The sequence below is a fragment of the Pseudomonas sp. FW215-R2 genome (genome assembly GCF_058789255.1).
Window position 1 is genome coordinate 125,808 of record NZ_JBYTBO010000013.1, and the last position, 54,838, is coordinate 180,645.

The window sequence follows — 54,838 nt, forward strand, 5'->3', positions numbered from 1 at the left end:
TTGCGCCTCGGGCGACCTGGCCTCCGGCGAGCACTTCCGGCAAGGCAGTCGCGCCGTTGTAGCTGCCCGTAACGTTGGTGGTATCCAGCGTCAGCCCTTCCGTGGCGGCGACGTCCTGTTGCTCGGATTGCTTGGGGTCTGCTGCCCAGACAGTGGCGCTTCCTGCGGCCAGAATAGAACTCAGCATGGCGGTGCGAATAGCCAGCGTTAACGCGCGTTCACTGCAAGGTCGACGTGCAACAGACATGACGATGGGGTCCTTCTCGAATGGCTGAAAATGGTAATGACTCCTATTTGCCAGTCGACAATCGAAAAAGTATCAGCGTCGTTGATTATTTTTTTGCGAGCGGATGGCTCGGAAGAGAACGTCCGGAGGATGGGCTGCGAAACCCACCCTCCGACGCCGGTCAGTCGTACAGGCATTGCAGCGGAATGGAGATCACCGGCAGCGCGGGGTCGAACGCGTGCCGGGTGGTCTTGTACGGGAACAGTTCGCCGCGCTCGATGGTGGTGAATATCCGCGCCACTTCGAACGCCTGCCCGGTTTGCCAGTGCCGTACACAGACTCGCGGATCGGCGTAGTCGAGCTGGATGCACGGCACCCGTTTCAACCCCAGCGCCCGCGCCGCGTTGAACCGGTGATTGCCGTCCATCACGATGCCCCGGGAGCGCTCGACGATGATCGGTTCCAGCCAGTGTCCGGCCTGGATGATCGCCTCGCGCAGCCGCTGCACGTTGAGCGGATCGACCTGCTCGGATTGCCGCACGTCGCACAGTGGTCGCAGGGCAATCTGGTAACCATGTCCCATGATTCGTCCCCCGTTTCAGCAGGCATCCGCGTTGGCAACCAGCGCGTACTGGCTGGCCATGTCCCGCAGGCGTTGCGCCTGCTCGATCAGCGGCAGATCGACCATTTCACCGTCGACTTGCACCGCGTGGCTGCCCCCGGCCACGGCGTTGAGGACCCGATCCGCCCACGCCAGTTGGCGGGCGTTGGGCAGGTAGGCTTTCTGCACCGTGGCGATTTGCGAAGGATGGATACACAACTTGGCGCCGAACCCCAGCGACCGGGCGTAACGCGAGTCGCGCTCGACCACTGCCATGTCGCTGATGGCCGGGGTCACGCCATCGATCGGTGCCGGCAGACCGGCTACGCGCGACGCCAGCACGATGCGATTTCGAGCGAACAGAAACGCCTCGGGAATCTGGCTGCAATCGATATCCAGGGAAAAATCCAGCGAACCGAATGCCAGCCGTGCCAAACCGGGAATCGCCGCAATTGCCTCGACCTGATGCAAGCCTTTGGCGGTCTCGATGATGGCGACGATTTGCAGGTCGGGGTTCCACGCCAGCAGGCGCTCGACCACACGGGACAGGCTCTCTGGACATTCGGCCTTGGGCAGGAAAATCCCGGCGCAGCGCTCGGGATAGCGCATGTCACCCAGCCAGGTCATGTCCTGGCGAAACAGCGAACTGCCGACGCTGTTCAGCCGGATGTAACGCTGGCAGGCGGTTTCGGGCGTGCTCTGCTGCCAGGCCCAGATCGATGCCCGGGCCACGGCTTTGCTGTTCGGATGAACGGCATCTTCGAGGTCGAGAATGATCGCATCCGGCCCGGCTTCGACCGCTTTGGAAAAGCGTTCCGGCCGGTTACCGGGAACGAACAGGTAGCTGATGGGAAGCGTGGCGTTGGTGCTGTGACGAACAGTCATCGGGACTCTCCTGAGCGTGCTTCAGTCGTGGGTTTTCAAAAAAATTCGAACACCTGTTACAGGGGGAAAACCAGGTTGCATCCGGGTGTCTTGAATCAACCGCCAACACCTTGAATAACAAGGCGTTGACGGTTTTTAAAATCAACACGCGAGCGCTTACTTGAGCATGCGAATAAGCGGCTTCGCACTCCTCTGTTGTGTGTGTTCATTCAAAAATATTTGAAAACCTTACTTGATAATCATTCCTGTTCGCAATATTGTTCGAGCCGCTGACAGGGTCAAGACTCAAATCAAGACCTGAAATTTTGTTCACGAAAAGTTCGGCGCAATGATGTCATTTACATGTCAGGTAATGGCACTTCAAAAGAGACAAGGCCATCAGTTATTGGCCTTCTCCTTGCCTGCCTGAGCCTTAAGGAGTGGGGTTCTCATGAAACAGCTTTGTGAAAATTTTATGAAAGAAAATACCCCGAGTTTATTTGCTGAGCGGATCTGTCACCCGCCGCCACCTCTTTAAACACTCGTATCTGACGAGCAGCAAGAACACACGACTCGACAAGCATTAGTTGTCGACCTGCACATGGCGATTATCGACGCCAGAGGTTTTCTATGCCTGAATTAATTGCGCCGACAGTTAAAGAAACAATCGAAACCCAATACCAAAAAGTGCTGAAACCGTTACTTGATCCTGTTATCGATAACTTTCTTAAACATTCTCCGAAAGCACTTGCCGAACTTGTTAAACAACACGGATCCCCACTGAACCTGGTGTGGCCGCATGCGTTTGAAGCCAATGCTCAAGCGCTGCAATCGGTGTTGAAACGACACGACGTCGACTACGCGATTTTCTACGGTGCCAAAGCCAACAAGTCACAATGCCTGCTGGCTGCGGCATCGGCGTCGGGCATCGGCACCGATGTATCGAGTCTCTTCGAGCTGCAAGCGGCACTGCGCGCCGGAACCCCGGCGGAACATCTGTGTGCGACCGGGCCGGCCAAAACGGCAGCGTTTCATAGCGCACTGGTGCAAGGCGGATCGCTAATTTGTGTGGACTCACTGGAAGAGTTCGGCCATCTCAAAGCGTTGCTCGACACTTCGCAACCACCGGCCAAAGCCCGGATCCTGCTGCGTTACAGGCCGACAAGTTGCCCGGCGAGCCGATTCGGAATGGGTGCGGATGATTTGTTTCAGTGCCTGCAATACCTGATCGAACAACGTGAGTCGTTCCACTTCGAAGGCTTCCATTTCCACCTCGGCGGTTACGGTTACGAAACCCGGGTACAGGCTTTCCGTGAAGTTTCCGGGTTCTTCGATGCAGCCAGGGAAATGGGCCTCGACCCGGTCATGATCGACATCGGTGGAGGCCTGCCGATGCGATATGTAGACCCACAGGACTACAACAGCTTTTTGCAGAACGACAACAATCCTGGTCATTATCAGAATGGTCGAGTGCCCAACGCTTATTACCCTTATGGCAGCAGTCTGACGGCTTGCCAGTGGCTGGAGTTATTCCTGGAGTCCGATCACTCCCCGGGAAAAACCATCACGAGTTACTTGAAGAGTCAGAATATAAAACTGGCACTGGAGCCTGGCCGAAGTCTGGTTGACCAGGCCGCCATCACCATCTTTCGCGTCACCCGCACAAAACAACTGACCGACAACAAAGTTGTGATTTTCGCCGAAGGCAGCAGTTTCAGCGCATGCGAAACCTGGTTCTCGTCTGAATACCTTGTCGATCCAATCCTGATCACTTCGAAAGAGTCGAAACTTGCTCCAATGCAAGCCTACATTGCCGGGCATAGTTGCCTTGATGACGACGTGATCACTCATCGCCTGATCAACTTCGATACACCACCACAAACCGGCGACTTATTGATCTACGCCAACACTGCCGGTTATCAGATGGACTTGTTGGAAAACGAATTTCATCGCCACCCGTTGCCACAACGACTGAGGGCGACGTGTTGTACGGAAGGTAACTACGCATTCACACCTGACTATTAAGGGAAGACGTCCAGATGATACTGAATAAAGTTTCGGATCTTATTGGCAATACACCAATGTTGGGCATCGATGTTCCGGATACCAACGCCCGGCTTTTATTGAAGATAGAGAAGAACAACCCCGGCGGCAGTATTAAAGACCGTATGGCGCGAAACATGGTATTGGCGGCGCTCAAGTCCGGAAAGTTGAAACCCGGTGGCGTGGTCGTGGAATCGTCTTCCGGCAATACCGGCATCGGCCTGGCCATGGCAGCCGTTGAGTTCGACCTGCATTTCATTGCCGTGGTCGATCACCATGCGGCGCAGGACAAGATCGCGGTGATGAAGGCACTGGGGGCGGAAATCCGTTTTGTTGCTGGCACTTACCGGGAAGACGAAGTGGCCGTGGTCGAGCGTCAACGGCTGGCCGCCGAACTCGCCTCGCAGATCCCCGGCGCGGTGTTCATGAACCAGTCCGACAACGCTGCCAACGCCGGCGGCTACAGCGATTTCGTCCGTGAAACCATTGCCCAGGCCGGTGGCCACATCGGCGCGTACGTTGGTTGCGTCGGCACCGGCGGCTCGATGACCGGCATCGCACGGGGCCTGAAACTGCACAACCCGGACATCGTCACCGTGGCCGTCGAGCCGGCCGGTTCCATCGTCTTCGGCCATCCCGGCTATCCGTATTACCAGTCGGGAACCGGCACCCCTGCCGGCGACACCGTCGGCCTGGTGCTCGACTACAGCTGCATCGACCTGGGCTTGCAAGTCACCGATTCACAGGCCTTCGAAACCGCCCGCTACATCGCGCGCAATCTGGCCCTGCTGGTCGGCGGCTCTACTGGTGGCGCGATTTTCAAGGCGCTGGAGCTGATTCACAAAGGCACGTTGACCGGCAACGTCGTGGTGCCGATTGCCGACGGCGGCGAGAAATACCTGCACACCGTATTCGACGACAACTGGCTGGAAGAACGGGACCTGCTGGACCCGGGCGTCGCACCGCAACTGGATCGCTGGCTGGGCAAGACCCGCTGGCTGGAATCCGACGCCACTCCCCTGCAATTGAGCGTCGCCTGACGCGTCTCCCACACAGGAAAGTCTCTGTATGAAACCGCTGAAAGTCGCCATCTGCGGCGCAGGCCGGACCGGGCATCTGAATGCCATTCTGTTTAAACAGCTGCCCAATGTTCAGGTCTCGATGCTCACCAACAATAAGGAGGTGGTCGACCAGCACCTCGCCAACCTGCCGATGCTGGCGCTGATGCCAGACGGCTCGACACTGAGCGCGCGACCGGACCAGGTCAGCACCGACGCCAGCGTCGTGGTGGCCGACGCCGACATCGTGATCATCACGGTGCCGGCCCATGCCCGACCACAAACCCTGCAAGCCATCGCGCCGCATTTGAGTTCGAGCAAACCGGTGTACGTCGGCGCCATTCCGGGTTTCTGCGGCTTCGACTGGCTGGCGGAAGCCACGTTGGGCGAACGTTCGAACGTGGTGATCTGGGGCATGAAGGATGTGCCGCACACCGCGTTCGATCTGAAGCCGGGCGTGTCGGTGAAGATGGGCGGCGGCAAGAGCCAGTTGTATGTCGCGCTGCACGACCGGGAATCAGCGCAATCACGGCAGCACCTGGAAGAAATCCTCACGACGCTCTATGGCCCCTGCGTGACGATGCTCGACCACTACCTGGAAATCACACTGACACCGGGCAATCCGATCATGCACAGCTCGGTGATTTACGGGTTGATCGGTCCCTACGGCCAGTGGCATCGCAAGATCTTCCCGCAGCGCATGTGCTGGTGGACCGAGTGCCCCGAGCTGGGCGCCTATTTCCTCGAACGCATGGATCAGGAAAGTCAGGAGCTGTGCTCGGTGATCAGCCAGCGCATGGGCATCGACCTGTCTTCGGTCAAATCCCTCAAGCAGGAAATCGTCGAGGCTTACGGGGAGCAGATCCGCGATCAGAGCAGCATGCTGTCGATCCTGCGCACCAACCAGGCCTACAACGACATCCTCGCCCCGATGATTCCAGCCGATGACAACCGCGCCGGCTACGTGATCGAACGTGAAAGCCGCGCCTTCAATGAAGACGTCGCCTACGGCCTGGTGCTGCTGGTGGAAATGGCCCGGCGCTTCGAACTGAAAGTCCCCTACATCGAAGAAGTCCTGCAATGGAGCGTTTCCTACATGCAGGGCCTGCGCGACTCGGCGCTCGACTACTTCCCCAGCCAATGGCCGCGCACGGCGTGAGCGGGTTCAACACTTCATTAATTTCTCGACGAGCAGATAGCTGATATGGATGACTTCAAGACACTCATCGCCTACTCCCGCAAGAACGCCCTGCGACGGATGATCCGTTGCCTGTTTGCCGAAAACATTCTGGATCGCTCGGGCCTGCGCTTCTCCGCAGCCGGCAACGAGGCCACGTACGCGCTGAAAGACGGCCGTTCCCAAGTGTTCTTTTCCAACATCGCCAAGGGCCCGGCGGACACCGTGGTCAACGACGGCGACGTGATCCTGATGACCGATGAAGGCGTACGCCAGGTGATCTACACCCATCAGGACTTGCTGGATGTGCTGCGCGACAGCTTCGATTTCGAGCCGACCGATGAAGGCATCGCCGGGCTCAAGTCGGACATGGAAAACAGCCTGATGAACGACGCCCATGCTCGTCAGCATCGCCAGCAATGGAACGCACGACTGGCTGCCGCCGCCCGGGAACAGGGCCTCGACAGCCTGACCGATTACCTGCGCCAGCACGCCAGCACCAAGGACGCCGCGATCCTCCTCGACCAGTGGGGCTCGCTGGAAGGTCACCCGTATTATCCGACGTGGAAAGCCCGGCCGGGCCTGAGCGACGAAGAAGTCGAGCAACTGTCGCCGGAGTTCAACGCCCAGGTGCCACTGCGCATTGCCGCGTTGCGCGCCGACATGGCGAAAAGCGAAAGCATGCCCCACGTGACGGACTACCACACCTGGTTCGCCAGCAACTTCCCGACTCAATGGGAGCAATGGAAAGCGTCGCTGAACGACAAGGGCCTGGACGAATCCCAGTGGCTGCCACTGCCGATTCACTCATGGCATCTGCAGGCTTACGTGCTGAAAAATTTCGCGGCGGAAATCGCAGAAGGCATCCTCATCATCGACGGCCCGGACATCCAGACCCTGCCGACCATGTCGTACCGCACGATGATGCCGGTACTCAAGGAGAGTGCGCCGCTGATCAAGTTGCCGATTGCCGTGTGGATGACCAGCGAGCTGCGCAGCCTGCAGGCCAAGTCGATCCACATGGGCCCGCGCATCAGCACCGTCATCACGAAGATCCTCGAGGTCGAAAACGGCTTCGACCAGCGACTGGAAATCTTCCCGGAAGAAATCGGCGTGCGCTACAAGAACGCGATCACTCAGGACGACCACCCCGGCCGGCATCTGTCAGTGGTGTTCCGCGCCAGCCAGCAAGCGTTCGAGCGCACCGATGAGTGTCTGCCGATCACCGTGGCTTCTCTGTTCACTCGCTTGCCGGGCAGCGGCCGGCCGTTGTTCACCGAGTTGATCGAGCGCGATGGCGTTCGGGCCAATGCCGCCCAGGTCGAAGACTGGTTCCGTCAGTACGCCAAAGTGGTCACCCATCCGGTGATTGCAATCTACTTGATGTACGGCATCGGGCTTGAGGCGCACCAGCAGAACACGATGGTGCTGTTTTCTCCGGATGGCAAAGCACGTAGTCTGCTGATCCGCGATTTTGGCGATGGCAGGACCTACGCTCCATTGCTGGAAGGACGCGGCTACACCCTGCAACCGCATGTGCAGCCGGGCATTCTGCCAACGGTGTTCGAAGGCGATATCGAGCCGGTGCGCATGTTCGTGCTTGACGCGGCGTTCCTCACGCATCTGCATGAAATGGCCTTGTGGCTGACCAAGGAGTACGCGCTGGACAACAATCGGATGTGGGACATTCTGCGTGAAGAAACCGAGCAGGCTTTTACCGCGGTGCGCGAGCGTGTCGCGCCGGATCTGTGGGAAGTCGAACGCAAGGCCTTCCTCAATGATCCGTGGCCGACCCGTTCGTTGTTGCGCATGCACATGATGCAGTACTCCAACTACCGGATTCAGCACACGCTGACCAATCCGCTCAATGTCGTTCAATAACCGAGGCTGACCCATGACCCATGCAGGTGCCATCGCGGGTTCGCGTGTAAGAGTCCTGATTTATCTTCTGTTCGCGATCCAGCTCATTTCGATGGGCGCGATGGAAATGAGCGGGCCGTTCTGGCCCGTCCACCTGCGTGGGCTGACCTCGTCAGACTCGCTCTTCAGCTTCGCCAGCATCGCCGTGTACGTCGGGCCGATGCTGGGCATTATTCTGACCAGTGCATTCTGGGGCCGTATCGGCGACCGCTACGGCCACAAGTTGATGATGATCCGCGCCCTCGCCGGCCTGTCATTGACCCAGCTTGGGCTGGCCCTGTGCAGTGACATCTGGGTGATCCTGATCCTGCGCTTCCTGCAAGGCGCCTTCGCCGGTTACATCGCCCCGGCCCAGGCCTATGGCGTGAGCATCGAAGCGCCTTCGCGGCGGGCGCGGCTGTTCGCGATCCTGCAGATTTCCACCAACGTCGGCTCGTTGCTCGGTGCGGTGGTCGGCGGCCTGATCCTCGATTACGCGACGTTCTTCTGGATCAACATGATCGCGGCGGTGCTGTGCGCCATCTGCACCGTGGTCGCGGCCGTGACATTGCCGGACGTGCCGCCAGTGAAGAAAGCACCGGTTGCCGATAAAGAAGCTCCGGTCAGCCACAACACCAGCGTCTGGCAAGGCACACCCCTGCTGTCGCTGCTGGGTGTCATGGGCATTTTGCTGCTGGCGCGGATGCTGCCGCAGACGTCGTTCTCGCTGTATGTCAGCTCGGTGTTCGAGGTCAGCAACTCGGTGGTCGGGCTGTGCTACGGCTTACTGGCGCTGGGTTTCATTCTGTCGGCAACCGCGTGGTCGCGTTACTTCGAACACCGTAGCCAGCAGGACACTCTGCAACGCATTACTTATGTCGTCCTCGGCTGTATTGCGCTGACGGCACTCGCCGGCGTCACGCGTAATCCGATCGTATTCGTCGGCGCTTACTTCATCTGGGGCGTATTGCTGGGCGCCACGACGCCGGTACTGATGGCGCTGATCTCCAAGACCGCCGACAGCTCACGCCAGGGCTACGTGTTGGGCATTGCCCAGAGCACCGCACAGTTTGCGTCCATCGCCGGCATCTCGGCCGGTGGGCTGCTCAGCCAGGTCTACGGTTTGCAGTACACCTACCTGTTTGTCTGCCTCGCCTACATCCTCGCGCTGATACCCATCGTTGCGTTGCGCTACCGGCCCATGGTCATGCAACCGAGCCAGATCCCGCCGGGCGACTGATCAAGGAGTTTGCTTTGAACATTGAACAACTGCGCGCCGACACCCCGGGTGTCGAGCAACTGATTCATTTCAACAATGCCGGCGCAGCGCTGATGCCAGACCCGGTGATCGAGGTGATGACCCGTCACCTGCAACTTGAAGCCCGGATCGGCGGTTACGAAGCCGCCGGGCAACAATCCGTTGAAGTGGAAAATGTCTACGAGCACATCGGTCAACTGATCAACGCTCGTCCCGAGGAAATCGCGGTCATTGAAAACGCGACCCGCGCCTGGGACATGGCCTTCTACTCATTGCCGCTGCGGCCCGGCGATGTGGTGCTGACATCAACCACCGAATACGCCGGCAACTACATTCCCTATCTGCAACTCAAGCAGCAGCGCGGGATCGAGATCAGGGTCATTCCCAACGATGAACAGGGCCAGGTGTCATTGCCGGCGCTGCGGGACATGCTCGGCGATGACCGGGTTGCCCTGGTGTCGCTGCCGGTGATCGCCACCAACGGCGGCCCGGTGCAGCCCATCGAACAGATCGGCGCCCTCGCCCGCGCGGCCGGGGTTCTGTTTCTGCTGGATGCCTGTCAGGGCGTCGGGCAGATGCCGATCGATGTGCAGAAAATCGGCTGTCATATGCTCGCTGCCACCAGCCGCAAATACCTTCGCGGCCCTCGGGGCATGGGGTTTCTCTACGTCGAAAAGACCTTGTGCGAAAACCTTGAGCCGGCGTTTCTCGACCTGCACGCGGCTTCATTGCTGACACCGGACACCTTCAGGATTCGTGGAGATGCCAGGCGTTTCGAAAACTGGGAATGCAACGTTGCCGCGAAACTGGGCATGGGTGCGGCGGCCCGGTATGCCCTGATGCAAGGCATCGAGCCGATGTGGCAGCGCATTCAAGGATTGTCAGTTCACCTGCGCAATCGCCTGAACGACGTACCCGGCGTCACGCCGCAGGATCGGGGCGCGGTCAAGTCTGGCATCGTCACCTTCACCTGCGAGGACGCCAGCGCGGCGCAAGTCCAGACATGGCTGGCGCAGCAGGAAAAACGCATCAACGTCACCACCTCGACCTTCCGCTCGACCCTGCTCGACATGCAGCAACGGGACCTGCTGGAAGTCAGCCGCGCATCGTTGCACGCCTACAACACCGAGGCCGAAATCGACGCCATGGTAAACGCGTTGTTGAGAATGCCCCGCGCCTGAAAACGGATGCTGATTCGCGCTTGCGTCGCGGGCTCTTTGTACACTAGCATTGGGAATACTTCTCAATTGCAAAACACTGCAGCCATGAGCGAAACCCTTCCCGCGAACAACGACAACCATCTGCGCGTGATCGAAGCGCTGTACAGCGGTCATCACGGCTGGCTGTACAACACGCTGAAGAAAAAACTGGGTAACGCCATGGATGCGGCGGATCTGGCGCAGGATACCTTCACCCGGATCCTCGCCTCCCAGGTCACGACCATCGAGCAACCACGGGCGTACCTGAGTTGCGTGGCGAAGGGCATCCTCATCAACTGGTATCAGCGCAAGGCACTGGAACGCGCCTACCTCGATGCCCTCGCGCATTTGCCGGCGCCGGAAGTGCCCTCCCCCGAGTTGCGTTTTGTGGTGCTGGAAACCCTGCACGAAATCGACGCGATGCTCGACACCCTGCCGCCGCTGGTCAAACGCGCGTTCCTGCTGTCGCAGATCGGTGGTTTGAAATACGCCGACATCGCCGAGCAGCTGGACGTCTCGCTGATCACCGTCAAGCGCTACATGAAACAGGCTTTCGTGCAGTGCCTGATGCTGGTGGAATAAATGCTCACGCGCCGCAGTGAACCACCGCTCGATCCGAAAATCCTCGAAGAAGCCGCCGAGTGGCTGATGCGTCTGAGTGAAAACGACCTCAGCGAAACCGAGCGCGCGGAATGGGAATACTGGAAAGTCAGCAGTCCCGAGCGCAATCGGGCGTGGGCACGCGCGCAGTTGCTGCAAAGCAAGTTCGGCGGCCTGCCACCGTCGCTGGCGATGTCGGCGCTGGATCGCCCGAGCAACCCGGAACGCCGCGCAGCCCTCGGCAAACTGGCCTTGTTGCTGGCGGCGGTGCCGGCCGGTTGGGGCAGCTGGAAACTGGCGCAATCGCAGCAATGGTCCGCCGATTACCACACCGCCGTGGGCCAGCGCCGCGAACTGACCCTGGCCGATGGCTCGCAAATCACCCTGAACACCGACACGGCCATCGACGTCCTTTTCGACACCCGGCAGCGCCTCATCAATCTGCGCGAAGGCGAAATCCTCGTGCAGACCGCGCCGGACAACGCCGCGCAACCTCGGCCTTTTCTGGTCAGCACCCGGCAGGGCCGGATGCAGGCGCTGGGCACGCGCTTTACCGTTCGTGAATGGCAGCCGCGCACCCAACTCGCGGTCCTCGAAGGCGCCGTCCAGGTCGAATTGGCCGACAGCCCCCAGAGCGCGCCGATCATCGTCAACGCCGGGCAACGTACCGACTTTTCATCGCAGGCTTTTGGCTCACTGAACCCGACCGACCGCAACGTCGGCGCCTGGACCCAAGGCATGCTGATGGCCGACAAGATGCGCCTGGCGGATTTCGTCGTCGAACTGGCGCGCTATCGCCGGGGTTTCGTGCGCTGCGACCCGGCCATTGCCGACTTGCGCATTTCCGGGGCCTTTCCCATCAGCGATACCCAACGTTCGCTGAACATGCTGGCGCAGACCTATCCCGTGCACGTCTCCGGGCACTTGAGCGGTTACTGGGTGACGCTCTCACCCGCCTGAGCAAAAAAATCACCTCGCAGGTGATACTTTTTTTGATCTCGGCTGGCAATGAAAGGAACAACCATTCCATCTCGTCCATAGGGTCACTCCTTCATGCTCGTTGCACGACCCTTGCCTCCGGATCGTCTGCTACTAAAGCCCGTTCTACGCAGTGTGTTGCTCAGCGTTGTGCTGGGCCTGGCCGGTGGCACGTTCGCTCTGGCCGCCGGACCGGCGCAACTGGATGCGGTGACCGTTCGAGCCTACAACATCGCGCCTGGGCCGCTCGGCGTGACCCTGTCGAGTTTTGCTGTGGACGCCGGGATTGCCCTGTCGTTTCAACCATCGATCACCGAAGGCCTCGTCAGCCCGGGATTGTCCGGCAGCTACTCGGTACAGGAAGCGGTAACCCGCCTGCTGGAGGGCAGCGGCCTGGAAATGGTCGCCCGCAGCGACGGCACCTGGACGCTGGTGGTACGCCGGGTCACGTTGTCGGACACCACGATCGAAGGCACCGACAGGCGCAGCGACAGCTTGCCGTCGGTACTGCCGGGCGGTCAGGCCGCTCGCGGCGGACGTCTCGGCATGCTGGGCAACCGCGACGCGATGGACACCCCGTTCAGCGTCAGCAGCTACACCTCGACGCTGATCAAGGACCAGCAGGCTGTCACCGTCGGCGACTTGCTCGAGCGCGACTCTTCGGTGCGCTCCACGGGACAGGCTGGAGGGATTGTCGACTCGTTCTTCATCCGTGGCTTTCCGGTCGGCGAAGGCAACCTCGGTGAACTGGCGTTCGACGGCGTGTACGGCGTGGCCTCCAATTACCGGGTGTTCACCGAATACGCCGAACGCATCGAACTGGTCAAAGGCCCCGGCGCCCTGCTCTACGGCATGTCACCCAACAGCGGTGTCGGCGGCGTGATCAACGTGGTACCCAAACGTTCGCTGGACGAAGACCTGACCCGCTTTACCACCAGTTACGCCTTGAATACCCAGGTCGGCGGTCACGTCGATGTCAGCCGCCGCTTCGGCGAAGAACGCCGGTTCGGGGTGCGAATCAATGGCAGCGTCCAGCAAGGTGAAACGGCCATCGACAAACAATCGCGGGAAGTCGGCATCGGCGCGATTTCCCTCGACTATCAGGGCGACCGACTGCGCACCACCCTGGATCTGATCAACCAGAAAGAGAGCTTTGACGCCGCGTCCCGACCGTTTCTGATCGCTCCCGGCGTGGAGATTCCTTCAGCAGCCAACGGGCGCACCAGCGTCAGCCAGGAATGGGGCTGGTCGGAAACCCGCGATAAATCGGCGTTATTGGGTGGCGAATACGACCTCAACGACAACCTGACGCTGTTCGCCCATGCTGGCGGAGGCCGATCGGATGTCGCGCGCATGTCCGACCAGACACCGACCATCATCAACGAAGCGGGCGACACCTCGTCGATCCCCGGCTATTACAAATTCGAAGTCCAGCGCTACACCGTCGACGCGGGTGCACGCCTGCGTTTCGACACCGGGCCGATCAGTCACAGCGCTGCCCTGCAAGTCACCCGTTACCGCGATAACTTGTCCCGGGGCATTATTTCCGGGCCGGCGATCCTGTCGAACATCTACCACCCGATCGACCGTCCGAAACCCGCGATCGCCAAACCGGATACGCCAAAGGTCTCCGAAAGCGAACTGTCGGGCGTGGCCCTCGCCGACACCCTGTCGGTGCTCGACGAACGCCTTCAAGTCACGCTCGGCGTGCGCCAGCAAAACATCAAATCGGATAACTACAACGCGGCCGGCTTCGTCACCACACATTACGACAAGAGCAAATCCACGCCGCTGTTCGGGGTCGTCGTCAAGCCCTGGGACCATGTCGCGTTCTACTACAACTACGTCGAAGGCCTGAGCAAGGGTGACATCGCGCCGTCCGCCGCCTCCAACGCGGGCGAGATCTTTTCACCTTATGTGTCCCGCCAGCAGGAAGTCGGGGTCAAGCTCGATTACGGCCGTTTCATGTCCACCATCGCCCTGTTTCAACTTGAAAAGCCCAGCGGCGAATTGGCATCCGGGGTGTTCGCGGTCAATGGCGAGCAACGCAACCGTGGCGTCGAACTGAACATGGCCGGCGAGATCGCATCAGGCACGCGCCTGCTCGGTGGCGTGACACTGCTCGACGGCGAACTGACCCGCACCGGCGTTGCCGCCAATCGCGGCAATAAACCGGTCGGTGTTCCCGAGGTGCAAGCCAACCTCTGGGCCGAATGGGACGTCCCGAAAGTCGAAGGCCTGACATTGACCAGCGGCGCCATTTACACCGGCAGCCAATACGTCGATCAGGCCAACACCCAACAACTGGACGCCTGGACCCGCTTCGATGTCGGCGCCCGCTACGCCACGCGCATCGCCGAACGACCGACCACTTTCCGGGCCACCGTGCAGAACGTGTTCGACCGAGAATATTGGTCAGGCGTCGCCTCTTACGGCGCGTTCTCTCAAGGCGCACCTCGGACCCTGTTGCTCTCGGCCACTGTCGATTTCTGAAACGTCCGGCCCGGTGCGGCGCCTGGCGTCGTGGTCCGATCCGGCTTTTGCAAAGGCATACACCATGGTTAACGTTTTTCGCCGCCGCCAGACCTTCGCCGCCCTGCTGTTTGCGGGGCTGCTGGGCCTGTCCTTGTCTTCCTTGATGCCGAGCAGCGCGCAGGCTGCCGAGCCGGATCCGGCCCTGGGCACCGTGACTGATTTGCAGGGCCGCACGGTCAAGGTTCACCTGCCGGTCCGCCGGGTGATCCTGGGTGAAGGTCGGCAGTTGTATCTGGTGGCCGCGCTGGATACGCAGAACCCCATCGAACGCATCGTCGGCTGGCGCAAGGACCTGATCCAGTCGGACCCGGACACTTATAACGCCTACCTGCGCAAATTCCCCGACATTGCCAAGATCCCGACCTTCGGCGGTTTCGAGAGCGGCACCTTCGACATCGAACAGGCGATTTCCCAGAAGCCTGACGTGATCATCCTCAACATCGAAGCCCAACACGCGACCGAGGATGCACGCTACATCGAGAAACTCGACGCCCTGGGCATTCCGGTGGTGTACGTCGACTTTCGCAACAACCCCATGCAGAACACCGAGCCGACCATGCGCCTGTTCGGCAAGTTGTTCGGCAAGGAACAACGCGCGGAGGCCTTCATCGATTTTCGTAACCAGCAGATCCATCGCGTCACCGACGTCATCGAAAAGCGCCACCCTGCCCGTCCCAGCGTGTTCATCGAGCGCATAGGCGGCTACACCGATGACTGCTGCCTGAGTTTCGGCAACGAGAACTTCGGTCTTTTCGTCGACATGGCCGGCGGCAACAACATCGCCCGTCGGATCATTCCGAGCACCTTCGGGCAACTGAATCCTGAGCAAGTGATCGTCGCCAACCCCGACCATGTCGTGGTCACCAGCGCCGACTGGGAAGCCTTTGCGCCGGGCGGTCACTGGGTCGGCGTCGGCCCGGGCGCGGACCTGGCCGAAGCCCGGCGCAAACTGGCCTGGTACACCCAGCGCCCGGCCTATGCCGGCATCAAGGCGCAGAACACTCAGGCGTTTCATGCGATCTGGCACCAGTTCTACAACAGCCCTTACCAGTTCGTGGCCATTCAGCAATTGGCCAAGTGGTTCCACCCGGAACTGTTCGCCGATCTTGATCCGGATGCCGCGTTTCGCGAGTTGCATGAGCGGTTTCTGCCGGTGCCGTATGAGCCGGGCTATTTCGTCAGCCTGCAAAAAACCGAGGCCAAACCATGAGTTCGCTGGGCGAAGCACCGATTGTGCAGAGTGTCACCTACCGTCGGCTGGTGCTGCGTAAACGGCTGATCTTGCTCGGGCTGAGCGTGTTGCTGATCTTCAGCGTGCTGCTCGATCTGGCCCTCGGCCCGGCGCAATACAGCCTTGGTGAAGTACTCAAAGCGTTGTTCTCACCGGACACCGCTTCGGCACAAGTCAGGGTGGTGATGTGGGACATCCGTCTGCCGGTGGCGTTGATGGCGGTCGCTGTCGGCGCGGCGCTGTCGCTGGCCGGTGCGCAGATGCAGACCATCCTCAACAACCCGCTCGCCAGCCCCTTCACCCTCGGCATTTCTGCGGCGGCCGGTTTCGGTGCGGCCCTCGGGCTGGCCTTCGGCGTGGCGCTGTTTCCGCTGGCGGCGCAATACATGGTGCCGCTCAACGCGTTCATCATGGCGATGCTCTCGGCACTGCTGATCCACTTCATGAGCATGCGTCGCGGGGTGACAGCCGAAACCATCGTGCTGCTCGGCATCGCCCTGGTGTTTACCTTCAATGCGCTGCTGGCGCTGGTGCAGTTCTTCGCTACCGAACAAGCCGTGGCGGCCGTGGTGTTCTGGACCATGGGCAGCCTGACCAAAGCCACGTGGCCGAAACTCGGGGTGATCTGCGTGGTGATCCTCATCACTCTGCCGATCTTCGCCAAACGCGCGTGGGCGATGACCGCCCTGCGCCTGGGCGATGACAAGGCCGCCAGCTTCGGCATCAACGTGCGCAGCCTGCGTTTTCAGACGCTGATCATGGTCAGCCTGCTCGCGTCGTTTCCGGTGGCGTTCGTCGGCACGATCGGTTTTATCGGGCTGGTCGGGCCGCACATTGCGCGGATGCTGATTGGCGAGGATCAGCGGTTTTTCCTGCCGGCCTCGTTGCTGACCGGTGCGCTGATCCTGTCCGCCAGTTCGGTGGTCAGCAAGACGCTGATCCCGGGGGCGATATTCCCCATCGGCGTGGTCACGTCACTGATCGGCGTGCCGTTCTTCATTTCTCTGATTCTCAACGGAAAGAAAAACTCATGGTGAAGATCCGGCTCGACAACATCGGCGCCCGCTACGGGCAGCGCGAGATCATTTCCGGTGTCAGCACCGCGATGTTTACCGGCGGCCAGGTCGTGGCGGTGGTCGGGCCCAATGCGGCGGGCAAATCGACGTTGTTCAAACGCATGGCCGGGCTGATCGACGGCCCGGGCGAAGTGATTCTCGAAGGTTCGAAGAAAGGTACCCAAGGCATCAGCTATATGCCCCAGGGCCTGAACGCCAGCGCCCGGTTGACGGTGTATGAATCGGTGCTGCTGGCGCGCAAGCAACTGACGCCCAACTGGTCGGTTCACGACGATGAATTGCAATTGGTGGACGAGATTCTCGATGCGCTCGGGATCACCGAACTGTCGTTCCGCAACCTCGGCGAACTGAGCGGTGGCCAGCAACAGTTGGTGTCAATCGCCCAGACCCTGGTGCGCGAGCCGGAAATCCTGTTGATGGACGAACCCACCAGCGCACTCGACATGCACCGGCAAGTTCAGGTGCTGAACTTCATGAAAGCCCTGGCGCGCCGGCGCGAAGTGATCGTATTCATCGCCATTCACGACCTGAATCAGGCGCTGCGCTTTGCCGATCAGGTGCTGGTGATTGCCGGCGGCACGGCCCATGGCAGCGGGCCGAGCCATGAAGTCATCACCGAGCCGATGCTGCGCACGGTTTACAAGGTCGAGGCACGAATCGAGCAATGCAGCCGCGGGCAGCACCATATTCTGATCGACGATATTGTTTGAGGGTTACCCCGTCAGACTGCAAAGGCAGGGATGCCGAAAGCTATTGGGTGTCGGGTAAAAACGTCAGGCAAGCGAAACCGGTCTTGGTACGCCATTGCTGGATGGCTGAACACTCTCCCGATCGCCGGCCAGGCTCAAATTTCCAGCTCTCGTGTCACCTCTTTATCGGGTGGCAACACAATAAAATCCCGCCATGCCATCAAGGCTTTTTCAAAGGATTCCAGACTGAGAAATTCACAATAATCGTCTTCCATCAGGAAATAGATCTTTACGGAGTCCTTTGAAAACTCTGATCCCCAATCTTCACGACCCCAGCTATCGAATTCGACCTTTGACTCCTTCACCGATTTGATCCGCGCCAGACCCACGTCTATCCACTCCAGCGAGTGTATATGCCCGCAGCCCCCATCATCGGTCAGGATGCAAGACAAAGGGCTCGCACCATCGTCCTTCATGACGTTTGAACTACAGTGCGGAAACAAGTCGTCGAACGCTTCTTCCCAGGAGAATCGCAATTTCATTTTTGGTTCCATGCACCAGAGATAACTGATCGATAGGGTTTGACACTCAAGCACCAGCCTCAGAGCAGACTCCACGACACCCCGACATACATCGCCATGCCCTCGCCCGGCGTTGAGCGTGCGGCATCCAGTCCTTTATCGTCATAGCCCGGCGTAACTGTAGCGGCGTAGTGCTTGTCGGTCAGGTTGCGCATGTCCAGCCAGGTCTGCCAGTCGCCCTTGGGTGCGTTGTAACCGAGGGTCGCGCCGAAGGTGGCGTAAGGGTCGGCGTAGTAGCTGTTGGCGTAATCCACCGCCACTTTCGACACCAGTTGCGTGTTGACGGCGGCGAAGAAGCCCTGCGGGAAGTCGTAGCGCAGTTCGCCCTGGTAGTAATGCATCGGCAAGCCCGGCAAGCGGTTGTCGTCGAAGCGATCGTCGTCGCGATAATGGAAATCGCTGAAGGTGTAGGCCTGACGCAGGCTCAGCTTGCCGCCGTCGTTCGCTGACCACAGATTGCTGTTGAGGCTCGCCTCCACACCTTGGTGCACCGTAAGACTGGCATTGAGTTCATAAGGCGTAGTGGCGTTAGCATCCGGCAATACCGAGAGCAATTCGTGGCGCACCTGGGCGTAATACCAGGCCAGGCTCCATTCGCCGAGTGAGCTGTCGCCACGGCCGCCGAGTTCCAGGGTGGTCGCGGTCTGGTTCTGCAGTTTGACCGGATCACGCTGAGTGCCAGTGGCGGCGCCGCTGCCGGCCGGGAACCGTACGCTGGAGCTGTAGATCAGCGACCACGGATGCGGCGCTTCGACCGAGCGGCTGAGGTTGCCGAACAGTTGCAGGTCTGGCGTCACCTGATAGCGCAGACCCAGGCGTGGCGCGTAGTCCCAGTCACCGAGGCTGGTCTTGCCGCCACCCTCCGGGTAGGTCACGGCACTTTCGCGGCGAGTGTAGATCGCGGCGAGGCCGGTGGTCAGCCACAGGTCGTCGGCGACTTCCAGGTCGTTGCCCACATGCAGAACAGAATCCGAACCCTGATAAGTGAAGTTGCGCATGTGCGTACCCGGCGCATAGCCGGCGGTGTTGCCGGTGGGAATCCGCACCAGCTCGCTCGCACCGTCGTTAGGCAAATGTTTGGTCACCCGCAGGCCAACCGTGCTGTGACTTTCGAGGCCCCAGAGAGTGTCGCGGCGCTTGTAGTCGAACGTGCCGCTGACATCGGTGTACGCGACCTTTAAACGGTTCGGGCCTTCGCGCAGGTCCATCGGGTAGTCGTGATAAACGAGGCCGGTCTGGATGCTCGAATCGTCGTCGATGTAGTACGTGGTCTTGTTGCCGATGAAGGTGCTGCCCGGTTGATCGCGGCTGTCGTTGCGCGTCACGTAGGCCGGGTTGGCCGCCCGTGGATCGTGCTCGATGGCGTGCTTGGTCACCCGCCCGGCTAGGTCGTTGTCGGTCTCGCGGTGACGAATGTAGAAGCGGGTTTCCAGATTCGGATTGAAGCGATAACCGAAGTTGGCAATCACGCCCTGGCTCTTGCTCGCGGTGTGATCCTGATAACCGTCGGAGTGTGCATCGGTCATCGACAGGTAGTAATCGAAGTCGCCCAGCACCTGGCCCGAGCTGACTTGCCGCTGGGCATAACCGTGGCTGCCCATGACGTAGCGCACATTCAACCGAGGCGCGTTGTAGCCGGTGTGGCTGACGTAATCGACTGCACCGCCCAGTGCCAGGGCCCCACGATCGAAACCGTTGGCACCGCGCAACACTTCCACATGGTCGAGCCACAGCGGTTCCAGCAACTCATAGGGCGTACCGCCGGGGCCGGTCAGCGGCAGACCGTCGAGCATCGTGTACAGCCCCGACGCGTGAGCACCAGGAGCCCGATTGATGCCCGAACCACGAATCGAGATTTTCACCCCCTCGTTGCCCGCCGACTGGGCATACACCCCCGGCTGATACGCCAGCACATCCTGATTGCTCGCCACCCGCCCCTGCATCGGGCGGCGCATATCGACCACGTTGGTGCCACCGGGCACCTGTGCCAACCGGGCCTTGGCCTCCTCCAGCGAAAGGTCTTCGCCGCTCTGGTCTTCAGCCCCGATCAGCACCTGCCCCAACTCCATGCCCTGAGACTCGGCTTCCACCGGACAAGCAAGGGCCAGCCCCAGCAATGCAGCGGGCAGTGTTTTGAGCGAGGGCATCGAGAGAACTCCAGACAGACAGAAACGGGCAGTGAGAACTGCGACGTATGAATGAACGAAGTAAACACATGGCGATTTTGTTTTTTGTCAGGTAAACAGGCGGCTGAAATGCTGGATTGTGATTTGAACGAGGGAGATGCAGGGATGGCCGAAGCAGTATTGAAGACGAAACTGGTCAATTTTCTGGCCCCCAGCGGACTCTGGGTTGGCGGGAAGGTGACGGTGACCCACTCCACGATTTTCATGAACGCCAATGCCATGAACCGTATGGTTCAGGACGGGGTTCTGGATATTGAAATCCCCATGGCATCGATTCGAAAGGTCAGCCTGGAATGGGGGTTCATGACCAAGATTGTGTGTCTGGAAACCGACTACGGCTACTTTTACTTCCGTTGTTTCGGGGCGAAAGAGATGGTGTCAATGATTACCAAAATGTACGTGTCGCGGGCCTTGCAACGCACCTAGTGAACGGGACTTGATTCAAATGCCCTTGAGCCCTCGGACCTCTCTGATCGGCATCAAGGGCCCGGGGCCAATATCAGGCAGCGCCCGCGAAGTCAGCGTCCATCGCGGGCCGATCGTAATCGAGAAGATACGCTTGATGGCGGTGATACAGCCTTGAAAGCAGATCCTTGTTGGGCCCGACCACGTCCATTCCTCGGTCGTCGTAAGGGAAAACCATCACTTCGGCCTTCAAATTGAACAGGTAGACCGCGCAGCGTGGATTCGGCGCAATGACGCCAAAGTCCGTGGCCAGTGCGCACCAGAGCAATGCTTGAAGCGACTTTGCGGGCGCCTCGAATGCGAGGTTGATCCAGTACTCGGGTTCGCTTTCGCAGAACCAGTCATCCGGATCAGTGCGTTCACTCCAGATCGAGCGTGCTGCAGGTATCTCGATGCCAGCCGACCGAAGGGCCTGAAGCAACGCTCGATGGGCAAATCGCTGACCGCCGGAGTGAAAGCGCAGACAGGTCACCAGCGTGGGCTCGCCACTGAAAATGTCGGTGCAGATCTCGGTCGATTTTCGCAAGGCCAACAGGAACTGTTCGATCATCCCTCCCGTTTCGGAGAGTTCGAAACGCAGTCCTCCCGGGCAGGAATAAAACAGCGGCCTTGCGAAGGCCTGCTCGGAAAAAATCCGCTCGATTTCAAGATGAAGATTCACTGAAGTCCTTTCCGGTCAATATGGCTCGGGCGGCTATCGCGCCTTATCAATTCTTGCACTTGGCCACCACCACCTGGCAGGTACCGGGTGTCCCGCCGGAGCGGCCGGCGTAGCGCATGCAGTTATCCATGGATTTTTTCTGTGCCTGGCCCAGGGTCGATCCCCAGGCCAGACCACCCTCGCCCATCGTCGGCACCGCTTTGGCATAGCAGCGATCACCGGTGGTCGCGTAGTGAGCCTTGCTTGAGCAGGACGCTGTGAGCGTCAACAGGATCGCGCACAGGCCATACGAGCATCGGCGTACCCAGATTTCGCTCATCTCGTTTCACCTGCAGCAAAGGGGGCTGACGTGTTCAGTCTAGCCGCGATGACTCGCAAGCCGCTCATTGTTCCGTCGCCTGTCGATACTGACGCGGCGTGAATCCGGTCGAGGCCTTGAATTGTCGGGTAAAAGCGCTGTGATCGGTATAGCCGCATTGCAGTGCAACCTCGGTGATCGGCATGTCGGTGTGAAGCAAGCGATGGGCATGTTCCAGTCGTACTTTCTGGATCATCTGCCGTGGCGTCAGGTGGAACACCCGTTTGCAGTAGCGCTCCAGCTGCGCCACCGAGATACCGGCGATCCGGGTCAGTTCACCCAGCGTCACCCGGCGATTGAAATGCGCGCGGATGTGTTCGTCGACAGCGGCCAGACGCTCGAAGGCCGGGTGGGTTTCGCTGGCCGATTGCAGGTCCACCGAAATCCCCGCCAGGCCGATGATCTCGCCGTCGCGGTTGTACAGCGGTCGTTTATGGGTCAGGCACCAGCCTGGTTCGCGACTGCCGTACAGGTGCAATTCCAGCTGATCCTCCAGCACCCACCCTTCTTCCAGCACCCGACGGTCCTGCTCGGTGTAGCCCGGCCCCAGTTGCGCCGGGAATACCTGCACGCTGGTTTTACCGAGCAACGGTTTCAGGTCTTTCAACCCGCATCGCTGCACCAGCGTGCGGTTGGCCATGACATAACGCGCCTCGACATCCTTGATGAAAATCGCTGCATTCGGAATCACATCCAGCATCGGCAACAACGCAGCCACGCCCGCCACCAAGGCTTCGAGGGTCTGGGGGCGATTGCGCTCATCACCCTCGCACAGGATCGCAAATGCGTTCTGCATCGTCAGTTTTTCCTTCGCGGATGGATCGGCTGTACGGCGTTCGCGTGCAGATTGCAGCAACGTCCGCAGCCTGTCGAGGCCTGCTGTCGTTCAGTGCAATTGTGCTGATTTCGTCATCCAGACCTGCGCAAAACATCAATCGTCCGACGCCTGATGAGTTCACTGTTTAGCCGTTCCAGTGACTTCACACCTGCCTATCCAATAACTCACAAGAAGGCGATGCCATGTCAGGCCAAGGCAAGTTCAAAAAACAACTTTCATTGATCGACCTCACCTTTATCGGGCTCGGGGCGATCTTCGGTTCGGGCTGGTTGTTCGCGGCCAGTCACGTCTCCGCGATTGCCGGGCCGGCCGGGATTTTCTCCTGGCTGCTGGGCGGTTTCGCCGTGTTGCTGCTGGGCATCGTCTACTGCGAACTGGGTGCGGCGTTGCCCCGCGCCGGCGGTGTGGTGCGCTATCCGGTCTACAGCCACGGGCCGCTGCTGGGTTACCTGATGGGCTTCATCACGCTGATCGCGTTTTCCAGTCTGGTGGCGATCGAAGTGGTTGCCTCGCGCCAATATGCGGCGGCGTGGTTTCCCGGCCTGACCAAAACCGGCAGCGGTGATCCGACAGTGCTGGGCTGGCTGGTGCAGTTCGGTCTGCTCTGCGTGTTCTTCCTGCTCAATTACCGCAGCGTGAAAACCTTCGCCAAGGCCAACAATCTGGTCAGCGTGTTCAAGTTCATCGTGCCGCTGCTGGTGATTGGTGTGCTGTTCACCTTCTTCAAACCCGAGAATTTCCAGGTTCAAGGCTTCGCCCCCTTCGGGCTCTCGGGCATCGAGATGGCCGTTTCCGCGGGCGGCGTCATCTTCGCCTACCTCGGCCTGACCCCGATCATCTCGGTGGCCAGTGAAGTGAAAAACCCACAGCGCACTATCCCGATTGCGCTGATTCTTTCCGTGCTGCTGTCCACCGCGATCTACGTGTTGCTGCAAACGGCCTTCCTCGGCGGCATCCCTACCGAGCTGCTCGCCAATGGCTGGGCCGGGGTTTCCAAGGAATTTGCCCTGCCGTATCGCGACATTGCCCTGGCGCTCGGTGTGGGCTGGCTGGCCTATCTGGTGGTGGCCGACGCGGTGATCTCGCCCAGCGGCTGCGGCAACATCTACATGAACGCCACGCCACGAGTGATCTACGGCTGGGCGCAGACCGGCACCTTCTTCAAAATCTTCACCCGCATCGATGAGAAGTCCGGCATCCCGCGCCCGGCACTGTGGCTGACCTTCGCCCTGTCAGTGTTCTGGACCCTGCCGTTCCCGTCCTGGGAAGCGCTGATCAACGTGGTGTCCGCCGCACTGGTATTGAGCTACGCCGTGGCCCCGGTCACCGTCGCCGCGCTGCGTCGCAATGCACCCGACATGCCGCGCCCGTTCCGGGTCAAGTGCATGGGTCTGCTGGGGCCGGTGTCGTTCATCATCGCTGCGCTGATCGTCTACTGGTCGGGCTGGGACACCGTGTCCTGGCTGCTCGGCCTGCAGATCCTGATGTTTGTCGTGTACCTGCTGTGTGGTCGTTTCGTGCCGACCCAGCATCTGAGCCTTGCCCATCAAGTGCGCTCATCTGCGTGGCTGATCGCCTTCTACGCCGTGACCATCGTCCTGTCGAAACTCGGCACCTTCGGCGGTCTGGGCATCCTCGCCCACCCTTTCGACACGCTGGTCGTCGCCGCTTTCGCCACCGGCATCTATTACTGGGGCGCCGCCACTGGCGTACCGGCGCATCTGCTGCGCCTGGAGTCCGAAGAGGATGAAAGCGAAGTCACTTCGACGTCCCCGGCCTCCGCTTCCAACCCGCGCGCTGCCGGCGCTTATTGAAATCTCTTGAAGGGACACGTCCATGAAACGAGTACACGTCATTGATTCGCACACCGGCGGCGAACCCACGCGCCTGGTGATGAAGGGTTTCCCCGATCTGCCCGGCAACACCATGGCCGAAAAACGCGACGTCCTGCGCAACCAGCACGACCGCTGGCGCCGGGCCTGCCTGCTGGAGCCTCGCGGTAACGACGTGCTGGTGGGTGCGCTGTATTGCGAACCGGTGTCGCCGGACGCCACCTGCGGCGTGATCTTCTTCAACAACGCCGGCTATCTGGGCATGTGCGGTCACGGCACCATCGGTCTGGTGGCCTCCTTGCAGCACCTGGGGCTTATCGCCCCGGGCGTGCACAAGATCGACACGCCGGTCGGCCCGGTCAGCGCGACGTTGCATGAAGACGGTGCCGTGACCCTGGGCAACGTGCCGGCTTATCGATTGCGCAAACAAGTGGCGGTTGAGGTGCCGGGGTACGGCCGTTTCCTCGGCGATATCGCCTATGGCGGCAACTGGTTTTTCCTGGTGTCGGAGCACGGCCAGACGCTGACGATGGACAACGTCGAAACCCTGACCGACCTCACCTGGAAAATGCTCAAGGCCCTCGAGGTCCAGGGCATTCATGGCGAGGACGGTGCTGTCATCGACCACATCGAACTGTTCGCCGATGACGACCACGCCGACAGCCGCAACTTCGTCATGTGCCCCGGCAAAGCCTACGACCGGTCACCGTGCGGCACCGGCACCAGCGCCAAACTCGCTTGCCTGGCCGCCGACGAAAAACTGGCGCCCGGCGAGCGCTGGGTACAGGCGAGCATCACCGGCAGCCAGTTCGAAGGTCGCTTCGAATGGGAAGGTGAACGCGTGCGCCCGTTCATCACTGGCCGCGCCTATATGACTGCCGACAGCACGCTGCTGATCGACGAAACAGATCCATTCGCGTGGGGCATCTGAGCCGCTGCGCTGCTTTTCCAATCCAATCCGAATGACCGTTCCAAGGAGAACAATAATGAGCGACAACATCTTCACCGGCTGCATGCCCGCCCTGATGACCCCGTGCACCGCCGCACGCAAACCGGATTTCGACGCCTTGGTGGCCAAGGGTCGCGAGCTGATCGATACCGGCATGAGCGCCGTGGTCTATTGCGGTTCCATGGGTGACTGGCCGCTGCTCACCGAGGCCGAGCGTCAGGAAGGCGTGGCGCGCCTGGTGGCTGCCGGGATTCCGACCATTGTCGGTACGGGCGCCATCAACACCCGTGAAGCAGTCTCCCATGCTGCCCATGCCGCAAAAGTCGGTGCTCAGGGTTTGATGGTGATTCCACGGGTACTGTCCCGTGGCGCTTCGCTCGCCGCGCAAAAAGCCCACTTTGCAGCGATTCTGCAGGCCGCGCCGAACTTGCCGTCGGTGATCTACAACAGCCCCTACTACGGCTTCGCGACCCGCGCCGACCTGTTCTTCGAACTGCGCCGCGAGTACCCGAACCTGATCGGCTTCAAGGAATTCGGCGGTGGCGCCGACCTGCGCTACGCCGCCGAGCACATCACCTCCAAGGACGATGACGTGACGCTGATGGTGGGTGTCGACACTCAGGTCGTGCACGGTTTCGTCAACTGCAACGCCACCGGTGCAATCACCGGCATCGGCAACGCCCTGCCTCGCGAAGTGCTGCAACTGGTGGCGCTGAGCAAACAGGCGGCCAAGGGTGACGCCAAGGCACGACGTCAGGCCCGGGAGCTGGAATCGGCGCTGGCGGTGCTGTCGTCCTTCGATGAAGGCACGGATCTGGTGCTGTATTACAAACACCTGATGGTGCTCAACGGCGACAAGGAATACACCCTGCATTTCAACGAGACCGATGCCCTGAGCGACTCGCAGCGTCGCTACGCGGAAGCCCAGTACGCGCTGTTCCGTCACTGGTACGAAAACTGGTCGGCGGAACAGAAATTCGCCTGACCGGCCGCTTCGCTTCAGCCCGCCGCCCACATCCGCGGCGGGCCTTCATTCTTTTCCAGGAACCTGCCATGTCTCTTACGGGCAAACTGCTGATCGGTCAGCAAACTATCTCGGGTGATCGCGAGATCATTCAAGGGATCAACCCGGCCACTGACTCACCGCTGGAGCCCGCTTACGCCGGTGGTTCCGCCGAGCATGTCGAACAAGCCTGCGCACTCGCCTGGGCCGCGTTCGACCGCTATCGCGAGACAGCGCTGGACGCACGCGCTGAATTCATCGAATCCATTGCCAACGAAATCGAAGCCCTCGGCGATGAGTTGATTGAACGCGCCATGGCCGAAACCGGCCTGCCGCGCCCTCGCCTGTTGGGCGAACGCGGGCGTACCTGCCAGCAATTGCGGCTGTTCGCTCGTACTGTACGAGCCGGCGAATGGTTGGATGTGCGCATCGACAGCGCCCAACCACAGCGTCAGCCAATGCCACGTTCGGATCTGCGTCAACGTCAGATTGCGCTGGGGCCGGTGGCGGTGTTCGGCGCGAGCAATTTCCCCCTCGCGTTCTCCGTCGCTGGCGGCGATACCGCTTCGGCACTGGCCGCCGGCTGCCCGGTGATCGTCAAGGCCCACGGCGCTCACCCCGGCACCAGCGAACTGGTCGGCCGCGCCGTGGCTCGGGCCGTCGAGGCGTGCGGTCTGCCTGAGGGCGTGTTCTCGTTGCTGTACGGTTCCGGGCGCGAGGTCGGCATTGCGCTGGTCAGCGATCCACGCATCAAAGCGGTGGGGTTCACCGGTTCGCGCAGTGGGGGCCTCGCGCTGATCAAAGCGGCTCAGGCTCGCCCCGAACCGATTCCGGTGTATGCGGAAATGAGTTCGATCAACCCGGTGCTACTGTTTCCCGCCGCGTTGCACAATCGCCCGCAAGCGCTGGCAGAAGGATTTGTCGCCTCGCTCACGTTGGGCGCCGGGCAGTTCTGCACCAATCCCGGGCTGGTGATCGCCCTCAAGGGGCCAGCGCTGGACACCTTCATTGGCGCCGCCGCCGAGCTCATCCAGCGCAGCCCGGCCCAGACCATGCTCACGCCCGGCATTTTCAATGCTTACGAGTGCAGCGTGAATGCACTGGCGGAAAATCCGCGCGCACGTCTTGCAGTGGTCGGCCAGAGAGGAACAGGTCCGAATCAGGGGCAGGCCCATGTCTTCATCACCGATGCTGCGGACTTTCTTGCCGATCACGCGCTGCAAGCCGAAGCGTTTGGCGCGGCGTCTCTGGTCGTGCAATGCGCTGGCCACGATGAGGTCCGTCAGGTGCTCGAACAGCTGGAAGGTCAACTGACCGCCACGCTGCATCTGAATGACGAGGATCTGGATCAGGCCCGTTCATTGCTGCCGACACTGGAACGCAAGGCCGGACGCCTGCTGGTCAACGGCTGGCCGACCGGTGTGGAAGTGTGCGATGCGATGGTGCATGGCGGGCCGTTCCCGGCCACGTCCGACCCGCGCACCACGTCGGTCGGCACGGCGGCGATCCTGCGATTCCTGCGCCCGGTCTGCTATCAGGACTTCCCCGACGCCTTGCTGCCCTCCGCACTCAAACAGGCCAATCCACTGGCACTGCGACGCCTGCTCGATGGCCAGAGGGAAGCCTGAAACCATGCCGAACATCACCCATGACATCGCCGTGGTCGGCGCCGGCATCATCGGCGTTGCCTGCGCCCTGCGTCTGGCGCGACAGGGTTTGCAGGTGGTCGTGATCGACCCGCAGGAACCCGGTCACGGCGCATCGTTCGGTAACGCCGGACACCTGGCGACCGAGCAGGTTTTTCCGATTGCCGATCTGTCGATCCTCAAGCGCTTGCCGGCCATGCTCATGGACCCGATGGGGCCGCTGCGCCTGGACTGGAAATACCTGCCCTGCGCCCTGCCCTGGTTCACTCGGCTGTTGCTGAATCTGCGCTCGGCGCCGTTCCAGCGCACGGTGGCAGGTCTGCGAGCGCTCAATGAGAGTTCGCTGGAGGCCTGGCACCGGTTGCTCGGCGACATTCAGCGTCCCGAGCTGCTGAAGGTGGAAGGTTCGCTGCTGGTGTTCGAACGGCCCGAGTCACGCCCGGCCATTGAAGCGTTGCAGGCGCGCTTGCGTCAGCAACAGGTTCCGGTCGACCTATGGCAGGCATCTGCGGTGCGTGACAGCGCGCCGCAACTGAGCGAACACCTGCAGGGCGGGTTGTTTTTCCCGAGCACCGGACACTTCATCAATCCGTACCGGGTAGTGTGCGAACTGGTCAGCGCCGCCAAGGCCAGCGGCGTGCAGTTTGTGAAGCAACGGGTCGAGGGCGGGCAACTGGATGCACAGGGCGTTTCGCTCAATACCGGAACCGGCAACTTGAACGCCCGTCGAGTACTGATCGCCTGCGGTGCTCACTCGGCCAGGCTGACGACAGCGCTGACGGGCAAGAAAGTGCCGCTGGACACCGAGCGCGGTTATCACCTGATGCTGCCTCAGGAACACAACCGGCTGCCCTTCCCCGTTACGTCACTGGAACGCAAGTTCATCATGACGCCGATGTCCGAAGGCTTGCGCCTGGCGGGCACCGTCGAATTCGCCGGGCTTGAAGCGCCGCCGACCATGGCACGCGCCTGGCAATTGCATCGGTTGAGCAAGGGGTTGTTCCGTGAGGCGTTGAGTGCCGAGGCGGCCACACCGTGGATGGGGTTCAGGCCCTCGCTACCGGACTCGCTGCCGATCATCGATCAGACAGACGACGGCAAGGTACTGCTCGCGTTCGGGCATCAGCATCTGGGGCTGACGCAGGCGGCGGTGACGGCGGAGCTCGTGTTGCGGATGGTTTCGCCGCTGGCAGCGACTCGGGGTGAGGAACTGCCGAGTGTCGAGCCTTACAGGCTGGATCGTTTCTGAAAACGCGAAAGGCCTGCTTTTGAGGGCAGGCCTTTCGCTTGGCGATAAATTTTCAGGAAGGCATTAGCCAGTGTCGTTCAGTGGTCCATCCGAGAAACACCTTCCCGCCTTCGCGCTTCTGGCGACTCTCAGTCAACGGATGCCCGGATGCTGCTATACGCAACCCGATCATGGCCGGTAAAAACTTTTCCTGAAACTCACTGGATTGAGCCGCAAAATGCATTTCAATGGTCTTGAGTGCACCCTGCAACTGAACCGGATCCAGCATCGACAAATAAAACAACATCTGACGCCAGGCATAGGCCGTATTTTTCAACATGACCAAGCGTGCGTGGTAAAGCCGGATCTGAATTTGTTGGCGACGGCAAACCCATTCGAAGCACGACTGAGCCATTGCACTCAGGCGATCATGCAACACCTCTCTCAGTCCCAGAACACCAAACAGCGTTGCCAGATTCTGTGTTGTCACGATCTGTTGCTGCTCGATAATGGTGCCGTTGGTTGCAGGATGCCGGGTACCGATATCGACATTTGCACGCTGAGCGCACAGTCGGGCCAGCGCATCGTTGTTGTTTGTCGAACGTTGCCAATACGTTTTGGTGCGCCTCGATTTCGGCGGGTCGGGAAGACCTGCCAACTGATCCGTATCGATATCGTAATATCGGGCGTAAAGCGATCCAGTCAACATACGGGCTGATTGCCTGGCGGCCTTCACGAATTTATTCGAGAAAGCGCCCATGAAGATGTCTGCCGCGACCTCCTCCACGATTGGAAGATCCAGCTTCGCCGTTTCAACCAGGGACGAAAATTCCTGAAGCAATTTGTTCGGAATAATCGCTTGTGGAAACGCCGAGAGAGTCAGTGCTGACGCTTCGATCAGGGCCTGTTTGGCGCCTTCGACCGCAGATACGTTCGCTTCATACTCACTTTCAAGCGCAGACACCCACGGAATATCTCCGATTTTCACCTGACGTTGCATATCCAATAGCAACAAAGAGCGTCGACGCCTGAAAGCTCGATACGTAGCGACAGACAATGTCTTCAGCATTGCATCTCGATATCCCGCACTACAGATTTCCGCCGTCATGGCCGGCAGTACTCGCGCCACCGTATCTCCGGATGTAATCACACCCTGGTCAATCAACTCCGCGACGGTTCCCTTGCGACAGCGTTCGAGGCGTCGACGAACCGAGGGGGGAACGGCGTCTCCAACCATTAATGCATGTAGGTTCGCCTCCTCATTGGTGATGGGTTCCAACAGAGGGGAAAAGTCAGAAATACCTTCAGAGTCTGGATAACTCGTCAGACGCGCGGAGACAGCCTTGGCAATCAGATGATGTGCCGACGCGTTCACGTGATGGCGTTGCTTTGCTCGCTTATTGGAGTGTGCTTCGGATTCTGGATGGCCATGCTTGGCCAGAAAGTCATCGACAATCTTCCGGATACGTCCCACTTGACGCCCCGTCAGCGATGCCGGATCAAAGGAGCACTGCTTGAGCAATGCATGCAACTCCACCACCCGGTTCATGGAGTAGCCTGCACTGCGGGGATCAGACTCCAATGTCTTTTCAAACTGTGCGCCAAGCGCAATTGCACGTTCGAACCAACCCTCAGGGTAATACCTGCAAGGCCAGCTTTCCTGATAGGTCAGAAGGAAAAGCGAGATGGCTGCGTCGTAGAGAGGCAAGCTGTTTTCGACAACGTGTTTTTGAACAGCCACACGCGGTTGAGGTGCAAGAGTGGCCAAACGCTGGCTGATATAACCGACATTAAAAACCTCAACTTCAGCCACCGAGAATGCTTGCTTGTCAGTGACTGTCGGAAAGAAACGTAGTCGTTCGAAAAAAGGCGCAATCTGCTCAATCAGCGTTCGTGCTTCCTCGATGCGCTGGTGCTTCAGAAACCAGGCAATTGTCAGCAGTGCAGCCTCTTCCGGCACATCGATTTGATAATTCCCTTTCGCCAGACACTCTTGAAGCGATCCAACGCCTTCATCTGAAAGATGCCAGGTATTTAAATCGAGTCGTTCAAACCCGACGCGAATGCCGGGGATCAATGCAGCCAACCGGCACTCATAAAGCGTTAACTCGCCGCCGGCCAGAAACTTGCCAGTGGCAAAGCCGCCAGTGGCCACCTCCAACGTGACCCATTCGGGCAAATCCGCAAACGGTGTGCGTGAACCGTACAGCGCGCTGCCCTGCACGAGATGCTCGACAACCTGTCGCCAACGCTCGATCCGATCAAGCATTTGTGGGTCAGCGTCGTTTTCTCGTGCCGCGGTCAGCGCTCGAGATAGTTGAGAGTGCGCATAACCGTCATTTATCCCGACAAACGCATCCGATTCACTATCGTGCCTGGACATACTTCCTTGCGACCCTGCGTTGTAATGGGTCCGGGGGCTGGATTCGAACCAGCGCCCACCCGGTTAAGAGCCGAGTGTTCTACCGCTGAACTACCCCGGAACAGAGCGCGCATTGTCGACTGGCAATGAAAAGATGTGAAGCTCAATCTTGGGGATTTTGTTGCAGTTTGGTTCTGATCCTTCATCTTTTGATGAACCGGCGTCATGCTATGCTCAGAACACGTAGACAAGGGTTTTCCAAATGACTAAACCAGCCGCTGACAGTGTTGCAACCGAGGTTCGCAAGCTTGCCAAGGAACATCACGTCACCGCCGACCGTGACAGCATGAGCTGCATGGCGGTGACCATTACGCGCCTGGCGGGTGATGTCGTTGAGCTGGATGGCGTTGAGCAATTACTCGTCAATCTCAAAAGGAAAGGTGTTCTGAACAAATCGGAAATCATGACATTTCAAGGGCGTTATCTTGAGGAAAAGAGGCGGTCCAAAAAGAAGCTGAGCGCATGATGTTCGACCCTTTCGGCGATTTTGACACTAACGGCTATCTTCAAAATTCACTGAAGCTGAAAGATCCCCTCGAGGTAAAAGAATCTGAACATCTCGCTTTCGAAGCGAGTCTCGAAGACGCTCTTTCCTATCTGGCCAAGAGAAAACCCATCGATTACAAATCTGTCCTCAAAACGCACGAAATCCTGTTTTCCGGTTTCTATCCATGGGCCGGAAAGGACAGGAACGAACTCGTACCCCACCTCGCCGTTTTCAAGGGATCAAAAGACGATCCTCGCCACACGGTTTTTGAACGTCCCGACCTCATCAGAAGGTCTGTGGAATACGCCCTTGAACTTGCTGCAAACAAAGAGCGTTTCAGAGAACGTCCGGGAGAAGTAATGGGCCAGCTCGCATCTGCTCACCCTTTTCTGGATGGCAATGGGCGCACGATCCTGCTCATTTACATGGAACTGTGCTACCGCACGAGATTCGCCATTGATTGGTCAAATACGAACAAAGACGACTACCTGCGAGCACTCAGTGATGAGATCCAAAACCCATTCAAAGGCCATCTCGACGACTATCTGAAGCCCTACGTTCTCGATATCTCCAGCCGTGACGAATGGCCGGAAATGATCGGTGGAATAAAGGGTCTGGATGGGCTGGATAAAGAAGGCATTACCTACGAGAACCTCGACAGTCCAGAAGTGCAGCGGCTCTATAAAACGTATAGAACACCGCCCATCGAATGACCTTCACGTTTAGAGGACCGCAGTAGAAACAAAAGGCCTGCTTTTGAGAGCAGGCCTTTCACATTTTTCGCAGTATTCGATCAACCCTGACGAGCCGTCAGCGCCGCGTAGCCATTCATCAAATTGCGGTAGTTCGGAATCCGCTGCGACAGCAGGTTGCCCAGCCCTTCAATGTCGTTGCGCCAGTCGCGGTGCAGCTCACAGGCCACCGAGAACCAGTTCATCATCTGTGCGCCGGCCTGGGTCATGCGGTTCCATGCGGCTTGTTGCACGGTGGTGTTGAAGGTGCCGGAGGCATCGGTCACCACGAACACGTCAAACCCTTCCGCCAGCGCCGACAAGGTCGGGAACGCCACGCACACGTCGGTCACCACACCGGCAATGATGATCTGCTTGCGGCCGGTGGCCTTGATGGCCTTGACGAAGTCTTCGTTGTCCCAGGCGTTGATCTGGCCCGGGCGGGCAATGTAGGGCGCATCCGGGAACATTTCCTTGAGTTCCGGCACCAGCGGGCCGTTCGGGCCTTGCTCGAAACTGGTGGTGAGGATGGTCGGCAACTCAAAGAATTTGGCCAGGTCGGCCAATGCCAGCACGTTGTTCTTGAACTCGTTCGGCGAGAAGTCCTGGACCAGCGAAATCAGACCGGTCTGGTGATCGACCAGCAGAACCACGGCGTCGTCTTTGTTCAGGCGGTTGTAGGTTGCAGTGCTCATGTTGAATCCCTTTTTAGTTGTGGAAGTTCGCTTGCGTTCAAGATGGGCACAGATTAATGACTCGCCTGAAAGCGATAAATCACCTGCAAAGCGTTTAACCGTCAACTCAGAAGAGACAATCAGCGCAAACCGAGGCTCAATCACGCTGCGGTCCCGAACTTCCTGCCGATCCTTGTCATAATGTCCGCCAGCATTACGTTCAGAACGACATTCAAGGAAAAGTTGATGCTCGGACGCAACACGCAAGAGCCAACTGCAAACAAGGCGCAGCACCCCGCCAGCAAAGCCGTGAAGGCCGGCTCGACCTTCCGGCTGACGGTCAGCTTCATGCTGGTTGTGGTCGTGGCGTTTCTGGCGGTCGAGAGCTGGCGGACGTGGCGTGACTATCGTTCGGTCTTTGCGTCTGCGCGCGATTCGGTGACCAACCTGGCCCGCGCCACGGCCCAGCACGCCGAAGACACGATTCGCCAGGTCGATGTGGTCACCGCCGGGCTGGCCGAGCGTGTCGAAGGTGACGGACTGCAGAACCTCGATGTCCCGCGCATTCACAAGCTGCTGGTGCAGCAATCGAAAATCATGCCGCAGTTGCATGGCCTGTTCATCTACGGCCCGGACGGCCATTGGATCGTGACCGACAAAGAGGTCACCCCCGAAACAGCCAACAACGCCGACCGCGATTATTTCCAGTACCACCGCACTCACGAGGATAGGCAAGTGCGCATCGGCCAGGTGGTCGAGAGCCGCTCCACCCATGACCTGATCATTCCCATCTCCCGTCGCTTGAACAACCCTGATGGCTCGTTCGCAGGCGTGCTGCTGGGGACGGTCAAGGTCAGTTATTTCGTCGACTATTACGGCGATTTCCGCATCGATGACAAAGGCGCACTGGTGTTGGCCATGCGTGACGGCACGATTCTGGTTCGCCGTCCTTTCATCGCCTCCGTGGTGGGCAAAAGCCTGGCGAACAGCGAGATCTTCAAGACTTACCTGCCCGCCTCCAACGAAGGCATTGCCCAGATCCGGGCGGTGGTCGATGACACTGAACGGCTTTATGGCTATCGCGCCTTGACCACCTATCCGCTGGTGGTGGAGGCCGGTCTGTCGAAAGATTCCATCACCGCGCCATGGCGTCGGGACTTGCTGAAAAACGGCTTCGTGCTGATTTTTCTGATCCTGGTCCTCGCCGGTTTCGGACTGATCGTGCTGAGCCAGTTGCGCCAGCGGATCGCGATGGAGCGGGAGATCCGTTCCGCCCACCAGGCCATGCGCGACATGGCACTGACCGACAGCCTCACCGGGCTCGGCAACCGCCGGCGCCTGGACAACGCGCTGGCAGACGAGATTCGTCTGGCCCGGCGCCAGGGCTCATCGCTGTCGTTGATCATGCTCGATGTCGACCACTTCAAACGCTACAACGACCGCTATGGTCACGCCGCCGGCGACGACTGCCTGAACGCCGTCGGACGCGCGATCCAGCAAGCGGTCAAACGCCCCGGCGACCTCGCCGTCCGCTACGGTGGCGAAGAGTTCACCGTGCTGCTGCCCAACACCGAGAACGCCGGCGCCATTCAAGTCGCCGAGGACATCCTGCAAGCCATCCGCTCGCTGGAACTGGAACACTCCGGGCATCCCCTCGGGTACGTCACGGCCAGCGCCGGCATTGCGACCCGCCATCCGGTTGACGACACAGTGACGCCGGCCATGCTGCTGCAGTCGGCGGATACCTGCCTGTATCAGGCGAAGCGGCTGGGGCGTAATCGTTGGTGTTCGGCGGATGAGTCGGTGTGATCGATGGCAGCGGGTGACGGCCGGAGGTACAAGCTCGATTCCACGTCAGTTGCCCGTCAGAATCGAAACTGAACCTCAGCCCCTGAACGCACGCATTATTTCTTCAACCACCGGCCTCGCGTATTTCTCACTGGGATCAGTCCCCGGCGGATCCTCGCTGCGGATCCATTCACCCAGATCAAACGCCTGATAGAGCGAGAAGGCGGGCTCAGGCATATCGTCAGTCATGCCGACCTCAACCACGGCATTGATGATTCCGTTCATCACACCATCGCAAAATTCATAGTCCAGCGATCTCTCCAGATAGCTTTCCGCAATCGCTACGGAGAGCTCGTTCAGCAGATCTCGCGGTGTCATTCCGAACTTCGCGCACGTGACGGCAAGATCACTCAGCGTTAATCCATTGACCTCGGCTTCCACCGAAAGCGCCTTGAGTTCGTTGTCCGGTAGCATCCTGGGCATGGGGCTCTTCCGGCCAGACGCGAAGGTCGCGTGCGGCTCACTCATAAAACTTTCCGGCCAACAGAATAGCGGCGCAGCGCTGCCATACGTTCGACACCGCTCCGTCGTTTGAGGTGGATCGGCTGCTTGAATCTGCCCACGCGGCCGCGGCATCGAGAAACGAGTCTACGGATCCGTTTTCCCACTCTGAAGCGCCGGCCCAATCGAGCGTTGAAGGTGACAGCTCTTCCAGTGATCGCTCGTGGGCAAAATCAGCACCCAGCGCCTGGATGAAGCGAATGAACGAGGCTTCATCGCTGACATGTACCAACAATTCATCAAGATCCAAAGGGTCAGACATGAGTTTCCAGGCTTGGTGTTCGGGAGGCGCCATGCTGCGATACAGCAGCATGGACGGTCAACTTCAAACCCGGGCACTCATTCGTAACGCTGCTGGAAACCAGGAATGAATTCCACCCGGTTTCCGATGCCACACACAGCGTTCACTTCACCGCGTCATGGGTGATCAATGTCTTTGGTTCCAGATACGCGCTCATCCCCCACTTGCCCATTTCGCGCCCCAGGCCCGAATGTTTGAAGCCACCAAAAGGGGCGCGCGGTTCGTGGGCCAGGGTGTTGATGAGCACGCGTCCCGAATCGATCTGACGGGCGATATTCACACAACGTTCGGGGTTCTGGCCCAGCACCAGAGCGCTCAGTCCATAATCCGTATCGTTGGCGATACTGATCGCATCGGCGTCGTCCTCGTAAGGGATGATCGTCAGCACCGGGCCGAAAATTTCCTCACGCGCGATACGCATCTGGTTGTTGGCGTCCGTGAAGATCGTGGGTTTGACGAACCATCCGGCCTGCAGGCCTTCCGGACGACCTTCGCCACCCGCCAGCAACCTCGCCCCCTCCTCCTGACCGATACGGATGTAGCGCTGCACCCTTTCCCATTGTTTCTGGCTGACCATCGGGCCGATATCGGTGTCGGCGTTGCGCGGGTCGCCCGATTGAAACTGTGCGACGCCCTCCTTCGCAGCCTGCTCGAACTCTGCGAGCCGTGAACGCGGGACAAGAATGCGCGTGCCCGCGATGCAGGCCTGGCCGCTGTTGAGGAATCCGGCGTGCAGTGCCAACGGCATGACCGCCTGGAAATCCGCGTCATCGAGTACCACGGTGGGCGACTTGCCGCCCAGTTCCAGGGTCACGCGTTTCAAGGTGTCGGCGCCGGTTCTGACCAGATGCTGACCGACTGCGGACGACCCCGTGAATGAGATCTTGGCAACGTCGGGATGGCGGGCGATCTCCTCGCCAACCACATCGCCCCGTCCGTTGACGATATTGAAGACACCCGGTGGCAGTCCCGCTTCGTGCAACGCCCGGATCACGACCTGCGTCTGCAACGCGCTCATCTCGCTGGGCTTGATGACGGCGGTGCAGCCTGCTGCCAGTGCGGTGGCCAGTTTGTTGCAGATGAAGCCGGCATTGCTGTTCCACGGCGTGATCAGACCGGTCACGCCCACGGGCGTCAGAATGACTTTGGCCATACCGGCCTGCTCTTCGAAGTCGAACGCCTCCAGCGCCTCGATCGCTTGTGCAATCACATCCGCCGGATACGTCGCCATCCAGCGCCCGCGAACCGCAGGCGAGCCGTACTCTTCAAGGATGGCTTCCAGCAGTTCTTCCTCTCTGGCCGCCACGGCCTTATGCATGCGTTGCAGGGCGGCAATGCGCTCCTCGCGCGTGGTGCGAGACCAGGCCGGGAATGCAGCCTTGGCGGCGGCGATGGCGCGCCGGGCGTCGAGTGCATCGCCCAGTCGAACCTGACCGATGACTTGCTCGGTGCTCGGGTTATGGAGGTCGAACCATTCCTGACCGTGTGGGAGGACGTACTCGCCGTTGATGTAGATGTGTTCAATGCGCTGCATGGCAACTCCTCGCTGAAAATGACTCGCTTGAAGCGAGCCTCGATGAAGCGAAGTCTAAGAAGAGTTGATTGTTCCGATAAGCTATCCTTTGGCTGATGAAGCATCCCTATTTTCAGGACAATCCATGCACAGAACAGGAATGACCGAGCTGGAAGTGGTGCTGGCCGTTGCCCGACGCAACAGTTTTCGCGGCGCGGCACAGGAACTGGGCATGTCCACCACGGCAGTGAGCAGTGCGGTGGCCGGACTCGAAGCGCGCCTGAAGGTGCGCCTGTTCAATCGCTCCACTCGCAGCGTTGCCCTCACCGACATCGGGCAGCGCTATGTGGAGCGCATCGCCCCCGCCCTGGCGCAGATCAAGAGTGCCGGCGAAGAAGCCAGCGTCGGTCTCGACGAACCCAGCGGCACACTGCGCATCAATGCACCGCACGGCGCGGCCTACCTGCTGCTCGAGCCGCTGCTCGATCAGTACGCTCGGCGCTATCCCGAGGTGCGCATCGACGTCGTCAGCGAGGCAAGCATGGTCGACATCGTCGCCGGGGGCTTCGACGCCGGGATTCGCCTGGCCGAGTCGGTACCGCAAGACATGATTGCGGTGGCGCTGTCAGGCGACATCCGGATGCTCATGTTGGCAACGCCCGAGTACCTCGAACGCCACGGCGTGCCCGAACACCCGCGGGATCTGCTCACCCACCAGAGCATCGGCATGCGCATGGCCCACGGAGGTATCTACCATTGGGAGCTGGAACGCGATGGCGAGAAATTGCAGATGGATCTGCCGACGCGCTTCGTGTTCAACGAATTGCTGGCGATCAAGCAGGCCGTGGTGCTGGGCCTCGGTATCGGCTTCATTTCCGAATGGTTCATCCAGGAAGAACTGGCAAGCGGCGCATTGGTGCCGGTGCTGATGCCGTGGTGTCCGTCGTTTGGCGGATTGAGGCTTTATTACTCGGGCCATCGCTTCGTGCCGGCGCGATTGCGTGCGCTGATTGATCTGGTGCACGAGTTGCGGCCTAATCTGGTTTGATTCGGGCGATGAGTCGACACGGGGCAATACCTGCCTCATTTAACGTAAAAACCGTATCTGGAATGCCTCATGGAAACTCGCCACCTGCGTCGCTTGCTCCAAGGACCCACCCAGTGTGAGTCCGATATCGAATCACTCATCCTCATACTTGAGGCCGCTATCGAGTTGGTGTCGATTCCGGATAACGACTTCTGCTGGTCGTCCTGGGCTGATGAGCTCGATGCGAAAACAGAACTGCAAGCCCTGATTCACACCTTGAAGGCTGGCACCTTGCCGGAGCGGTTGAAGGTCGCCGTGCTGTTCGCACCGACCGGACCGTTGCAGGAACTCGGCATGAGCAGCGGATGGGCGGATACCTGTTTGAGGGTCGCCGGTAAATTTGATGACGTTGAAGCGTTGCTGTGGCGAGGCTGACCAGAGGATTCTCGGACCCATTTTTTGAAATGAATCTGTTCGCCTTTTTGTCCCAACCGACCTTGTGCGATCTCAGGAAGAAGCAGCATTGATAACGGGCGTTAAATTGCAGGTATCTGTCACGGGGAACGAAGCCCGACTGTTCGGTACTCCCTCGGCGTTCAGTACCGTTTCCCGGGCTATCCGCAAATGCAAGGTGGGCACAAGCATCCACCTGCCGCTGGAAAGCAGCCAGTCGCCATTCACGTCATTGGAAATCCGGTGCACCACGGGTTCCGCCGTTGTTGCCGTCATGGACTGCACGCTGCTCATCGCTTATCCGGAAAAACTGCGACGCCGATTGTCTCCGTATTTTGCAATGCCGGCCGAGACTCCATCAGGATCGACTTTCTTCATCAACGCGTCACAAATAGACGTTCTTCATGACCTGGCCGGGGAATCATTGCAAATGATCCTGCAAGTCGTGGGGCCTGATCAGGTTTGAACTTGCGTTGGCATGAGCGTTTTGGGCCTTTGGCAGTCAATTGTCGGCGACGACTTCCGGCCAAAACACACGCTCAATCACAGTGATCGGTTTCCCCGGATGCCTGTGACAGAATCCCCTGATATCCCCCGACTTCAGGGGCATATGAAACAAACCGGCCGCCGACGGCCTTTTCCAGCAAAAGCCGACCACAGCGCTGGCATTCGTAAACGGTTGTTTGTCGGCTGGCATGGATGCTGGATATCCGGTCTTCCAGGGTATCAGCGGCGCTGACCCAAGGCGCGAGTGCTCCATAGGCTTTGGCGATCGCGGCCTTGTCTCCTGACTCCGCAGCCGCCACCAGAGGTGCGATTTCACGACGCAACTCATCCCAGAATGCATCTTCTTCCTGGTCGCGCAGCAAGCTGGCCTTGTAGGGCAAGCTGTCGGTCTGATCGACAATCACATGGCCACACTTGCAACCTATTTTGCTCATTTACAGTTCAATACCTACAGGTTTGATCGGTTGGTTAAACGGGCGGCCTTGGTCATCCAGGCCTCGAAGCACTGGAAACCCAACCACACCTGAATCGAGCGCGATGGCTCCATCAATATCAGTCGCATTGGCTCTTTTCTTGAAAATCCGTGGCTCTAGACTGGTTTCCTTCCCACGACTCGCCTGGAAAGGAAACCATTCTAGTGCACGATTTCGACTGCCAACCCGTTTTATGCGGGAAAACGCTTAGGCTCAAGCCTCTTTCCGAAAGCGATTTTGAAGGACTGTTTCTGGCAGCCTCAGACCCGCACATCTGGGCAGGCCATCCCGCCAGTGACCGCTATGAGCGGCCGGTATTCGAAGCGTACTTCGCCGCGCGGCTAGCCACCGGCAAAACGCTGGCCGTCATTGATATCGACTCGGGGCTGATCGTAGGCATGTCGAGCTATTACACCCCGCCCGACCTGCCGGACAGTATCGCTATCGGGTATACCTTTCTGGTGCGGGCGAAATGGGGTGGCGAGACCAATCGCGAACTGAAGCAGCTGATGGTGGAACACGCCTTCAAGGCGTACGACACTGTCTATCTTCACATCGCACCGTTGAACATCCGCTCGCAGAAAGCCGCCATGAAGATCGGCGCGGTGCACTTGTATGATGCCGAGCTGACGCTGTCCACGACACCGGCCTGGTGCAAGTGTTACGGGCTGACCAGGGCACAATGGGCTACAAGCCAGGCACAAAATCAGAGATGACAGCCCGGCTCCCCCTTCACGCATCAGCGCCAAACGCAGCCCTGGCAAAATCCACGAAGCTTCGCAGCTTGGGCGTCAACCGAGGGTCCGGTGCATACAGAAGATTCATCGGGGAAACCGGGACGTTGTAGTCCGGCAGAAGGTTCACCAGCGTTCCACTTCTCAGCGCATCCTTGACCAGCTCCAACGGCAACAGCACGACCCCCAGCCCAGCCACCGCCGCTGACAGCAACGGGTCGGCCTGATTGATCGTCAATCTGCTTTTAATCGGCACGTCGATGCAACCGTCCGGCCCTTCGAGGCGAATGTGTGAGCGACCGTCCGAATAGGCAAACGCCAGGCATTCATGTTCCTGAAGATCCAGCGGTGTCGTGATGGGTGGACGTCTGGCCAGATAGGCAGGCGCCGCGCACAGCACCATTTGATAAGGCTTCAAAGGCAAAGCCTTCAGACCGCTGTCGGACAGTTCACCGATTCGAAACACGACGTCATACCCGCCCTCCACCAGGTCAACGAGTTCGTTGGACAAGGTCAGGTCCACCGACACCTGCGGATACCTGACCATGTATTCCAGCAGCCGAGGCGACAGCGTGCTGACGCCAAAGGTGACTGGCGCGTTGATTCTGAGCCGGCCGCTGGGTACGCCTCGGGTCATCGCGGCCATTTCTTCCGCGGCGTCCATGTCGGCCAGGATCAGCTTCGCCCGTTGATAGAACGTGCGGCCGAAGTCGGTGAGGCTCTGTTTGCGGGTCGTGCGATTGAGCAGCGAGACACCCAGATGCTGCTCGAGCATCTTGACCTGTTTGCCGACCAGTTGCGGGGACAGATTGAGCTCATCCGCCACTGCGCTGAAGGAGCCAAGCTCCACCGCTTTGACGAAGACGGCCATCAAGGTGAGGCGATCCATTGGAAACCCTGTGTTTCTAGTGTTGCGCTATCGTAGGTCTTTATCTGGCGCAGGCCAAAGCCTAAATTGGCGGCCATGGCAACGACGCGCACGGCTGCAACAGGTGCGATTTCACGCGAATTCAGGCCGCTTACACCGGCCTCATTGATCACAGAAGAGGTAACCATGGCACGCATTGTCAGGATTCATGAATACGGCGACGCAAGCGTTTTGAAACTGGAATCGGTCGATGTGCCGGCTCCGGCATCCGGCGAGGTGCAAATCGAAGTCAAGGCCTTCGGGTTGAATCGGGCCGAGGTCATGTTCCGCAATCACGCCTATCTGCAGGAAGCGCAGTTTCCCAGCCGCCTCGGTTATGAAGCGGCTGGCGTGGTGGTTGCCGTCGGTGCCGGTGTCAGCGAGTTCAAGGTCGGTGATGCGGTCAGCCTGATTCCGCCGCTGGACATCGCCAAATGGGGCACCTACGGCGAGCTGGCCAACGTGCCCGCCGATCTGACGGTCAAACACCCGTCGAACCTGTCCTTTGAACAGGCCGCAGCCTCATGGATGCAATACGTCACCGCGTGGGGCGCGCTGGTCGAACAAGCCAGACTGACGAAGAACGATTTTGTACTGGTCACTGCCGCCTCCAGCAGCGTCGGCCTGGCGGCCTTCCAGATTGCCCGAATGGTGGGCGCGACTTCGATTGCCGTGACCCGCACCCGGGCCAAGAAGCAGGCGTTGCTGGACGCCGGCGCCGCGCACGTCATCGTCAGCGATGAAGAAGATATCGTCGCCGCCGTCATGGCGCTGACCGATGGTCAGGGCGCGCGCGTGGTGTTCGATCCCATCGGCGGCCCGGCTTTCGAACAGCTCACCCAGAGCATGGCCAGGGGCGGCATTCTGCTTGAGTACGGCGCCTTGAGCCCGGAGCCCACGCCGTTCCCGCTGTTCACCGTGCTGGGCAAATGCCTGACGCTCAAGGGCTACCTTTACGCAGAGGTCGTCGCGAACCCTGCGGCTCTGGCCCGAGCCAAGACGTTCATCAGCGACGGTCTCGCTTCGGGCGCGCTGAAGCCGATCATCGCGAAGACTTTCGCCCTCGAGGACATTCAGGAGGCGCATCGCTTTCTTGAAGCCAACCAGCAGGTCGGAAAGATTGTCGTGACTGTTTAAGGATATGATCCGGGAAACCAGGCCTCTATGGACCGATGTCTATGCCCGTTTCCCGGATTCGCCCGTCACCGGCTCCCCTGCTGAAACCCGGCGAGACAGTGGTGTTGTTCGATGGCGTCTGCAAGTTGTGCAATGGCTGGGCGAAATTCCTGATTCGCCATGACCGCCAGCAGCGAGTCCGGCTGGCGGCGGTGCAATCTCCCGAAGGGCAGGCGCTGCTCGCCTGGGCAGATTTACCCCTCGATCAGTTCGACACCATGGCGGTCATCCGCGACCGACACTATTGGGAGCGCTCCGATGCCTTTTTCGAAGTCGTTGCCCTACTGCCCGCCCGCTGGCGTCCATTGCAATGCTTGCGCATTTTCCCGCGCGGGCTTCGGAACTGGGCCTACGATCGTATTGCACTGAATCGTTATCGGCTGTTTGGACAATATGACACCTGTCTTCTGCCTGATCCCGATCATGAGCAACGCTTTCTGAAGGCTTCGCTACAGCAACAGCCCTAACACCTGCACGGGCGTCATCTTCGTCACCATCATCAAGACGATCACGAACATCCCCAGAAAACCGGCCACCCCCATCCAGAACCATTGGCGGTACACCGACCCGTACTCGTCCGCGAGCCCTCCTCCGGTCTCGATTGCACTCGAAGCCATCACATACAGGCGCTTCTGAAGCACCAACACCGGGAGCCAAAGTGATCCTACGCAAAGAAAGATGATCAACGACGTCAGCACCCATTCCGTGGTCAGCGGAAGGCCGGCCAGTTTGATCAGCCCATAGCCCGATGCGATCTGAATGAAGCCTGCCGGGGTGGTGATCCAAGCGTCGAAACGCACGACCATTTTCGCCACATGAGCAATCACTTGAGGATTGGCGGTGCGGCTGGCAGCGATCAGGTAAAGGTAGGAACCCATGCCGAATCCGAACAGGAAAACCGCGGCGATCACATGAATGTATTTGAGGCACAGGTAAAGCATGGTCAGCGCTGCCCGTCGGAGAAACGCACGGACAGGCTCAGGTTTTCAGGGTCGTTGATCGCGGCCATGTATTCGTCGACGGTGATTTCACCGACGCAGGGCCGGGCGCCGGATTCAGGTACATACCCTTGGGCCATTTTGGCGGCCAGGGCCACAGCGGCGCAGCTCGGGATTTCCGGGCCCTTGTCGTTCCACGCCGTCAGCTGAGCGGTCATGGACAGCGGTTGCCCTTCAACCCCGATACCTTGCACGTCAATGTACATTGCACTTTTACCGTCGCCGAGCCGCTCGAACCAGGTGCCCAAACGATGCAGTCGTGCAGCCCAGGGTGCAGGGTCCCGAATCAGCCCCATCTTCTGGGCCTGGGCAAACAGAGCATTGGCGACACCGCCGAGTTTCAACCCCGCTCCAGCCTTGAAGCTCAGTGTCCGGGCACCATAACGACCGGCGAAAATGTCCATGTCCGGAACGTCGACATTGGCCAGCAAGCGGGTGCCCAGATGCGGCATCTTGCGCAACGTCAGATCCTGCCAGCCCGGCACCTCGTGAACCCGGCCATCCTTGAGCTGTTTGATCGGCTTGCCCGCGTAGGCAAGCACACCTTCGACAGTCGACAGTCCCGGCATCTTCGCGGAAGAGGAAATGCCATGTTCGATCGAGTCGATGCGCTGAAAGCGATACCGCTGCTGATCGATGATGGCCGAAGACAGGGTCGGCACCGAACTGCAACCACTGAGAATCGCCACGCCCGCCTCTTTCGCGCGCACATCGAGTACAGCGATACCGTTGACGAAGGTTCGGCAGTCGGACAGGTCGCAATAGTTCACCCCGGCCTCGATGCAGCTTTCGGCAACCGCATAGGACTGCCCCTGAAACGGGCCGCCGGTGTGGACGACCAGCTCAATTCCCATCGAGCCCAACGCAGATTGAAACCCGGGCCCCATGGCATCACCGCACCAACTGGCGCAGGCTTTTCCTGAAGCGGCTTGCAACGCCTCGACCTTGCGCAGCAACTTGTGCGGATCGCGACCCGAGATCGCCAGATCAACATCGGGCATCGACGCCAGATGCCGGCAGACGATGCTGCCGAAGTTTCCATACCCACCGACCACCAACACCTTGAACGCCATTCAACGCTTCCCTAACGATTCGATCGTACAGCCAACTTGCCCGAGACAGGATTCGCGGGAGCTTCCCTGATATCGGCGGGTCAGGCAAGAAATACGATTGAATCCGCTTTGATTGAACATCCGGAACCTGCACAATTGCCGGCTTTTTTTCGACAGGACGTCCCTATGCAACGGATTGTGATTCTGGGTAACGCCGGCAGTGGCAAATCCACCCTCGCCCGCGCCCTCGGCCAGCGCCTGAACCTGCCCGTGGTTCATCTGGATACCTTGTTCTGGGAACCAGACTGGGTCGAGCCCGACGCAGAACAATTCCGCACACGGGTCCGCGAGGCAATCAACGCGGATTCATGGGTGTGTGAAGGCAACTATGCCCGGCGAACCTTCGACCTTCGCCTGCCCCGCGCCGACCTGATTATCTGGCTCGATACGCGACGACTCACCTGCTTCGCCCGCGTGATCCGACGCAGCATCATGAACCGACCTCGCCCGGATCTCGCGGCAGGCTGCAGAGAAAAAATCGACCGGAAATTCCTGACGTTTCTGAAGTTCGTATGGACCTTTGACCGGGGTTACCGCCCGGGTATCGACAACGTGCGCCAGTCAATCGGGCCAGACGTCCCGGTGGTGCATCTGCGTGGCAAACGGCAGGTTTCGACCTTTCTCGACAGGCTTTGCACCACACCTCAAGTCAGCCAGAGGCCGACTCCCGCGCAAAACACTCAACGGTAAAGGCAGCGTTCTAAAAGCGGTCTACGCTCCACCCACCTACACCTCTGGAGTCACCGTGATGATCCGCGCCTTGCTGACCGCTTCCTTGCTGGTGACCCTGAGTGTTCCGGCCCATGCTGACGTAAAACCGTTCCCCGCTTCCTTCCGCACGCAAGACATTGCCGTGGACGGCGCGAAGATCCACACGCGCATCGGCGGCAAAGGCCCGGCCGTGGTGCTGTTGCATGGTTTTGGTGATACCGGGGACATGTGGGTGCCATTGGCGACCGATCTGGCGAAGGATCACACCGTGGTGATCCCTGATCTGCGCGGCATGGGGCTGTCGTCGATTCCCGACGGTGGCTACGACAAGAAGACCCAGGCGGGAGACATCCGCGCCGTGCTCGCCTCGCTGGGCATCGAGCATTCGGTCGTCATCGGTCACGACATCGGCACCATGGTCGCGTTCGCCTATGCCTCGCGGTATCCGCAACAGACCGATCGCCTGGTGGTGATGGATGCGCCTGTTCCGGGCATTGCGCCGTGGAACGACATCGTGCGTTCGCCGATGCTCTGGCACTTCGATTTTGGAGGCCCGGACATGGAGCGACTGGTCGCCGGCCGTGAGCGCATTTACCTGGATCGGTTCTGGAACGAGTTCGCCGGTAACCCGAAAAAAGTCGACGAAGCCACCCGCCAGCATTACGCCAAACTCTACGCCCGCCCCGGCGCGATGCACGCGGCCTTCGCTCAGTTCCGCGCCATTCGCCAGGACGCGGTGGACAACGAAGCGTCGTCAAAGAACAAACTGACGATGCCGGTCCTGGCCGTCGGCGGTGAAAAGTCCTTCGGTAATAACGAAGCCATCGTGATGCGCAACGCCGCCGACAACGTCACCGAAGTGGTGATCGCCGGAGCGGGTCACTGGCTGATGGAAGAAGCGCCGGTGGAAACCACGCAGGCGATTCGCAGCTTTATGACCCGCTGACGCTGGCGATGGACGCTGCCCCTCAGGCAGCCTGCCGGCGCATGGTCAGAATGGCGGCGCCGAAGCCGATGAACGTCGACCCCACTACCCGGCTGACCCAGCGGGAAAACGCCGGACGGGTCAACACGCCTTTGGCCCGGGATGCGAGCGCGGCGTAGAGCGTCAGGGACGTCACCGACAGCGCCATGAAAATCGACGTCAGGATCAGGAACTGCGGCAGCAGCGTCGCGCCCTGGTCGATGAACTGCGGGAACAGCGCGGTGAAAAACATCGTCGCCTTGGGATTGGTCACGGCCGTCAGGAATGCCGACTTGTAGAGTTTCAGGCGCGTGGGCCGGGCTTTCTTCGAATCGTCCTGAGGACTGTCCTGAAGCATCGCGTCCTTTTTGAAGAGTTGCTTGATCCCGAGATAGAACAGATAACCGGCGCCGATGATCTTCACCGCGTTGAACAGCATTTCGGAACTGGCGAGCAACGCCCCGAGCCCGAGCATCGCAGCGGCTGAAAGACAGAACAGGCCACTGGCATTGCCGAGCGACGACCAAATCGCGCTGCGCTGACCATGGGCCAGGCTGTTGTTGATCGCCATCAGCGTCGCGGGGCCTGGGCTGGCGATGGCAATCGCGGCCACCAGGGTAAAAGCCAGAATCGAGTGAGAATCCATTTTCCATGCTCGTGGGAGTGAAAGGCTGCAGGGTACAGGAACCGGTGTGGCGCATCGACCGGTTGAATCGGCAGCATGACCGTCACCGCCATTTGACTCGATCAAACATGAGCTATGGTTTCAGCGACTCGCCGCCATCGGGTGGCGGCCATGAAGTAAGGATGCTTCATGGCGGCGGCGCTCGACGGGCAGTGGACTCCGCCAGCGGCGGTGAAGGTGGATAGAGCGTGCGTCAGGGACGCCTAGCCATCCAGCCTCTTGTTATTGATTTTATCCAGCGCTTGAAGGATGGCGGGTTCACGCTCCTTCAATAGGGCCTGGAAGGTATTCTCGACGGAGTCTTCAGCGTCGAAGATCTTGTCCAGAAAGCTACGGCCCTCAGGCGTGTTGTTCAAAATGTCTTTGCTCTGCGCGGGGTTATCGTGGGCACGAATCGCCGCATTGAGTTCATCCGGCTGCAAGTGAGCCGCCAAGGTATCGATCCGCAGGTTTCTGATCTCGTCGAAGGGAACTTTGTCTTCCACAACCTCGCGGATTTCTTCGTCCATCACCGCCATGTAACGTGGCGAGTAATCTCGCATTACGGCTTCCACCACCTCATCGTAATGTTCCTTGAAGGCGCCACTGATATCGACCAGTTCCCTGGCCTTGTCCTTGCTTCCTCCACAGGCGGTCAGTGACGTTGCAAGCAACAAAACCAACGCTGCCGTTCTCATTCCCATGAGCCTTTATCCTTGTTCAATTTGTAGAAACCGATTGCCTGGCGCAGGTGCGGACGGCTGCGTTCCATGGCAAACCTGCAGAACTGCAGGGGGCGCAATTCTAAACAAAATGGGGACAGATTTATTTTTTGATAATAAATCTGTCCCCATTGAATGCTCTCGCTCTAAACCCACGGCTGCTCGTCATACTCCGGCAATTCGATAGCATCAGCCTTCGGCGAAAGAATCTTCCCGAACAGGCGCTTGAACCCCGGCGCACTCGCCAGCCTCAACACCGCGTGACCAAGGGCGATGCCAAGGCGCGAATGCGGTGAGGCCAGTCTGGGGGCGAATCCGGGCACGCTTTGCGCCTGGGCGACAAAGGGCCGCATCCGTTTTTCATAGGCCGAGAACGCCTGGATGTGGTCGGCATGGCGCCCCAGTTCACCGGCCAGCACGTAGGCGCCGCACAGACCCAGGCTGGTGCCCATGCCACTGATGGGCGATGCGCAATAAGCCGCGTCCCCGACCAGCGCGATGCGCCCCTTGAACCAACGAGGCATTTTGACCTGTCCCACCGCGTCCAGATAAAGGTCGGTGGCCTCCTCCAGCGCAGCCAGCACGCGGGGTGTCTCCCAACCGGCGTCGGCGAATATTTGCCTGAGCAAGGATTTCTGTTCGTCCTGCGCGAGTTTTTCGTACCCGCACGGCGTCTGCTGAAAAGACAAAAACGCGCGGGTGGTGCCCAGATTGTCAGGCCGCAGACAGACACAGCGACCACCTGGAATGTTGTGCCAGCGCATGACCTGGCCATCGTTCGGCTGTCGAGGAACAGTGAAATAGGCCGTATACAGATTGAGCGGACGGCGCTGGACTTCGTTGCCAAACACCTGATTACGCGTCGTCGAGCCGATCCCTTCGGCTACGATCACCAGATCGTAAACCTGCTCGGCACCCTGCTCGAAACGCACATGAACCTGCTCACCATCGTCCTCCATCGCTGCAACGCTGTCGCCGAATCGATAGGTCACTCGATCCTGGCTGTGCTGGATCAATAGCCTGGCGAGCTCGCCCCGCAGGATCTCCAGTTCGGCAATCGGCCCCTCCCCGTCGAACGCATCGACACCCAGAAACGCCTGGGTCCGGTTATCCTGGTCAACGAAGGCGATGCCCTGTTCCTGAGTCGTGTTCGCCCGAATCAAATCTTCCAGACCCATGCGCTGAATCACCACACGCCCGGCGCCCCGCACGTCGATCGTTTGCCCCCCATCGCGAAACGCAGGCGCCCTCTCGACCACCGTAACATCCATGCCCTGTCGGGACAGCCAATAGGCCAAAGCAGGCCCGGCGATGCTTGCGCCGGTCACCAGTATTCTTTTTGGTTTCATCACGCGTCCTGATTTTCAGACGTGGCCACAGGGCTGCCCGGCAGCGTGGTGCTGTAAACCTCGATCACCTGGCCCAGGAATGCTTCAACCACGGCGCGATCCTTGCCGTCGAGTGCTCCGAGGACGGCGCTCAGACCATTAAGCATTGGCGCGATATGCCGATAGGCCTGCGCCACCGACTCCGGAACCGGACACACCAGCACCCGGCGCTTGTCATTGAGTTGCCGCTCGCGGACCACATGCCCGGCCCGTTCCAGTCGATCGATGACCTGCGTGATACCAGCGGTGGTCACTGAAAGGCGCGCCGCAAGTTCGGTCGGCGGCAGAGGTCCGTCGGTGATCAGGTGCTCCAGCGCCGCCACATCCGTCTGATTGATGCCCAGCGCTGTGCCCAGATGGCTGGCAGCCTTGCGCGTCAGGATGGCGATCTGTTGCAACTGCTGGCCGACGACATCACTGGCGATCTGCAGGCTGCGGGGATCTTCGGTCGGATTTGGCGGTGATGAAGGTGACGTCATGTGCAGGATCGGTCCGGGCTGGTCGTGATGAGGACGCGAAACTAGCATATAGCTAACTTGCTTAGCTACCTTTCAAACTCAAGGACAAAAAAGAACCGGTCCATTTTTCAGAAAACAGACCGGTTCCCCTCTTTCACACTGACGCTAAAGAACCTCAGGCGCGCTTCGGCAGCTTCCAGTTCGGGCGGATGAAGTGGCAGGTGTAGCCATTCGGAATACGCTCCAGGTAATCCTGGTGCTCCGGCTCCGCCTCCCAGAACGGCCCGGCCGGATCGATTTCGGTCACCACTCGTCCAGGCCACAGCCGTGAGGCGTCGACATCGGCGGCGGTATCTTCGGCGACGTCGCGTTGCTGTTCGTTGAGGTAATAGATCGCCGAACGATAGCTGGGGCCAAGATCATTGCCCTGACGGTTGGGCGTGGTCGGATCGTGAATCTGAAAGAAGAACTCAAGGATCTGCCGATAACTGATAACGGCAGGATCGAAGACGATTTCGATGGCTTCGGCGTGGTTGCCGTGATTGCGGTAGGTCGCATTCGGCACATCGCCACCGGTGTAACCGACGCGCGTCTGCAGGACACCGGGATAGCGCCGCAGCAGATCCTGCATGCCCCAGAAGCAGCCGCCGGCGAGGATGGCAGTTTCGGTTTGGCTGGTCATGGTCTGTCCTTCCCTTCAGGGATATTGGAGGTAACCATCGTTATGAGGGCGCATTGGCCAATTCCAAGGTTGAGCTGCGCAAATCAAGCAGCATGACCACCCTTTGAAAATGATTACCGCTCTATTCACTCTAACTGGTTGAACGACTGATCCAGTACTAACCTAATCTTTTGAATGAAAAGCAAGGAAAGCCCACAGCAGTGAGAGCGACTATAAGGATATAAAAATGCCACTGGATAGAACGTGCTTCTCTCACGCAAAAGAGTTTGCGAACTTCGACCAAGGCAACTATCTGGGCAGAGGCAACGACGTTGTCGTGCTGACGATGGGAAGTCAGGGAGGTATTGCCCACTCCGAAACAGTGACGCCCGTGTCTGAAGGCATGTGTTGGGCGTATTGCTGCCTGTGGGTGCGGAACATCAAGGCCAACAAACGCTATCTGGTAAAAACCCTCGACAATGTTTCTGCATCAACATTGCAACGGGACATGATGGGCCGTCACGCTACCTCTGACACCAACAACGCGCTGCTTTTGGCATTGGCTGGACAGCAGAGTATCTACGAAGATGTTCCAGGTCTGTTGACGAGCGCCGGCTCTATCCTGACGTGCCTGAACGGCTACGCAACAAACCACGCGAACTTCTTGATGCTGACACTCAAGGGCGGGGCCCAATGGGCGCACGCGGTGGTCTTGAAACTCAATCAAAGTTCAACCGGCGGGTACCTGAACTGGAGTTATCCCTGCGCCATGTTTGATCCCAATATCGGACAAGGGATGTATAACAATCACACCGATATGGCAGCTGACGTGCTTGCACTCAATAAGGCGTACTCCGCAGCCTTTGCCCATCAATCGGTCGTGACCTCGGTCAAGGCACAATTGATTTCGTACAGCAGTGGGATGAATTGATGCCAGGCGAATGGAAACCTACCGGCGGCCGGGACACTTTGGTGGACGTACGGTTGAATACAGGGATATTCAACGGGCGGCCAATCTACATTCACATGACTTCGCTGTTGGGCTATACGGCGATAAACAATGCCAGCCAGATTTCGTGCGCCCCCAACACGGCTCGACGCGGGCAAGCCGCGAAACAGGGGATATACCTGAATCCGTCGACCCAACCATTCAGCCCTGAGGAAGCACATACACTGTTGTTTTTTGACGAGCCGCGTTACGCCCAGAGTGCGACGCACTGTTTCATATTTGCGTTTCGCGATGCCGTCGTGGTCGAAGATTTTCCGATCAGCCAGTACAGTTGGGTCAGGGAAATCATTTATCGCGGCGATATCAATTTTCGCGACATAGACTTGCTCTATCGGGGGCCGAATCAGTTCGTTTCATTAACAAAACAAAACCATCACCGCGGATAGGCTGCCAACTAGACTTCAAACGAGCCACGTCTGAGTTAAAGAGGACAGATCTATTCTAAAAATGAATCTGTCCCCATTAAAAAACTCAGGCAAACGCAGACTCGATGAACGCCTCCAGCGTCTGCTCCTCGAGAATCTCGATAGAGAAATGCCCGAAGCGCTTGGGCAGCCAGATGATGCGTGTCCCGGACGGTGATTGCAGGTTGGCGCGTTCCAGTGGCTGTCCGTTTTCGTCTTCGGGCTGCACGCCGGCGATCACCAGTTCGTCGTAGGCCTTCTCGATGTCCGGGGTCGAATAGCAGTGACGGTAGATCATCCCCTCCCCCGATGAATCCAGCAGCTCCTTTAGGTTGCCCGCCAACGGCTGGACCAGCATGAAACGCTCCTGACCGATCAGCGCTACTGCGTAGCGAACATGCAGGCCACCCCGCTCCCAGACGAGGGTCCGGGAGATTCTCGCTTTCAGGATCTGCGCATAGTAGGCGCAGGCCTCTTCGAGGTTGTTGACCAGCACATCGACGTGACTGAACTTCAGATCCATTGCATCGCTCCTTCTGACAGGCGTCCATCTTAAAAACAAAAAAGCACCCGAAGGTGCTTTTTTGTTGTCATCGCTGTCAGCGAACCGAAGCCGTCACATTGGCCCGGGCCGCGTGCAGTTTCTTGTAGCTGTCGATCAGTCGCAGATGGCGATCGAGGCCTTCAAGTTTCATGCTGGTCGGCGTCAAACCGTAGAAGCGTACGCTGCCGTCCACCGAGCCGATCGCGGCGTCCATCCGTTCGTTGCCGAACATGCGGCGGAAGTTGGCTTCGTAGTCGGCCAGCTCCAGGTCTTCGTCCAGCTGCATCTCCAGCACCCCGTTGACGGCCTGATAGAACAGACCCCGCTCGACGGTGTTGTCGTTGTACTGGAGGAACATCTCTACCGCTTCCTTAGCCTCCTCGATTTGTCCCAGGGCGAGCCAGATCAGCAGTTTCAGTTCCAGGATTGTCAGTTGACCCCACACGGTGTTGTCGTCGAACTCGATGCCGATCAACGTGGTGATGTCGGTGTAGTCATCCAGCTCGCTTTCGACCAGACGCTCGACCAGCGACTGGAGTTCCTCTTCGTTCAGGCGATGCAGATTGAGGATGTCTTCGCGGAAGAACAGCGCCTTGTTGGTGTTGTCCCAGATCAGGTCGTCCACCGGGTAGATTTCCGAGTAGTCCGGCACCAGGATGCGGCAGGCGGTTGCGCCGATGTGCTCGTAGACCGCCATGTACGATTCCTTGCCCATGCCCTTGAGGATGCCGAACAGGGTTTCGGCCTCTTCGACGTTGGAGTTTTCACCTTGGCCGGTGAAGTCCCACTCTACAAACTCGTATTCCGCCTGCGCGCTGAAGAAGCGCCACGACACCACTCCGCTGGAATCGATGAAGTGCTCGACGAAGTTGTTCGGTTCGGTGACCGCCTGACCTTCGAAGGTCGGCTGCGGCAGATCGTTCAGGCCTTCGAAGCTGCGGCCCTGCAGCAATTCGGTCAGGCTGCGTTCCAGCGCGACTTCGAAGCTCGGATGCGCGCCGAACGAAGCGAACACACCGCCAGTACGCGGGTTCATCAGCGTGACGCACATCACCGGGAACTCACCGCCCAGCGATGCATCCTTCACCAGAACCGGGAAGCCTTGTGCTTCCAGGCCTTGAATACCGGCCATGATCGCCGGGTACTTCGCCAACACTTCCTGCGGCACGTCCGGCAATGCAAATTCACCTTCGATGATTTCGCGCTTCACGGCGCGCTCGAAGATTTCCGACAGGCACTGCACCTGGGCTTCGGCCAGGGTGTTGCCGGCGCTCATGCCGTTGCTCAGGTACAGGTTTTCGATCAGGTTCGACGGGAAATACACCACCTCGCCGTCCGACTGACGAACGAACGGCAGGGAAACGATGCCGCGCTCTTCATTGCCGGAGTTGGTGTCGATCAGGTGCGAGCCACGCAGCTCGCCGTCGCGGTTGTAGATTTTCAGGCAGTACGGATCGAGGATCTCGGTCGGCAGCTCGTCATTGCTGCCCGGCTTGAACCAGCGCTCGTCCGGGTAATGCACGAACGGCGCATTGGCGAGGTCCAGACCCCAGAACTGATCGTTGTAGAAGAAGTTGCAGTTCAGGCGCTCGATGAACTCGCCCAGTGCCGACGCCAGCGCCCCCTCTTTGGTCGAGCCCTTGCCGTTGGTGAAGCACATCGGCGAGTGCGCGTCGCGGATGTGCAGCGACCACACGTTGGGCACGATGTTGCGCCACGAGGCGATTTCGATCTTCATGCCGAGGTCGGCGAGGATGCCCGACATGTTGGCGATGGTCTGCTCCAGCGGCAGATCCTTGCCCGGAATGTAAGTGCTCACGCTGGAGTTCGCGCCTGGCATCAGCAGTGCCTGGGCATCGGCGTCGAGGTTTTCCACTTCCTCGATCACGAACTCAGGGCCGGCCTGCACGACTTTCTTGACCGTGCAGCGGTCGATGGAGCGCAGGATGCCCTGGCGGTCCTTGTCGGAGATGTCCGCCGGCAGCTCGACCTGAATCTTGAAGATCTGGTTGTAGCGGTTCTCCGGGTCAACGATGTTGTTCTGCGACAGGCGGATGTTATCGGTCGGGATATTGCGGGTTTCGCAATACAGCTTCACGAAGTAAGCCGCGCACAACGCCGACGAGGCCAGGAAGTAGTCGAACGGACCCGGTGCCGAGCCGTCGCCCTTGTAGCGGATCGGTTGGTCGGCCACCACCGTGAAGTCGTCGAACTTGGCTTCAAGTCGAAGGTTGTCGAGAAAGTTGACCTTGATTTCCATGGGGGACT

At 59.5% G+C, this 54,838-nt stretch carries 56 protein-coding genes and 1 tRNA gene (1 of these 57 running past the window's edge); 31 read left to right on the forward strand and 26 right to left on the reverse strand.

Features of this window, described 5'->3' with window-relative positions:
• The 3 genes from AC3WRD_RS19005 to AC3WRD_RS19015 form a co-directional block, all read right to left on the reverse strand.
• Positions 1 to 247, reverse strand: the 5' portion of a protein-coding gene (locus AC3WRD_RS19005; protein WP_102622463.1) for a TonB-dependent receptor. Its footprint begins 1,958 nt before the window's first position; only the first 247 of its 2,205 coding nucleotides appear in the window; the start codon lies at positions 245 to 247; its stop codon lies beyond the left edge, outside the window.
• Between the two features lie 160 nt (positions 248 to 407).
• Positions 408 to 809 (reverse strand): ParB N-terminal domain-containing protein, encoded by a 402-nt coding sequence (locus AC3WRD_RS19010; RefSeq protein ID WP_085708451.1) that lies wholly within the window; start codon positions 807 to 809, stop codon positions 408 to 410.
• Positions 810 to 824: 15 nt separating this feature from the next.
• Complete coding sequence (locus AC3WRD_RS19015) at positions 825 to 1,712, reverse strand: HpcH/HpaI aldolase/citrate lyase family protein (RefSeq protein ID WP_096820698.1); 888 nt, start codon at positions 1,710 to 1,712, stop codon at positions 825 to 827.
• Positions 1,713 to 2,321: 609 nt separating this feature from the next.
• Here AC3WRD_RS19015 and AC3WRD_RS19020 point away from each other — a divergent pair.
• The 12 genes from AC3WRD_RS19020 (at position 2,322) to AC3WRD_RS19075 (ending at position 17,455) form a co-directional block, all read left to right on the forward strand.
• Positions 2,322 to 3,716, forward strand: coding sequence for a Y4yA family PLP-dependent enzyme (locus AC3WRD_RS19020; protein ID WP_102622462.1), 1,395 nt, complete (start codon positions 2,322 to 2,324; stop codon positions 3,714 to 3,716).
• Positions 3,717 to 3,730: 14 nt separating this feature from the next.
• Positions 3,731 to 4,774, forward strand: a complete 1,044-nt coding sequence (locus AC3WRD_RS19025) for a PLP-dependent cysteine synthase family protein (RefSeq protein WP_096820696.1) — start codon at positions 3,731 to 3,733, stop codon at positions 4,772 to 4,774.
• A 28-nt stretch (positions 4,775 to 4,802) separates the two neighbouring features.
• Positions 4,803 to 5,951 carry an NAD/NADP-dependent octopine/nopaline dehydrogenase family protein gene (locus AC3WRD_RS19030; RefSeq protein ID WP_102622461.1) on the forward strand — a complete coding sequence of 383 codons (1,149 nt, stop codon included), beginning with the start codon at positions 4,803 to 4,805 and terminating at the stop codon, positions 5,949 to 5,951.
• Positions 5,952 to 5,996: 45 nt separating this feature from the next.
• Positions 5,997 to 7,850 (forward strand): IucA/IucC family protein, encoded by a 1,854-nt coding sequence (locus AC3WRD_RS19035; RefSeq protein ID WP_102622460.1) that lies wholly within the window; start codon positions 5,997 to 5,999, stop codon positions 7,848 to 7,850.
• Positions 7,851 to 7,863: 13 nt separating this feature from the next.
• Positions 7,864 to 9,108: an MFS transporter gene (locus tag AC3WRD_RS19040; protein ID WP_102622459.1), complete on the forward strand. Its 1,245-nt coding sequence runs from the start codon at positions 7,864 to 7,866 to the stop codon at positions 9,106 to 9,108.
• Positions 9,109 to 9,122: 14 nt separating this feature from the next.
• Positions 9,123 to 10,307, forward strand: a complete 1,185-nt coding sequence (locus tag AC3WRD_RS19045) for an aminotransferase class V-fold PLP-dependent enzyme (protein ID WP_102622458.1) — start codon at positions 9,123 to 9,125, stop codon at positions 10,305 to 10,307.
• Between the two features lie 84 nt (positions 10,308 to 10,391).
• Positions 10,392 to 10,907 (forward strand): sigma-70 family RNA polymerase sigma factor, encoded by a 516-nt coding sequence (locus tag AC3WRD_RS19050; protein ID WP_096820691.1) that lies wholly within the window; start codon positions 10,392 to 10,394, stop codon positions 10,905 to 10,907.
• Positions 10,908 to 11,885 carry a FecR domain-containing protein gene (locus AC3WRD_RS19055; RefSeq protein WP_102622457.1) on the forward strand — a complete coding sequence of 326 codons (978 nt, stop codon included), beginning with the start codon at positions 10,908 to 10,910 and terminating at the stop codon, positions 11,883 to 11,885.
• 93 nt (positions 11,886 to 11,978) lie between these two features.
• Entirely contained in the window at positions 11,979 to 14,396 is a 2,418-nt protein-coding gene (locus AC3WRD_RS19060; protein ID WP_102622456.1) for a TonB-dependent receptor, read from the forward strand.
• Between the two features lie 64 nt (positions 14,397 to 14,460).
• The gene (locus AC3WRD_RS19065; RefSeq protein WP_102622455.1) at positions 14,461 to 15,648 is read left to right on the forward strand and encodes an ABC transporter substrate-binding protein; all 1,188 of its coding nucleotides are present in this window, start codon (positions 14,461 to 14,463) and stop codon (positions 15,646 to 15,648) included.
• Positions 15,645 to 16,706, forward strand: a complete 1,062-nt coding sequence (locus tag AC3WRD_RS19070) for a FecCD family ABC transporter permease (RefSeq protein ID WP_102622454.1) — start codon at positions 15,645 to 15,647, stop codon at positions 16,704 to 16,706. The genes AC3WRD_RS19065 and AC3WRD_RS19070 overlap by 4 nt, the downstream gene beginning before the upstream one ends.
• On the forward strand, positions 16,700 to 17,455 hold the full coding sequence (locus AC3WRD_RS19075; RefSeq protein WP_102622453.1) for an ABC transporter ATP-binding protein: 756 nt from the start codon (positions 16,700 to 16,702) through the stop codon (positions 17,453 to 17,455). The genes AC3WRD_RS19070 and AC3WRD_RS19075 overlap by 7 nt, the downstream gene beginning before the upstream one ends.
• 134 nt (positions 17,456 to 17,589) lie before the next feature.
• Here AC3WRD_RS19075 and AC3WRD_RS19080 read toward each other — a convergent pair whose 3' ends face one another.
• A complete protein-coding gene (locus AC3WRD_RS19080) occupies positions 17,590 to 17,976 on the reverse strand; it encodes a DUF5376 family protein (RefSeq protein ID WP_096820685.1) in 387 nt (128 codons plus the stop codon).
• 59 nt (positions 17,977 to 18,035) lie between these two features.
• Positions 18,036 to 20,162, reverse strand: a complete 2,127-nt coding sequence (locus AC3WRD_RS19085; protein WP_102622452.1) for a TonB-dependent receptor family protein — start codon at positions 20,160 to 20,162, stop codon at positions 18,036 to 18,038.
• 51 nt (positions 20,163 to 20,213) lie between these two features.
• Between AC3WRD_RS19085 and AC3WRD_RS19090 the strand changes: the two genes are divergently transcribed.
• Positions 20,214 to 20,627 carry a hypothetical protein gene (locus AC3WRD_RS19090; protein ID WP_256580657.1) on the forward strand — a complete coding sequence of 138 codons (414 nt, stop codon included), beginning with the start codon at positions 20,214 to 20,216 and terminating at the stop codon, positions 20,625 to 20,627.
• 73 nt (positions 20,628 to 20,700) lie between these two features.
• Here the strand turns inward: AC3WRD_RS19090 and AC3WRD_RS19095 are convergent, their stop codons facing one another.
• The 3 genes from AC3WRD_RS19095 to AC3WRD_RS19105 form a co-directional block, all read right to left on the reverse strand.
• Positions 20,701 to 21,327 carry a DUF3885 domain-containing protein gene (locus AC3WRD_RS19095; protein WP_102622451.1) on the reverse strand — a complete coding sequence of 209 codons (627 nt, stop codon included), beginning with the start codon at positions 21,325 to 21,327 and terminating at the stop codon, positions 20,701 to 20,703.
• A 46-nt stretch (positions 21,328 to 21,373) separates the two neighbouring features.
• Positions 21,374 to 21,646 (reverse strand): hypothetical protein, encoded by a 273-nt coding sequence (locus AC3WRD_RS19100; RefSeq protein WP_102622450.1) that lies wholly within the window; start codon positions 21,644 to 21,646, stop codon positions 21,374 to 21,376.
• Positions 21,647 to 21,710: 64 nt separating this feature from the next.
• Positions 21,711 to 22,481 (reverse strand): AraC family transcriptional regulator, encoded by a 771-nt coding sequence (locus tag AC3WRD_RS19105; protein ID WP_102622449.1) that lies wholly within the window; start codon positions 22,479 to 22,481, stop codon positions 21,711 to 21,713.
• A 224-nt stretch (positions 22,482 to 22,705) separates the two neighbouring features.
• Here AC3WRD_RS19105 and AC3WRD_RS19110 point away from each other — a divergent pair, with 224 nt between their 5' ends.
• The 5 genes from AC3WRD_RS19110 (at position 22,706) to AC3WRD_RS19130 (ending at position 29,202) form a co-directional block, all read left to right on the forward strand.
• Positions 22,706 to 24,337: an APC family permease gene (locus AC3WRD_RS19110; protein ID WP_102622448.1), complete on the forward strand. Its 1,632-nt coding sequence runs from the start codon at positions 22,706 to 22,708 to the stop codon at positions 24,335 to 24,337.
• Positions 24,338 to 24,359: 22 nt separating this feature from the next.
• Positions 24,360 to 25,286, forward strand: coding sequence for a 4-hydroxyproline epimerase (locus tag AC3WRD_RS19115; protein ID WP_102622447.1), 927 nt, complete (start codon positions 24,360 to 24,362; stop codon positions 25,284 to 25,286).
• Positions 25,287 to 25,341: 55 nt separating this feature from the next.
• On the forward strand, positions 25,342 to 26,289 hold the full coding sequence (locus tag AC3WRD_RS19120; RefSeq protein ID WP_102622446.1) for a dihydrodipicolinate synthase family protein: 948 nt from the start codon (positions 25,342 to 25,344) through the stop codon (positions 26,287 to 26,289).
• A gap of 68 nt (positions 26,290 to 26,357) precedes the next feature.
• The gene (locus tag AC3WRD_RS19125; protein ID WP_102622445.1) at positions 26,358 to 27,935 is read left to right on the forward strand and encodes an aldehyde dehydrogenase (NADP(+)); all 1,578 of its coding nucleotides are present in this window, start codon (positions 26,358 to 26,360) and stop codon (positions 27,933 to 27,935) included.
• Between the two features lie 4 nt (positions 27,936 to 27,939).
• Entirely contained in the window at positions 27,940 to 29,202 is a 1,263-nt protein-coding gene (locus tag AC3WRD_RS19130; protein ID WP_102622444.1) for an NAD(P)/FAD-dependent oxidoreductase, read from the forward strand.
• A 52-nt stretch (positions 29,203 to 29,254) separates the two neighbouring features.
• Here AC3WRD_RS19130 and AC3WRD_RS19135 read toward each other — a convergent pair whose 3' ends face one another.
• A complete protein-coding gene (locus AC3WRD_RS19135) occupies positions 29,255 to 31,564 on the reverse strand; it encodes a hypothetical protein (RefSeq protein ID WP_102622443.1) in 2,310 nt (769 codons plus the stop codon).
• 25 nt (positions 31,565 to 31,589) lie between these two features.
• Positions 31,590 to 31,664: transfer RNA gene (locus AC3WRD_RS19140), tRNA-Lys, on the reverse strand.
• A 141-nt stretch (positions 31,665 to 31,805) separates the two neighbouring features.
• On the opposite strand from AC3WRD_RS19140, the gene AC3WRD_RS19145 reads away from it, so the two are divergent.
• Both AC3WRD_RS19145 and AC3WRD_RS19150 read left to right on the forward strand, forming a co-directional pair.
• Positions 31,806 to 32,069, forward strand: coding sequence for a hypothetical protein (locus AC3WRD_RS19145; RefSeq protein ID WP_102622442.1), 264 nt, complete (start codon positions 31,806 to 31,808; stop codon positions 32,067 to 32,069).
• Positions 32,066 to 32,803, forward strand: a complete 738-nt coding sequence (locus tag AC3WRD_RS19150) for a Fic/DOC family protein (RefSeq protein ID WP_102622441.1) — start codon at positions 32,066 to 32,068, stop codon at positions 32,801 to 32,803. The genes AC3WRD_RS19145 and AC3WRD_RS19150 overlap by 4 nt, the downstream gene beginning before the upstream one ends.
• A gap of 80 nt (positions 32,804 to 32,883) precedes the next feature.
• Here the strand turns inward: AC3WRD_RS19150 and ycaC are convergent, their stop codons facing one another.
• A complete protein-coding gene (gene ycaC, locus AC3WRD_RS19155; RefSeq protein WP_085708478.1) occupies positions 32,884 to 33,516 on the reverse strand; it encodes an isochorismate family cysteine hydrolase YcaC in 633 nt (210 codons plus the stop codon).
• Positions 33,517 to 33,741: 225 nt separating this feature from the next.
• Between ycaC and AC3WRD_RS19160 the strand changes: the two genes are divergently transcribed.
• Positions 33,742 to 35,304, forward strand: a complete 1,563-nt coding sequence (locus tag AC3WRD_RS19160; RefSeq protein ID WP_102622440.1) for a sensor domain-containing diguanylate cyclase — start codon at positions 33,742 to 33,744, stop codon at positions 35,302 to 35,304.
• Between the two features lie 75 nt (positions 35,305 to 35,379).
• Here the strand turns inward: AC3WRD_RS19160 and AC3WRD_RS19165 are convergent, their stop codons facing one another.
• The 3 genes from AC3WRD_RS19165 to AC3WRD_RS19175 all read right to left on the reverse strand — a co-directional run bounded on the left by AC3WRD_RS19165 (position 35,380) and on the right by AC3WRD_RS19175 (position 37,679).
• A complete protein-coding gene (locus AC3WRD_RS19165; RefSeq protein ID WP_102622439.1) occupies positions 35,380 to 35,811 on the reverse strand; it encodes a hypothetical protein in 432 nt (143 codons plus the stop codon).
• Entirely contained in the window at positions 35,804 to 36,157 is a 354-nt protein-coding gene (locus AC3WRD_RS19170; RefSeq protein ID WP_173861397.1) for a DUF7660 family protein, read from the reverse strand. The genes AC3WRD_RS19165 and AC3WRD_RS19170 overlap by 8 nt, the downstream gene beginning before the upstream one ends.
• Positions 36,158 to 36,248: 91 nt before the next feature.
• Positions 36,249 to 37,679, reverse strand: coding sequence for an aldehyde dehydrogenase family protein (locus AC3WRD_RS19175; protein ID WP_102622438.1), 1,431 nt, complete (start codon positions 37,677 to 37,679; stop codon positions 36,249 to 36,251).
• Between the two features lie 124 nt (positions 37,680 to 37,803).
• On the opposite strand from AC3WRD_RS19175, the gene AC3WRD_RS19180 reads away from it, so the two are divergent.
• The 3 genes from AC3WRD_RS19180 to AC3WRD_RS19190 all read left to right on the forward strand — a co-directional run bounded on the left by AC3WRD_RS19180 (position 37,804) and on the right by AC3WRD_RS19190 (position 39,604).
• On the forward strand, positions 37,804 to 38,706 hold the full coding sequence (locus AC3WRD_RS19180) for a LysR family transcriptional regulator (RefSeq protein ID WP_173861396.1): 903 nt from the start codon (positions 37,804 to 37,806) through the stop codon (positions 38,704 to 38,706).
• A 69-nt stretch (positions 38,707 to 38,775) separates the two neighbouring features.
• Entirely contained in the window at positions 38,776 to 39,120 is a 345-nt protein-coding gene (locus AC3WRD_RS19185; RefSeq protein ID WP_102622436.1) for a hypothetical protein, read from the forward strand.
• Positions 39,121 to 39,208: 88 nt separating this feature from the next.
• Positions 39,209 to 39,604, forward strand: coding sequence for a hypothetical protein (locus tag AC3WRD_RS19190; RefSeq protein ID WP_102622435.1), 396 nt, complete (start codon positions 39,209 to 39,211; stop codon positions 39,602 to 39,604).
• Between the two features lie 73 nt (positions 39,605 to 39,677).
• Here the strand turns inward: AC3WRD_RS19190 and AC3WRD_RS19195 are convergent, their stop codons facing one another.
• Positions 39,678 to 40,079, reverse strand: a complete 402-nt coding sequence (locus tag AC3WRD_RS19195; protein WP_102622434.1) for a DUF8617 domain-containing protein — start codon at positions 40,077 to 40,079, stop codon at positions 39,678 to 39,680.
• A 203-nt stretch (positions 40,080 to 40,282) separates the two neighbouring features.
• Between AC3WRD_RS19195 and AC3WRD_RS19200 the strand changes: the two genes are divergently transcribed.
• Entirely contained in the window at positions 40,283 to 40,834 is a 552-nt protein-coding gene (locus AC3WRD_RS19200) for a GNAT family N-acetyltransferase (RefSeq protein WP_102622433.1), read from the forward strand.
• Positions 40,835 to 40,850: 16 nt separating this feature from the next.
• Here AC3WRD_RS19200 and AC3WRD_RS19205 read toward each other — a convergent pair whose 3' ends face one another.
• Both AC3WRD_RS19205 and AC3WRD_RS19210 read right to left on the reverse strand, forming a co-directional pair.
• Positions 40,851 to 41,741 (reverse strand): LysR family transcriptional regulator, encoded by an 891-nt coding sequence (locus AC3WRD_RS19205; RefSeq protein WP_102622432.1) that lies wholly within the window; start codon positions 41,739 to 41,741, stop codon positions 40,851 to 40,853.
• Positions 41,723 to 41,917: a hypothetical protein gene (locus tag AC3WRD_RS19210; RefSeq protein WP_146013104.1), complete on the reverse strand. Its 195-nt coding sequence runs from the start codon at positions 41,915 to 41,917 to the stop codon at positions 41,723 to 41,725. The genes AC3WRD_RS19205 and AC3WRD_RS19210 overlap by 19 nt, the downstream gene beginning before the upstream one ends.
• Between AC3WRD_RS19210 and AC3WRD_RS19215 the strand changes: the two genes are divergently transcribed.
• Both AC3WRD_RS19215 and AC3WRD_RS19220 read left to right on the forward strand, forming a co-directional pair.
• Positions 41,907 to 42,896, forward strand: coding sequence for a zinc-dependent alcohol dehydrogenase family protein (locus tag AC3WRD_RS19215; RefSeq protein ID WP_102622431.1), 990 nt, complete (start codon positions 41,907 to 41,909; stop codon positions 42,894 to 42,896). The two genes, AC3WRD_RS19210 and AC3WRD_RS19215, sit on opposite strands and share 11 nt — an antisense overlap.
• Positions 42,897 to 42,937: 41 nt before the next feature.
• Positions 42,938 to 43,402, forward strand: a complete 465-nt coding sequence (locus AC3WRD_RS19220) for a thiol-disulfide oxidoreductase DCC family protein (protein WP_102622430.1) — start codon at positions 42,938 to 42,940, stop codon at positions 43,400 to 43,402.
• Here the strand turns inward: AC3WRD_RS19220 and AC3WRD_RS19225 are convergent.
• The gene (locus AC3WRD_RS19225) at positions 43,385 to 43,876 is read right to left on the reverse strand and encodes a DUF2269 family protein (protein ID WP_102622429.1); all 492 of its coding nucleotides are present in this window, start codon (positions 43,874 to 43,876) and stop codon (positions 43,385 to 43,387) included. The two genes, AC3WRD_RS19220 and AC3WRD_RS19225, sit on opposite strands and share 18 nt — an antisense overlap.
• A gap of 2 nt (positions 43,877 to 43,878) precedes the next feature.
• Positions 43,879 to 45,006, reverse strand: coding sequence for a saccharopine dehydrogenase NADP-binding domain-containing protein (locus tag AC3WRD_RS19230; RefSeq protein WP_102622428.1), 1,128 nt, complete (start codon positions 45,004 to 45,006; stop codon positions 43,879 to 43,881).
• Positions 45,007 to 45,171: 165 nt separating this feature from the next.
• Here AC3WRD_RS19230 and AC3WRD_RS19235 point away from each other — a divergent pair, with 165 nt between their 5' ends.
• Both AC3WRD_RS19235 and AC3WRD_RS19240 read left to right on the forward strand, forming a co-directional pair.
• Positions 45,172 to 45,735 (forward strand): P-loop NTPase family protein, encoded by a 564-nt coding sequence (locus AC3WRD_RS19235; RefSeq protein WP_102622427.1) that lies wholly within the window; start codon positions 45,172 to 45,174, stop codon positions 45,733 to 45,735.
• A gap of 58 nt (positions 45,736 to 45,793) precedes the next feature.
• Positions 45,794 to 46,702 carry an alpha/beta fold hydrolase gene (locus tag AC3WRD_RS19240; RefSeq protein WP_102622426.1) on the forward strand — a complete coding sequence of 303 codons (909 nt, stop codon included), beginning with the start codon at positions 45,794 to 45,796 and terminating at the stop codon, positions 46,700 to 46,702.
• 22 nt (positions 46,703 to 46,724) lie between these two features.
• Here the strand turns inward: AC3WRD_RS19240 and AC3WRD_RS19245 are convergent, their stop codons facing one another.
• The 5 genes from AC3WRD_RS19245 to msrA form a co-directional block, all read right to left on the reverse strand.
• A complete protein-coding gene (locus AC3WRD_RS19245; RefSeq protein WP_102622425.1) occupies positions 46,725 to 47,366 on the reverse strand; it encodes a LysE family translocator in 642 nt (213 codons plus the stop codon).
• Between the two features lie 242 nt (positions 47,367 to 47,608).
• Complete coding sequence (locus tag AC3WRD_RS19250) at positions 47,609 to 48,088, reverse strand: hypothetical protein (RefSeq protein WP_102622424.1); 480 nt, start codon at positions 48,086 to 48,088, stop codon at positions 47,609 to 47,611.
• 164 nt (positions 48,089 to 48,252) lie between these two features.
• Positions 48,253 to 49,455 (reverse strand): FAD-dependent monooxygenase, encoded by a 1,203-nt coding sequence (locus tag AC3WRD_RS19255; protein ID WP_102622423.1) that lies wholly within the window; start codon positions 49,453 to 49,455, stop codon positions 48,253 to 48,255.
• Positions 49,455 to 49,973: a MarR family winged helix-turn-helix transcriptional regulator gene (locus tag AC3WRD_RS19260; RefSeq protein ID WP_102622422.1), complete on the reverse strand. Its 519-nt coding sequence runs from the start codon at positions 49,971 to 49,973 to the stop codon at positions 49,455 to 49,457. The genes AC3WRD_RS19255 and AC3WRD_RS19260 overlap by 1 nt, the downstream gene beginning before the upstream one ends.
• 154 nt (positions 49,974 to 50,127) lie before the next feature.
• Positions 50,128 to 50,634, reverse strand: coding sequence for a peptide-methionine (S)-S-oxide reductase MsrA (msrA, locus tag AC3WRD_RS19265; RefSeq protein ID WP_102622421.1), 507 nt, complete (start codon positions 50,632 to 50,634; stop codon positions 50,128 to 50,130).
• Positions 50,635 to 50,860: 226 nt separating this feature from the next.
• Between msrA and AC3WRD_RS19270 the strand changes: the two genes are divergently transcribed.
• Positions 50,861 to 51,544 (forward strand): hypothetical protein, encoded by a 684-nt coding sequence (locus AC3WRD_RS19270; RefSeq protein WP_102622420.1) that lies wholly within the window; start codon positions 50,861 to 50,863, stop codon positions 51,542 to 51,544.
• On the forward strand, positions 51,544 to 52,008 hold the full coding sequence (locus tag AC3WRD_RS19275; RefSeq protein ID WP_102622419.1) for a hypothetical protein: 465 nt from the start codon (positions 51,544 to 51,546) through the stop codon (positions 52,006 to 52,008). The genes AC3WRD_RS19270 and AC3WRD_RS19275 overlap by 1 nt, the downstream gene beginning before the upstream one ends.
• An 85-nt stretch (positions 52,009 to 52,093) precedes the next feature.
• Here AC3WRD_RS19275 and AC3WRD_RS19280 read toward each other — a convergent pair whose 3' ends face one another.
• A complete protein-coding gene (locus AC3WRD_RS19280; RefSeq protein WP_102622418.1) occupies positions 52,094 to 52,549 on the reverse strand; it encodes a VOC family protein in 456 nt (151 codons plus the stop codon).
• Between the two features lie 76 nt (positions 52,550 to 52,625).
• Positions 52,626 to 54,830 carry an OsmC domain/YcaO domain-containing protein gene (locus AC3WRD_RS19285; protein WP_102622417.1) on the reverse strand — a complete coding sequence of 735 codons (2,205 nt, stop codon included), beginning with the start codon at positions 54,828 to 54,830 and terminating at the stop codon, positions 52,626 to 52,628.
• Between the last annotated feature and the right edge of the window lie 8 nt (positions 54,831 to 54,838).

What these genes read in the sequence shown, in the direction of transcription:
- AC3WRD_RS19120 (WP_102622446.1), top strand. Translation starts at nt 25,342, where the DNA reads ATGAGCGACAACATCTTCACCGGCTGCATGCCCGCCCTGATGACCCCG.
- AC3WRD_RS19125 (WP_102622445.1), top strand. Translation starts at nt 26,358, where the DNA reads ATGTCTCTTACGGGCAAACTGCTGATCGGTCAGCAAACTATCTCGGGT.
- AC3WRD_RS19245 (WP_102622425.1), bottom strand. Translation starts at nt 47,366, where the DNA reads ATGGATTCTCACTCGATTCTGGCTTTTACCCTGGTGGCCGCGATTGCC.
- AC3WRD_RS19040 (WP_102622459.1), top strand. Translation starts at nt 7,864, where the DNA reads ATGACCCATGCAGGTGCCATCGCGGGTTCGCGTGTAAGAGTCCTGATT.
- AC3WRD_RS19130 (WP_102622444.1), top strand. Translation starts at nt 27,940, where the DNA reads ATGCCGAACATCACCCATGACATCGCCGTGGTCGGCGCCGGCATCATC.
- AC3WRD_RS19025 (WP_096820696.1), top strand. Translation starts at nt 3,731, where the DNA reads ATGATACTGAATAAAGTTTCGGATCTTATTGGCAATACACCAATGTTG.
- AC3WRD_RS19060 (WP_102622456.1), top strand. Translation starts at nt 11,979, where the DNA reads ATGCTCGTTGCACGACCCTTGCCTCCGGATCGTCTGCTACTAAAGCCC.
- AC3WRD_RS19285 (WP_102622417.1), bottom strand. Translation starts at nt 54,830, where the DNA reads ATGGAAATCAAGGTCAACTTTCTCGACAACCTTCGACTTGAAGCCAAG.
- AC3WRD_RS19100 (WP_102622450.1), bottom strand. Translation starts at nt 21,646, where the DNA reads ATGAGCGAAATCTGGGTACGCCGATGCTCGTATGGCCTGTGCGCGATC.
- AC3WRD_RS19210 (WP_146013104.1), bottom strand. Translation starts at nt 41,917, where the DNA reads ATGCGTGCCATGGTTACCTCTTCTGTGATCAATGAGGCCGGTGTAAGC.
- AC3WRD_RS19105 (WP_102622449.1), bottom strand. Translation starts at nt 22,481, where the DNA reads ATGCAGAACGCATTTGCGATCCTGTGCGAGGGTGATGAGCGCAATCGC.
- AC3WRD_RS19230 (WP_102622428.1), bottom strand. Translation starts at nt 45,006, where the DNA reads ATGGCGTTCAAGGTGTTGGTGGTCGGTGGGTATGGAAACTTCGGCAGC.
- AC3WRD_RS19015 (WP_096820698.1), bottom strand. Translation starts at nt 1,712, where the DNA reads ATGACTGTTCGTCACAGCACCAACGCCACGCTTCCCATCAGCTACCTG.
- AC3WRD_RS19135 (WP_102622443.1), bottom strand. Translation starts at nt 31,564, where the DNA reads ATGTCCAGGCACGATAGTGAATCGGATGCGTTTGTCGGGATAAATGAC.
- AC3WRD_RS19080 (WP_096820685.1), bottom strand. Translation starts at nt 17,976, where the DNA reads ATGAAATTGCGATTCTCCTGGGAAGAAGCGTTCGACGACTTGTTTCCG.
- AC3WRD_RS19010 (WP_085708451.1), bottom strand. Translation starts at nt 809, where the DNA reads ATGGGACATGGTTACCAGATTGCCCTGCGACCACTGTGCGACGTGCGG.
- AC3WRD_RS19110 (WP_102622448.1), top strand. Translation starts at nt 22,706, where the DNA reads ATGTCAGGCCAAGGCAAGTTCAAAAAACAACTTTCATTGATCGACCTC.
- AC3WRD_RS19225 (WP_102622429.1), bottom strand. Translation starts at nt 43,876, where the DNA reads ATGCTTTACCTGTGCCTCAAATACATTCATGTGATCGCCGCGGTTTTC.
- AC3WRD_RS19050 (WP_096820691.1), top strand. Translation starts at nt 10,392, where the DNA reads ATGAGCGAAACCCTTCCCGCGAACAACGACAACCATCTGCGCGTGATC.
- AC3WRD_RS19075 (WP_102622453.1), top strand. Translation starts at nt 16,700, where the DNA reads ATGGTGAAGATCCGGCTCGACAACATCGGCGCCCGCTACGGGCAGCGC.
- AC3WRD_RS19055 (WP_102622457.1), top strand. Translation starts at nt 10,908, where the DNA reads ATGCTCACGCGCCGCAGTGAACCACCGCTCGATCCGAAAATCCTCGAA.
- AC3WRD_RS19160 (WP_102622440.1), top strand. Translation starts at nt 33,742, where the DNA reads ATGCTCGGACGCAACACGCAAGAGCCAACTGCAAACAAGGCGCAGCAC.
- ycaC (WP_085708478.1), bottom strand. Translation starts at nt 33,516, where the DNA reads ATGAGCACTGCAACCTACAACCGCCTGAACAAAGACGACGCCGTGGTT.
- AC3WRD_RS19195 (WP_102622434.1), bottom strand. Translation starts at nt 40,079, where the DNA reads ATGAGCAAAATAGGTTGCAAGTGTGGCCATGTGATTGTCGATCAGACC.
- AC3WRD_RS19270 (WP_102622420.1), top strand. Translation starts at nt 50,861, where the DNA reads ATGCCACTGGATAGAACGTGCTTCTCTCACGCAAAAGAGTTTGCGAAC.
- AC3WRD_RS19085 (WP_102622452.1), bottom strand. Translation starts at nt 20,162, where the DNA reads ATGCCCTCGCTCAAAACACTGCCCGCTGCATTGCTGGGGCTGGCCCTT.
- AC3WRD_RS19205 (WP_102622432.1), bottom strand. Translation starts at nt 41,741, where the DNA reads ATGGATCGCCTCACCTTGATGGCCGTCTTCGTCAAAGCGGTGGAGCTT.
- AC3WRD_RS19170 (WP_173861397.1), bottom strand. Translation starts at nt 36,157, where the DNA reads ATGCTGCTGTATCGCAGCATGGCGCCTCCCGAACACCAAGCCTGGAAA.
- AC3WRD_RS19280 (WP_102622418.1), bottom strand. Translation starts at nt 52,549, where the DNA reads ATGGATCTGAAGTTCAGTCACGTCGATGTGCTGGTCAACAACCTCGAA.
- AC3WRD_RS19165 (WP_102622439.1), bottom strand. Translation starts at nt 35,811, where the DNA reads ATGAGTGAGCCGCACGCGACCTTCGCGTCTGGCCGGAAGAGCCCCATG.
- msrA (WP_102622421.1), bottom strand. Translation starts at nt 50,634, where the DNA reads ATGACCAGCCAAACCGAAACTGCCATCCTCGCCGGCGGCTGCTTCTGG.
- AC3WRD_RS19065 (WP_102622455.1), top strand. Translation starts at nt 14,461, where the DNA reads ATGGTTAACGTTTTTCGCCGCCGCCAGACCTTCGCCGCCCTGCTGTTT.
- AC3WRD_RS19240 (WP_102622426.1), top strand. Translation starts at nt 45,794, where the DNA reads ATGATCCGCGCCTTGCTGACCGCTTCCTTGCTGGTGACCCTGAGTGTT.
- AC3WRD_RS19185 (WP_102622436.1), top strand. Translation starts at nt 38,776, where the DNA reads ATGGAAACTCGCCACCTGCGTCGCTTGCTCCAAGGACCCACCCAGTGT.
- AC3WRD_RS19030 (WP_102622461.1), top strand. Translation starts at nt 4,803, where the DNA reads ATGAAACCGCTGAAAGTCGCCATCTGCGGCGCAGGCCGGACCGGGCAT.
- AC3WRD_RS19150 (WP_102622441.1), top strand. Translation starts at nt 32,066, where the DNA reads ATGATGTTCGACCCTTTCGGCGATTTTGACACTAACGGCTATCTTCAA.
- AC3WRD_RS19235 (WP_102622427.1), top strand. Translation starts at nt 45,172, where the DNA reads ATGCAACGGATTGTGATTCTGGGTAACGCCGGCAGTGGCAAATCCACC.
- AC3WRD_RS19215 (WP_102622431.1), top strand. Translation starts at nt 41,907, where the DNA reads ATGGCACGCATTGTCAGGATTCATGAATACGGCGACGCAAGCGTTTTG.
- AC3WRD_RS19275 (WP_102622419.1), top strand. Translation starts at nt 51,544, where the DNA reads ATGCCAGGCGAATGGAAACCTACCGGCGGCCGGGACACTTTGGTGGAC.
- AC3WRD_RS19250 (WP_102622424.1), bottom strand. Translation starts at nt 48,088, where the DNA reads ATGGGAATGAGAACGGCAGCGTTGGTTTTGTTGCTTGCAACGTCACTG.
- AC3WRD_RS19035 (WP_102622460.1), top strand. Translation starts at nt 5,997, where the DNA reads ATGGATGACTTCAAGACACTCATCGCCTACTCCCGCAAGAACGCCCTG.
- AC3WRD_RS19115 (WP_102622447.1), top strand. Translation starts at nt 24,360, where the DNA reads ATGAAACGAGTACACGTCATTGATTCGCACACCGGCGGCGAACCCACG.
- AC3WRD_RS19070 (WP_102622454.1), top strand. Translation starts at nt 15,645, where the DNA reads ATGAGTTCGCTGGGCGAAGCACCGATTGTGCAGAGTGTCACCTACCGT.
- AC3WRD_RS19145 (WP_102622442.1), top strand. Translation starts at nt 31,806, where the DNA reads ATGACTAAACCAGCCGCTGACAGTGTTGCAACCGAGGTTCGCAAGCTT.
- AC3WRD_RS19255 (WP_102622423.1), bottom strand. Translation starts at nt 49,455, where the DNA reads ATGAAACCAAAAAGAATACTGGTGACCGGCGCAAGCATCGCCGGGCCT.
- AC3WRD_RS19180 (WP_173861396.1), top strand. Translation starts at nt 37,804, where the DNA reads ATGCACAGAACAGGAATGACCGAGCTGGAAGTGGTGCTGGCCGTTGCC.
- AC3WRD_RS19220 (WP_102622430.1), top strand. Translation starts at nt 42,938, where the DNA reads ATGCCCGTTTCCCGGATTCGCCCGTCACCGGCTCCCCTGCTGAAACCC.
- AC3WRD_RS19260 (WP_102622422.1), bottom strand. Translation starts at nt 49,973, where the DNA reads ATGACGTCACCTTCATCACCGCCAAATCCGACCGAAGATCCCCGCAGC.
- AC3WRD_RS19175 (WP_102622438.1), bottom strand. Translation starts at nt 37,679, where the DNA reads ATGCAGCGCATTGAACACATCTACATCAACGGCGAGTACGTCCTCCCA.
- AC3WRD_RS19090 (WP_256580657.1), top strand. Translation starts at nt 20,214, where the DNA reads ATGAACGAAGTAAACACATGGCGATTTTGTTTTTTGTCAGGTAAACAG.
- AC3WRD_RS19020 (WP_102622462.1), top strand. Translation starts at nt 2,322, where the DNA reads ATGCCTGAATTAATTGCGCCGACAGTTAAAGAAACAATCGAAACCCAA.